Origin of the sequence: Neobacillus sp. (assembly GCF_031988165.1) — a bacterium.
In the GTDB taxonomy this organism is placed as follows: domain Bacteria; phylum Bacillota; class Bacilli; order Bacillales; family Cytobacillaceae; genus Neobacillus; species Neobacillus rhizosphaerae.
The window spans coordinates 1-41828 of sequence record NZ_DALZYO010000044.1 but is presented as its reverse complement, the minus strand read 5'-3'; the positions used below and the strand labels follow the sequence as shown (position 1 = coordinate 41828).

Sequence of the window (41828 nt, the reverse complement as noted above, 5' to 3'; positions counted from 1 at the left end):
TCTGGCGCTCTCTTCGCTTTTTTAAAAAAACAAATGAGCTGCGTCCTCTTAAGTATTGCCTTTTACACTGTATTACAGAAGTTAATTTTCATAGTAGTGCGATAAAAAAATGATCGCCGCAGCCATCCTAATATTTAACTCTTGTACCAATTAGTTGAAGAAGGAATATTACAATTCACTAATAAACCAGATCTCTCCATTATAAATTTCTCCATCTTCATCAGTTATTACTTCTTTAAAGCCTTTTACATTCAAACTTTCTGGGATATGTATCCTCCATTCACTTTCAATGTTCCTATCTTTAGAAATGGGAATCCACTTCTGATATTCGTCATTCCTCTCAAAGAAACCCTCAAAGTATGAATTACCAGAAAACACTATAATTTGGGAGTTCCATAACCCTGGTAAATCTAATGCGACCACAACACGAGATTTTTCAGTAGTCATTGGCTTTATTTTAATTAAGTGTTCAGCCCTAGATAGAAGAGTTTCAATACATATTTTCCTTATTCCAAAAGGTGTTTTACTTGAAGAAATAAAATCTTGTGCAACTGGTAAGTGTAAATGCCAATAACCGTTATAAAAATCTGAAGGGAACTTAATGGTTTCTTGCACTAGTCTGTTAACCATATTTCTTGTCTTTCGTTTTAAACCTCGTATTTTTTTATCACGCATTATTAACTCCTAATTTGATTTCAATTTTAATATTTAATTATACATTCTTCTTCAACTCCTGCCCGTTACTTCAATAAGAAAAGGATTAACTCTTTAATCAAGTGAAGCTTAACGGACCTATATAGGTATAGGCACCTTTAAAATTTCATTCTATTTCATTATCGTACTCAGCTTCAATTTCTTCACACAACTCAGGGAATCGCTTTTTAAAGGATTTTACTATCTTTGTGATTTTACTAAATGCATACTTTTCTACTTCGTCATAAGGAATCCATATCTCTCTATTCTGAATCTGTTCATATAGAGACGAAATAACTGTATCGCGGTAATTAGGGAGTAGTTTCCTTGTTGTGCGTCTTTCTTTCAGCTTTTCGAAGTAGAGATTACAAAGTTCTGTTGCGATCCATTCCTTTTGACTATTTTTTAATTGTAAAAAACGTTTGTTTGTTTGAAGAAGCTTTCCATTTACTTTAATATGATTTTTCATCAATAACCACCTCATTTTTCATTTATCATTTTCTCCTACTTTTTTATTCAAGTAAACTACTCCGTCTGTAACGATATAGAAAAAGGAATATCAAAATATTACATTTTGACTTTAATTCAAGCACCCATTAATTGAACAAGATAAACCAAACTTTGTTTTGACAAAATAATATCCTTTGTTTTAAGCCATATTTTCTACCTTTGAAAATAGAACATTGTTTTAGTTATAATGTTGGTAAAAAGTAAAGGAATGCATAAAATGAAAGATCAGATTGATGAATTAACGTTATTATTATTGCATTTAACATCTTTTACAGAAGATTATGGATTAGGTGATGCTCAGAGAAGTTGGAAAGGTTATCCTTTTGAGTCACTAAATGAATTATCAGAGAATGAATACATTCGTAGCAGCAAGCAATCAAAATCAGTATATTTAACAGAAAAAGGAATCGAACAAGCCAAGAAACTGATGAAGAAATATAATATGGAAGAACAATAAGGGATCTCTCAATCCCTTTACATTTCTAAAAAAAGACCTGCGTGTATATTAAGCAGACCTTGAACTCTTGCCCCCTATAGTTTAAGTACAATATTTCACAATCTTTCCAGTGTAATAAAGAAGAGATGACTATAATAATGAGAAAAAAGCATCCGAATTGCATTTGGATGCTTTTTGTCAACAACCTGAGACGAATACCCGTAAGATGTTCGTTGAGAATAATTACTTTTCAGTTGCTGTATTCCCCATTGCAATAGAAATTCTATTCCAACTGTTAATTTGATTAATTATTAGAACTAGGTCAACATACTGTTTCTCGTCATAGTGTTCACGCACTCGTTTATAAAGCTCATCTGGAACACGTTTTGTCGGGATTAATGTCACATACTCTGTCAACTCTAAAGCTACTTTTTCTGCATCTGTGTAAAATGTGCACTCTCTCCAAGCACTAATACAATATAAACGTTGTTCCGTTTCTCCCATTTTCCGAGCATCTGCTGTGTGCATATTCAAACAATATGCACAGCCGTTAATTTGAGAAGCACGAATTTTAATAAACTCACGAAGTTTACGGTCTATATCTGTAGTTTTCGTATACTTCTCCATTTCCATCATTATTTTAAGTGCTTCTGGTGCTACTTTGTAATAATCAATTCGTTGTTCCAATTAAATTCCTCCTTAAAAATGTTTATTCAATAAATATTTGATTTGAAGATATTAATTTAAATAACAATTATGGACAAAGTTAATCGTCGATTAACTTTGTCTATAATATAATATTTATTTTTTTGTGTCAAACTTCTTTTAAGTGGTAATTGACAAAAGTATGTTTGACAAAGAAATAAAACATTTCTAAGATTAATTAAAATAATTACTTTTCAATTATGAAGAAGGTGTTTTTAATGCAGTATAGTATTGGTGTTGAGTATGCACTTCACTGCCTAGTCTATTTAATTGATACTCCTAAGAGTTCTACCATTGGAATAAAGGAACTTTCCTTTTTTCAAGGTATTTCAGATACATATCTCTCAAAGATTTTTAGTAAATTATCTAAGGCCGGTATTGTAAGTTCAGTTCCTGGGGTTAAGGGTGGATATAAACTTGCTAAATCTCCAGAAGAAGTTTCCTTTTGGGATGTAATTGAAGCAGTTGAAGGTCCTAAGCCTATATTCCAATGTAAAAATATTAAAGATAATGGTTATTTGTATAGAGACAAGGACTGTTCTTCCTGTAACTCCTTTTGCACTATCAATTTAGTTATGCTCTCTGCGGAAGAAAAAATGCGTGATTTCTTGCGTAGTAAAACACTTTTATGGTTAAATGAAGAGCTTGATCGTGTCTTACCCGAACAAATACGTGAAGATACTCGGAAATATTTTTCGAAGAGCGACATTTAAACAAACCTCTCGTGAAATTCCTTAATTAAAAGGGATTTAGAGAGGTTTTTTTCTAAACTCCGCCATTTCACTTAACGTCATTATATCTGGTCCACCAAAATCGTCAGCTCTTCCTTGCGGATCCATTTCTATTAATCCAATTAAATGATTGGCAAATTCACCTACATCCACGCTTTGAAATTTAATACCTCCTGGGATGATGTATCTTTTAAAGAGAGGATTTGATAAAAGTAAATTTTCAACAAAGACGTGGAACTGAGTTGCTCGTACAATTGTATATGGATAAAGAAAGAGCACAATTCTTACTGCAGAATTGCGCCCGATTGTTGAATATAGAAAATAGCAAAAGGCTGACTATGATGCTCAGCCTTTTACTAGAAAAATAATAAGTAATAGCTCAAAAAACAAAAAGGATTAGATTATACTTACAGCCTTTAGCCCTATAACGGGGAATATCCGAGCCTACTAAAAGCTAATCCCATTTGATAGTATCCCCTACTATTAGGATGAACTCCTCCTGATGATAATAAAACTTTTTCATTCCCCTTAAATACACTATAGATATCAGCTACTTTAACATTCAATTCCCGACCAAAACTGTTAATCAATGAATTAAACGCTCTAATCGCCTCATCTGCTATAGGAATTCCGATAAATGGATTGTATAAATTCATTAATCGTAAAATATATTTATCTTGTTTGTCTAGATGGTGAATTTTTTCTAATATTTTTGAGATGTTATTCCCTGATTGTTTAATAGCATGAGATATACTTTCTTCGTTTTTATTTATTATAAATCCTTTAGCAGCGTTTATTAAATCATCCCCTCCAGCTGTTATCGTGATGATATTTGCACAATTTACAGCTTCCGTAACAATCGGGGCATTGAGCATAGTTAAAACATCCTCTGTCGTTGCTCCTGACCTTGCATATTTTTGATAAGAAATACGCTTTTTTAAAATTTGCTGGCTTAGACATCTGTAATATTCAATAAATCCAGGGTCCAAAAACGGAATACCGATACCCACAGTAAGGGAATCGCCTATCGCAAGATACCGTAAATGATTGAAATCCATATTTCACCTCAACTAATTAGTTATATTCTTAAACTATTCAGTAAAAGATGAATGGAGAAGCATTAAAAAAGAATGGGCAAACGATGCCTAGACAAAGATACCAATTGTCGTCACAAAGAATCAATAAAAAAAATTATATAATTACTTCTGTGCAGAAATAATAAAGTTGTTTAATTTAAACCCGTGAAATGTAGTAACCACCTACTAGATTAATTTGTAGGTGGTTTTAAAGATGTTTAAAAATAAATCTTATTTGTTGTAATCTTTAATTTGAAGAAATAATAAAGTCGTTTATTTTTCGGAGAGCGAATCGTTCAGAATATGCCCCCTATTTTTAAATTTCATCCTTTAAATTCTCTAACTCACATTCAGAAATCACTTGAATCCCATTCTTTTTCAATAAAGCTGTCGTTACTCCAACTCCAGCTACTTTTTCACCAACAAATTCTCCATTATAAATTTCTTTACTTCCACAAGAGGGGCTATATTCTTTTAAGACCACATGAGTGACTTTCATTTCTTGTGCTATCTCTAATGCCTTTACAGCACCGTTTATATACAATTCCGTCACATCATTCCCTGAACGTTCTATAACTTTAGCTTTTCCAGTTAAAACATCATAACCATCCCCACCTAAGATTTCAGCAGGCTCTCTTGGTGTGTTAAAACCACCTAGTAGTTCAGGACAAACAGCTATTGCTTTCTTTTCAGCAATTAATTTTTGAATTGTATTATCTAAACAAGCTGTACCATTATATCTTACTGGATTTCCAGCTAAACAAGAACTGACTAAAATCATGTTGCTCACCTCTCGAGATTAGTTTCATTGATTATATTAGATGCCTTTTATTAACTAAACAAATATCGAAATATTCTTCTTTTTATTATACAAGGAAATTAAAAAAAGATGGTATGAAAATTCAATTTCGTACCATCTTTTAAACAACTTTATTTGTTTTTAAACGACTTTATTGTAATTAAACAACTTTATTTTCACTTAATAACTTCTTAACTAATTTAAGCTGAAATATACACAGCTTAATCAATTAACTTGTATATTTCAGCTTTTTTAGACATCATAAAAAACCTCACTTACTTATGATAAGGTTCCCCACCCTTGATACTAAATTTGCTCCTCAACAATCTGGCCCTTTACTTTAAAAAGAGCACATTTCTTGCTCAAGAAATGCGCCCTTTAATGGAATAACTAAAATAGGATCTTATCTCTAAAATCACTTAACTCTTGTTGAACTAACCCGTTTGTATTATAAGGTCATCCAGATATTTCCGGTTAACCAGTTTTTGAGAAACAGTCTCTAAATTTAGGACTAGCGCCTTTCCATATTTCTGTTTTGTACATACTTTGTAATTACGAATAGAACGGAAGCTCTATACAAGGATGATGGTACATACTGAACTGATTTTGCTCTAATCATTGTATTGTTAAAAATTCTTATCATCGTTGGAGCGGCTTGGTATTAAAAGATCCCAATAATGGCTGAAGGTGTGCAAAACAACACAACTGTCTAATTCACTATATTGCAAATACATAATTCATTTCAAAAAAGACGATTAAAAAGAGATAAAAAGAGAAATTAAAAGGGGCTAAGTACATGATCAACGTTTTATTTGTATGCCTGGGGAATATTTGCCGTTCGCCGATGGCTGAAGCTTTGTTTCGTCACTTAGTCAAAAAAGAAAATTTGACAAACATAATTGCAGTTGATTCCGCTGCAACCAGTTCATGGCAAATCGGCTTCCCTCCGCACCAAGGAACTCTTGATATTCTAAAAAAATACAATATCTCTTCTGATGGGCTTGTTGGACGCCAACTAAAGAAAGAAGACTTTTGGAAGTTCGACTATATTATCGGTATGGACGAAAGCAACATAAAAAATATTTACAGGATAATCGGTAAGCCTAATCACCCAAAGATCATTAGGCTACTCGACCTAACCAAATACAGGAAAGATGTCCCCGATCCATTTTACACAGGTGATTTTGATGAAACTTATCGTCTTGTTTCAGCCGGCTGCCAGGCATTACTCAAGAAAATACGCAGCAAACAAAACTTATGACAACTAGGCATCCATCTTAATCCAACGATCAAAACTGTTGGTAAAGCATCTTCATTGATTGACAAAAGCCTAATCTGCCATTATCATCAACTCGAACTTATTTACGGGAGAGATAGAGATGAAAATTTATGTTGATGCAGATGCTTGTCCGGTAAAAGATATTATTATCTCTGAAGGGAAGAATGCTGAAATTCCTGTTATCCTTGTTACTAGCTTTTCTCATTTTTCTAATGCGGAACAGCCATCAGGAGTGGAAACCATTTATGTTGATTCAGGAGCAGATGCTGCGGATTATCGGATTATGAAGTTAGCAGAAAAGGGAGATATAATCGCTACACAAGATTATGGTCTTGCTTCGCTTGGTTTAGCAAAAGGGTGTACGGTTCTTCACCATAATGGGTTTAGTTATACAAATGAAAACATTGACCAATTATTACAAACACGATATTTGAGTGCAATGGCTCGAAAAAGCGGAAAGCGTACAAAGGGGCCAAAACCATTTACATCAGAAGAAAGGGAGAAATTTAGGATGCTTTTTAAAAAAGCTATTTCATGTTAAAAAACAACCTCCCATTTTAAAGAAAACCCAGAAACATAATATTGTAACATCTATTTCAATTTTTATTTTAAGCCTTACACTACACTCGCATAAAAAAGCAATGTAATTTTTGCTATATTGCATTAGTGGTACCTTATTCCATCAAATGACTTAATATACATTAAGACGCGTTTTTAGATAAACGCGTCCTATAACGTAATATGCACCCTACCTTTTGATTTCTTAATTGAGGGTGAGAATAAACTCCTCCACATCTTCACCACGAGCATTGGAAAACCCGCTGTCTTCACCAGTGATCGTAAATCCGCATCTTTCCAGTACCTTGAGTGACCCAATGTTTTCTTTCGCAGCACGAGCATAAAGGGGACGAATTGTAACGTGTTTTAGAAATTCCCTTAAAGCGTTAGTTGCAATTCCTTTACCCCAATATTCTTTTCCAATCCAATAGCTAACCTCTGGTTCTCCGAACTGCTCGAAACGTAGAATATGGCCAACCACGTTATTTTCGACAATGATCGTCTGCTTCATAATATCCTTATCCGTAAGAATTTTGTTCCAGTGTGTAATGAAGCTATTCCAATCACCGGGGTCCTTACTCGTAAAGGCAGCCATATGGTTTGCTTCACGGTTCTGTTGGTGCTTGAAAAAAATAGGAAGGTCATCCCCAACCACATTCCGAAGCATTTTGTTACTCATCAAACTCCCCCTTTATCGTTTACTTTATTTTAACAAACGTGCGTTCCTATTTCGATAAAATATTGGAATATCAAATCCATTTTATGAAAACAAAAATATATTCTGATCAAACCACTTTGATTTGCCTCTAATAATCCTTTCCCTTATTCTATCAAATGGCCCTTTCATGCAAAAAAAGCGCAGATCCATACTCTCGAAATGCGCCTTTAATGGAATAACTGAGTTATGACCTAAGCCTTAAAATCGATTAATTGTACTTCTACTAACAACTTCGTTGAATCAGTTCGGAATATTTATTTAAATTAGTCATCCCTATCACAATAGAGAATTTATCTTTTAGCAGTCAATCTATAAAACCTTAGTATTCCCTTTTATTTATTTTGCTTCATCCAAGAAATTGTTTCTTGGATACCTTGCTTATATGAAGTGCAAGGCAGTGAATTAATTTTCTTTTCATACTTTTCCCCACTAAGTAATATAGGACTTTCTGTTAAATACATCATTTCCACCATTTCTTTCATAAAAGGCGAAAACAAACCAAAGAAACGAATCATTCCTTTTGTTATTGTTCTGACCTTTTTTTGATATCCAGTTATTTCACGTATAGTGGAAATAAGTTCTTCGCCTGTAATGGGTTTTATTGATGGAATATTCCAGTTTTGGTTGTACGCATCTTGACGAAGTGACAATTCAACCATTGCTTTAGCTCCATCTTTGGTATAAAGAAATTCTCTTGCTATTTTAGTACTTCCAACAAAAATTGCTTTTTTATTTTTCACAACACTATTGAGTGTTTCGCTAAGAATAGTATTTTCGGCATTGGGTCCGTATAAATCTGGCATATGAACAATTAGTGTTGATACATTACTTTCTTTCATTCTCTTTTCCATTTCCAACCTGATTTTTCCTTTTTTAGTGTGAGGCTCCTTCTTTATATCTTCATTCACGATTTTATACTGTCTTCCATATGCGTATATATTGTCAACAAAAGCAACTTTTGCTTGTTTTATTTTAGCAACATTTAATACAATATCTAAGCATTGTAGATGTTTCTTCTCCCATTCCTGATAAGGAAAACTTACTGTATGAAAAATGACATCTACACCATCGGCAGCCTCAATTAATTCCCTTTGATTTAATGCATCCCCTGAAAAGATCGTTACACTTGCTTGTTTCATGTAAAGTTGTTCGAGTTTTTCTTTTCCTCTTGAAAAGGCAACAACATTTATACCTCTAGATATTAATTCACTAACTAATGCGTACCCCATACCACCTGATGCGCCTAACACTAATGCTTTTTTCATTCCAATCTCCTCCTTTAATTAACCAGTGGTCAATAATAGGTAAAAATTTTGCTCTAAATCAATTAATTCGACCTAGAGCGTTAATTATGAAATCTATATGAAAATGAGCAGCGTCTTTTGTTTCCTCAAAACTACAAACATTTCCCCGATAATGAGCAACAAAGCCATGTAGTGCAATAAATGCAGAGTAAATATCTCTGATTAATAATTCATTCATTGTCAAGAATTGAACAGATAAAGCGAATTTTTGATAACTAAGATTAGCAATCTCCTGTGATAAGGCATTCACCTCAGTATTTCTATACATAAACATCATTTCATACTGACTTTGGTTGTTTAAACCAAATTCAATAAAACCAAGAAATAGACTTTGAAGTTTTGTCCTATTATTACCAGAACTGTTTACTATGTCATCTATAAGCTTATTTAAGGTTATAAAATACTCCTCAATAATGGCATAAAATAATTCAGCTTTATTATTAAAATGATAATAAAGTGCTCCATGACTACAACCAAGTTGTTTGGCGATGCTACGCATAGATACTTCGTGATAGTTTTTTTCAACAAATTGAGTACGTGCTTCACTGAGGATCATTTCTTTACTAAGTTCTTGTGAAGATGATTTACGGGGTGACATAGTTCCTCCTTTAATTGACCGGTGGTTAATTAATAGTGTAAATCAGCAAGACTCATTTTACAAGTGATTTTCCTATAATTAGTTAAATATACACCTATTTAATATTTTTAAAATGGCTAACTCCTTTTCTACTCCTGCTTCATTAGGTTCAGTATCTTCAGCTTTGAGCATTCTAACCGTTAGCTTAAGAATAATTCTTCACAATCTTCACGAAACAATTAAAAATGCTATTCAACAATCTGGACCGATTGCTGAACAAGAAAAAATCCTATATATCAATACAGGACTATTGATCAAACTTTATTACAAATTATCGAACTTTATTTCAAAGCCACAACAAAACCTACCTTTTTGGCCAGCTGTTATCGTTATAATTCCTGTTTAAAGAGTGTAAGTTCGTTTGAAACCTCACGACACATAAAAAAAACGCCATCCTTTCCATCATATTACAGAAAGAATAGCGTTTTTTTCGTTTTTGGGGTAATGATTTGCCTTAGCTTGATGGGTATGTGACGCCACCCCATTAATAACATTCATGTGAAATTGTCTGAATAAAAAAAAGAACCCATCCATTTGATGAGTTACTATTTTTTAGGTTTTTCCAAAATAGTCTTCGACTTCCCACTTAACAGATTCATTTCCATACCCTTTGACGCTGCATGAATTCTTGAACATAACCCCAGACTGAAACAGGAGACATAATCATTTGATAGCACAAGACAAAAAAGATAAAGCCAATCCGATTTTTTCGAATATGCAATCCTAGTTCACGAAAAACCCCTTTTTGGTATCGATAAAGCAAATAATTGGAGAGCAATGCTAGAGGTAAAACGAGTAGAGTATGAGCTCCGACGATCCAGAAGATGCCAAAAAAGCTCAAGATGAGTCCTGGGATCCATGCAAATGTGTAAACAAAATCCAGGAATGGCATTACCAGGTTCGAGCCTGTTAAATAACGGGTGAAAATCCTAGGCTGTTCCCAAGGCTTTACTCGTTTTAGCGCTTCAATCATTCCCCTTGCCCAACGGCTGCGTTGGCGGGCGAAGTGACTAAATTTCGTTGGTACATCGGTAAAGGCAATCGCCGTTGGCTCAAAAAAGACCTTATAGTTTTTCTCTAAAAACGCCCATGTTAGGACTATATCCTCGCCAATGGCATCGGGCCAACCACCAACCTCATTGATAACATCTGTTAAATATAGGCTGTAAGCTCCTTGTGCGACAAGCGTCCCTTGATACAAGCCTTGAAGACGTTTAATCGAGGCGATACCTAAAAAGTAATCCCATTCTTGAAGTCTGGCTAACCAGTTTTCACGGCTATTACGAACAAGAACGGCTCCCGCTACCGCACAGACCTCTTTTGGTGCTGATTCCATTCGAGCCACTAAACGACGAACGGCCTGAGGGTGAAGTAAGGTATCGGCATCTAGCGTAATGACATATTTTGTAGTGACAAATGAAAGAGCTTTATTTAAGGCATGGTGTTTTCCAGGCGTTTCCTCAAAAAGGACGTGAATATCGAGTCCTAATTCTTTTCCTACCCGTTTTGCAACTTCTGCTGTATGGTCTGTCGAATGATTATCAATGACATAAATGCGCATCAATCCTTCATAGTCTTGTTTCGCTAATTGCTGTAAGGTCCCAGCAATCGTCTTCTCTTCATTCCAACAAGCAATTAATATACTTAAAGATTCTTTGGGATCAAGCGTTTTAAAAGCTGGTTGTCGATCAAACAAGAGACTGACCACCATGAAAGCATTTAAATATCCTGGTAAATAAGCAATGCCTGAAATGAGAACAATGGCGACAGGAACCGTCACAACTTCACCCAATTCCTTTACCCAAGGGACTGAAAGATAAATAGAAAACACCATCCATGTAAGCGCGAGTCCGTGACTGAGCCAGAATTTTCCTAAAACAGGAAGATAAAATCCACTTTGAAACGGAAATGATGGAGGTCTTGATGGGGTTCTAGTTTCTATTTTCAAAGGAAGACAACCCTCCTTCTTGTGTGCTATAGAGTATAGCTAATTTTATATTATTTATCGGCTTAATCCGTTGCTTTTGCGGAATTACCAACAATAACACAATAGAAGTAGTGTATTTCCATTCCATCGGTGACCAGATTCCTTTTAGAAAAATGGATTGGCTCATTTTTCGGTGATTTTGGCTCATTTTCAATAGTTATGGCTCATTTATCCGGATTTTTGGCTTTTTTCCAAAAAAACCAAAAATATATTCAACCATAAGTGCAATTTAGGTATAAAAAAAGAGTGGAAGCATTGAAATTCATGCACCACTCTTTTTCTATTTCTTGATTAAAGTACCTTTTCAATTCCAGCTTTCTTCTGATTAAGAATAATCTATTTGATTTTCCCCGACATGTTACCTGGTCCACTAGTCAGCAAGGCGGAAAAAATGTTTCTTAGTTACTCTTTTTCATAAGCTATAACGACCACTTCTTTATGCGATTCTTCGCTTAATTTGTCCTCCAGAGTTTGAATCTCACTTACTAAATGAGGCGAAAGTTCTGCCGCAATATAATCCTTTTCTTGCTCCATTTTTTTCACTCCTTTTGTCATTATTCTTGCACTATCCAATCGGAAATATCCAGACTATGGGGTTTATTACCCTTTTGCTTTAACAATCAATTATTCTATTTAGAGAATACCATGCACCGAAATACGAATTTCTACCGCACCGAAACAAATTAAGTTGTTCTATTATTCGCGAGTGATACTTGCCTTTTTTTGTTGATTTTGGTGTTTCCAGCCCTTCACAGAGAAAGCACAGCAAATGCAAAAAAACAGAGCACCACCCAACCAAAACTTTACATTTTCAGGAACTTGTTTAATGAACGGAATCGATACATGCCAATTTTTTTTAAGATAGTCCCCGATCATATTGCTTAGAAAAATCAATACCGAAAGGATGATAACGTTAATCACAAGGTCTTTCATTTTGATTTTCTTCCCTTTATCCCATTGAAAAAGTAAAAAAAACACAATAATTGCAAAGATGTTAGCCAATGTATTTCCCCCATAAAATCTTTAGTTTATATATCCAGTTTAAAAATAAATTAATAAATTCTAATTTTTATCAATTTTACCATATTTCAAACAACGATTTATTCGAAATTTTTGCAACAAATCAATTCTTGATTAGCTTGTTAGCTATCTCCATGACATGCGTTTGTTTCATCATCTGAAAATGGTTCTTTTTGTTATAATAGGTTTAAGAATTGCTTAGGACATTTAGAGGTGACAGGATGAAGAAAACGATTGGGATGTTTGCCCATGTGGATGCCGGAAAAACCACATTGGCGGAACAGCTGCTTTTCCATACAAAAGCAATTAGGCAAAGAGGCCGTGTCGATCATCAGGATACCTTTCTCGATACGCATGAAATTGAAAAACAAAGAGGCATTACGGTATTTGCTGACCAAGCGATGTTTTCATTGAACGAATCCAATTATTACTTGATTGATACCCCAGGACATGTCGACTTTTCTCCAGAGATGGAGCGAGCGATTAGAGTAATGGATTATGCAATAGTGATTTTGAGCGCGGTGGAAGGAATCGAAGGCCATACTGAAACAGTCTGGCGTCTCCTCCAAAAGCATCACGTGCCGACGTTTTTCTTTATTAACAAAACTGATCGGGTTGGTGCTGATGCCTTTAAGGTCTTGGAAGAAATTCGCGCCAATTTAACCACTAATGTCTTTGACATGACTGAAACGTTAACCAAGGGGAAAATGAATGAAGAACTGATCGAATTTATGGCGGAACGCAATGAATCCCTATTGGAAATATACATGGAAACTGGCTATCAACCGGAACTTTGGCTAGAAACGATGAAAAAGATGATACAGGAAAAGCAAATTTCCCCATGTGCTAGCGGCTCCGCTTTACAAGATATTGGAATCAGTAGCTTTTTGGAAAAATTAGAGCTGTTAACATCAACAAATTATCTAAGCGAAGAACCCTTTGCTGGAAGAGTCTATAAGATTCGCTATGATGAAAAAGGCACGAGAATCACGTTTATTAAAGCCTTAAGTGGTACATTAAAAGTACGTGATGAAATAAGCTATGGCGGTGATGAAAACCTCATTTTCGAAAAAATCACTCAAATCCGCATGTATAATGGTACTAAATTTAAGGCTGTCGATTTAGTTTCAGCCGGAGATATCTTTGCCGTTACAGGATTGACGGCGGCATCCGCTGGTGACGGCTTAGGAACAATAAAGGAAAAAGCTGATTATGAAATGAAATCGGCGTTACAATCCAAAGTGATGGCTGATCCATCAATAAATGTAAAAGAGGTATTGCGGTGTTTTAATATCCTAGATGCAGAAGACCCAGCTCTGAATGTAACCTGGGAAGAACGTACGCAAGAAATTCATATTCATATCATGGGGACGATACAACTAGAGGTGCTAAAACTTATCGTAAAGGAACGGTTTCATTTCGATGTCACATTTGCTGAACCGGAAATTTTATATAAAGAAACCATTAGTTCTGAGGTAATCGGGTACGGCCATTTCGAACCGTTAGGGCATTATGCCGAAGTCCATCTGAAATTAGAACCTACGGCTAGAAATAGTGGCATTACTTTTGATAGTGTCTGCCATACCGATCACTTGACAGTCGGAACTCAGAACGTAATCCGTAATCACCTGTTTGAGCGGGATCATCATGGGATACTATCAGGCTCCCCCATTACCGATGTGAAAATCACGTTACTAACAGGACGAGCCCATATTAAACACACCTCCGGGGGCGACTTTAGAGAGGCCGCTTACCGAGCGTTACGGCAAGGACTGGAAAAAGCAACAAACTTATTGCTCGAACCGTTTTATGATTTTAAAATCAAGATCGATTTGGATCATATCGGTAAAGTGCTGACCGATATTCAGCAGGCACACGGCAGCTTCGACCCGCCGATAACCGAAGGAAACAAAGCCATTTTAACCGGGAAAGTACCGGTGGCAACCTTCATGAACTATGGTTCTGAATTTGCCTCTATTACCCAAGGGAAAGGCATCTTGAATTTAGTAGTTGGCGGCTATTACCCTTGTCATAATCAGACCGAGGTAATGGAAAGGAAAAGTTACAATAAAGATGCTGATCCTGAATATACTTCGTCTTCGATTTTCTGTGCAAAAGGACAAGGCTATTCCGTTTCGTGGGATCATGCGGAAGCGGAAATGCATGGTTTATAAGTATCTAACCATCTGGGATAAGAGTCGAAAAAAGAAAGCCAACGACCAAGGTAAAGGGTTCGTTGCCTTTCTTCATATTCTTAATAGATTAACTTGCTCTTGTGCCCGGTGTCATACTGCCAATTTTCTCGTGATTGTTTTTCTCCTTCGTTTTAGCTTGTCGATAACCTGGCGCCTTTGTAGTCAATGCGATTAGTAATGAGACGATGCTCAAGACGGCAATAAGCTTGAATGTAGGTATGAAACCGCCTAGGGCTGAAGCAATAAATGATCCGGAAATGGCACCAAGTCCGAAGCCTTGATAAATGATTCCGTAGTTTTTACTCTGATTTTTCAAACCAAAGAAATCAGCTACGATGGCAGGGAATATGGTAATATTACCGCCGAAACAGAAAGCAATCCCTGCCACACAGATGTAGAACAAGCCAAAATTCAGATGAACAAAACTTAATACAGTAACAGCTACTGCCGTTACAAGAAGTGCACCTGATACCACTTTCAAACGGCCTACTTTATCTGATAGTGCTCCGAGAATAATTCGTCCAGATGTATTGGAGATGGCAACGATTGCGACAGCATTACTTGCAGCTGCAATATCAAGATGTGCCAAACTAACACCAATGTCCTTGACGATCCCAATTAGGTATAAACCGCTCATACATGCTGTGAAAAAGATCACAAACAATAAGTAGGCTTCCTTCGTTTTCAGCATTTCTTTGATTGTAAAGTCTTTCTGCTGAATTCCATCAAGTGTTTGCGACTCATTGCTTATTTTTGCTTCCCGAACTAGGAATGATCCGCCCACAACCATGACCATGACCATGATTCCCCAGAATAAAAAAGCTTGAGAAACGCCAACTGATTGGATAAGTGAACCGTTAATGAATTTGAATAACAAACTTCCCGTACCATAGGCACCAACAGAGATTCCAGAAATAAGTCCTTTTCTATTAGGAAACCACTTAATTAAATTAGATAAGGAAGTAATGTAAGCAGTACCGTCTGCTGCCCCAACCACAATACCTGCCAATATGTAGAGCATCCACAACGATGAAACCTGGGAACTGAGTATTAATCCTGCTCCCAACACAATGCCGGCACAGCGAATTAGACGGCGAAGCCCCCATTTATCCTGCAGCTTCCCGGCAAACAACGTGGATATTGCCAATGCCAAGCTAGTAATGGAAAAAGTAAAAGCAACCGAACTTAACTTCCAACCGAAGAGTTCTACTAACGGCTGGTTAAAAAGACTCCACGTATAGATAGTACCTAATCCCATTTGCGCGAAAATAGTCCCCACCACAATCAGCCATCGACGATCTGTGCTTGATTTCATTTCAATCTCCTCTTTTCTTCCAGTAGATACATGATGAATTTCAATATCAGAATCCTTATTTGATTTTGTATGTATCATCATCATACCACCGAAAAAAAAGACGAAATCGTTTTCAGAACGAGATGCATATTATTCGGAATGAACGGAGGTTATAACCGCATGATTTGTCGAAACTCTATCACTTTGCTTCGGCTTACTGGAATTTCCACTGTAAGATCCTTTAGACGCAGCATATAGGTTTGGTTAAACCATGGAACAATTTCACGGATCTTGCTCAAGTTTACAGTATAAGAACGGTGACAGCGAAAAAAAAGGTCCTGAGGAAGTAGTGAATAAAACTCCGATATACTCATCGGCATGGTGTACTCCTCTTGCTCGGTATAAACTAACGTAACCTTTTCACTAGCTAAAGCATAATAAATATCATTGACATCGGTCACGATAATTTTATCGTTCTTTTTTAAATTAATTCTGCTTGAAACCCTAGAATTGATTTCCTCTTCAGGTAACGGCGATACCGGGTTAGATTTTAGTTTCATCTCCTGAATCATCGATTCAGCATGATCTCGTTGAAAAACTGTTTCCAGTTTGCGAAGCATAGCGGCAATTCGCTTCTCATCATACGGCTTTAAGATATAATCAAAGGCTTCAAGTTCAAAAGCCTGTACTGCATGTTCTTTATAGGCAGTTGTAAAGATAATATAAGGTTTTTTTGTAAATTTACAAATCGTACTAGCTAACAGCATTCCATCAAGTGACGGAATGTTAATATCCAAAAAAATCGCATCTGTTTCCTGCTCTTGCAAATATTTTAAAACATCTAATCCGTCATCAAAGAAATTGGTAACTTCGATTTTACTGTAGGCTTCAATTAAATACTCCAGTTCCTCTCGAGCTGGAATTTCATCTTCAACAATAATCGCTTTCATATTTTCTCCTTTACAATATCGAAAGAAACTTCTGTTCCAGGTGATAGTCGATGAATGACAAGCCCTTGTCCATAGATGAGTTTCACTCGCTGGTGAACGTTGTACAAGCCGATTTGTTTGGCAGGTACGTAGTCATGCTGCAAATTTTTAATCACTTCTTCGCTGATTCCAGTCCCTGTATCCTTCACACTTATTCTAATCCTGTCTTCCAAATCCTTCACTGCAATCGTGACTATTCCTGGGCCCTTTGTCTTTAATATGCCATGGATAATGGCATTCTCCACTAAAGGCTGGATGAGCAGGCTCGGAGTTCTTACATTTACTTCGTCTATTTCGTATTCTACCCTTAGACGGCTACCGAAACGTGCCTTCTCTATTTCAACATAATCTCGAACCTGCTCCAATTCTTTATGTATATCAATTAATTCATCACTTACCTCTAAATTGTACCGCATATAGCCAGAAAGATTGATGATTAACTCGCGAGCCTTTTCTGGATTCTTTCTTGTGGTGGACGCAATGGCATTCAGTGCATTAAACAGGAAATGCGGATTTATTGTGGTTTGGAGCGCCTTCAGCTCTGCCTTATTAGCCGCTTCCTTAATCTGTTCGATACGGGAGATCTCCATCAGCGTGGAAATGATTTGCGATAGTCCGATGGCCATTGTCTGCAGTGAATAAGTCATCTTATAGGCTTTGCGGTAATAGATCTTGAGTGTTCCTGTCACCTCTCCTCTCTCCTCAAAGGGCATAATGAGAAGGGAGTGGATTTGGGGTGTATTCTGATCGGCAATTTGATTCCGGATGATGATTTTCCCGCTTTGAATTGCCTCTTTTGACAAATCACTGATAATTTCCTCGCCAATCACATATCGCTCTTCGCCAAACCCAACATAAGCGAGCACATTATGAGTATCCGTGATCGCTACAGCATCAGCCTTTATATCATTTTTGATAATACTGCATATCTTTCTTAATGAATCTGAATTAACAGAACGAAAATAGGGTAATGTCTTGTTGGCAATATCCAAGGCTAACTTAGCCTGTCTGGCCGCAATCCCTTCTTTTTCACCTTCAACACTCATAACAAGCAATACTATCAGGCCAATGTTGACCTCACCTGCAATCATTGGAAAGGCAATCTTTGAGACGATGTCCAAACCAAGTTCAAAAGGTTCTGCCATCGCAAGAATCAGCAGCATGGTCAAGACTTCACAGAACATCCCTGCTGCTATTCCATAAATCCAACGCAACGACCGCTTCACTCTTCGATTAATATATCCCGATACAATCCCTGCGATAATACTCGAAATTAGGCAAGGTATCGAAGTAATTCCTCCAATATCAATCAAATAACGATGAACTCCCGACACTATGCCTGTAATAATTCCCACCCAGGGTCCAAACAAAATCCCCCCAGACACGATGGCGATAATCCTGACATTCACAAGTGAACCTTCCACTTTAATGCCTGAATAGGTACCAAAAATGGCAAATAGGCAAAACACAAGCGTAATGACAACTCGTTCTATAAGAGAATGGCGGTCTTTTTGAAGCGATTCCTTAAATCTCGGGACCCTTATCATAAAAAACAAACAAATCAAGAGCAAAGCCGCCCGTTCGAATAAATGTATTAACATTTCTAATGAAGTATTCATCTGAAAATCCTCTCTATTTAATGTAACCAAAGTTTCTTAATCAAAATGGTGTCAGGCACCTTTTCCATTATTTTGATGATAGCCATGTTCTCCATATGACTAAAGCTGATCAAACCATTTTTCTTCGAATCTACAAAAATAAAATATAACAAGAATAAATAAAAGTGAAATACAAACAATAATTACCATTATTATACTTTTAGGGGGGGGATAACTATAAAGAAGTCAGATTCGATTACAGTATTTCAATTAATCCTATTATCTATGACTGCAATTGGCTTAAAGAATCATGTCACTATTATTTCACCACTGATACAAACTGTAGGAAGAGATTCTTGGTTAAGTGTGATTGTTTCACTTTTTATGGTACTTCTCTGGATTCCTCTTCTATTTTTTATTCATAAAAAAACAAAGCAGGAGCACTTGAATACATGGATGCAAAAATATACTGGAAAAGGGATAGGCAACATCATTTTTTTCATTATTATCCTTTATCTTACCATTTTAGCAGGGGTGACATTAAGGGAGACAATTACTTGGGTCAATATTACTTTCCTGCCGAAGACCCCTATTTTTTTGATGGCAGCTTGTTTTGCTTTGGTTTGTTGGATGCTGGCAGGGACGAATCTGCGTACCTTGAGTATCGTTAATATTTTCCTTTTATTTTTTATTATTGTTCTCGGCTTTTTTGTGGCGCTTACAAATATTCAATTCAAGAATTTTTCACTTCTTATGCCCTTTCTCGAACATGGGTTTCGGCCCGTTTTAAAAGGTACTGTATACCAATGTTCAGGGATGGTTGAATTAATGCTGCTTCTATTTCTTCAACACAAAACTGAAACACCCATTCGGTTTCGTCATTTTGTAATAGCTTCAATCATTTTAACATTGTTAACAGTTGGTCCTCTTATAGGAGCTGTGATTGAATTTGGACCCGTTGAAGCATCAAGACAGCGATTTCCTCCATACGAGGAATGGGGGCTGGCCTCTCTGGGAAATTTTATTGAACACGTCGACTTTTTATCCATCTACCAATGGCTATCAGGTGCATTTATCCGAATTTCATTACTTTTGCTGTTAATAAAGGAATACCTTCCATTTAAACAAAAACAAAAATGGTATCTGTTATTTATATTAGCTGCAATTACTGCTATAACATTACTGCCAATCACTGATTTTCAATTCATGGGATTTTTAACTGCAATCATTTTACCATTTACAGTTTGGTTCTTCTTAGGCTTATCAGTCTTCCTCGGTCTATTGGTAGCGTTCTTTGAAAGAAAAATTTGGAGGCCGAACAATGATGTTTAAAAAAAAACACAAGAAAACCACTCTGACTATAACCAAAAGTCCTGATAAAAAGGATATTTCAACAGCCACAAAATCCCTTAACGAACAAACTCTTCGGGAGTTATTCAAAAAAAACGAAGATGTAAAATTTGAGCCTTTTACATTTAATCAGCACAAGGTGATGCTAACTTACTGTCAAGGGTTAGTTAGAAATGAAATGCTTTATCAAACGGTTCCCGAACGTCTTGATGCTTTTTTTTCGCAATTACAAATAGAACCTAGCAAGGAAAAGATTCTCGAACTCCTTCGCCTCCCTTCTCTAAAATTGGTAGAAAATGAAGATGAAGCAGTTTCAGAGATTTTTTCCGGAAAATTGTTGTTGAATTTTAATATACCGGGAAGCCTTTTTCTGGTGGACATTTCAGAACGGCCACAGCGAAACCCTGAAGAAACAAAAACAGAAATTAGTATCTTAGGTCCACGTGACAATTTTATCGAAGACATTTCAATCAACATCGCATTAATTCGAAAACGCCTTCGAACAACCTCGCTTGCCAGTAAATCGCTTGAAATTGGCAAGCGAACCAGAACGAAAGTTTCTGTTCTTTATATAGACGATATTACTGATAAGGAAATTTTACAAAGCATCATGGAAAAGTTGTCTGCTATTGATATTGATGGACTCTTCAGCGGTACACAATTAGAAGAATTAATAGATAAAAACCCATTTGGTTTCTTTCCGCGTCATGCCTATACGGGACGGCCGGACTTTGCCGTTCAATCTCTCCTTAATGGCAGAATCATTATTTTAATCGATGGGATTGCTTATGCTTACATTACACCGGTAAACCTGTTCTTTCTGTTAAAGAGTAGCGAGGATAAAGAGCAGAACTATGCTTATAACTCCTTTGAGAGATTAATGAGACTTGTCGGAATTCTTATAGCCACTTTCCTTCCGGGTTTCTGGGTTGCAATCTCTTCTTTCCATCAGAATCAGCTTCCGCTAACGCTTTTAGCAACAATTGTAGAATCGAGAAGAGGAGTTCCTCTGCCCACAGCTCTTGAAGCCTTATTAATGTTGGTTATATTTGAATTATTTCGGGAAGCTGGCCTGCGCTTGCCAACTGCAGTAGGACAATCAATCAGCGTAATAGGTGGACTTATTATCGGAGATGCGGCAATAAGAGCAGGTTTAACAAATCCTGCCATGCTTGTTGCCATTTCAGGCTCGACTATTGCTACTTTTACACTGGTAAACCAGTGGTTAATCGGAACAGTTTCGATAATACGATTTTTTGTCATTTTTTGTGTATCTCTTTTGGGTTTTTTTGGTTTTTTTATCTCAATCTTTATTATTTTAATTTACATTGCTAAAATTCGGATTTTTGGGGTCCCTTATTTAGACTTAGCCACCCGAATTGATATGATGAATATCTTAAAATCTGTTTTTCGTATACCCGATTCCAAAAAAGTCAGTAGAGCAAACTCTCTGAACCCTACCGATTCTGCCCGAAAAGAAGGGGAATCCTAATGAGGAGAAAACTGATAAAACACTTATTTCTTACATTGATCGTGCTGGCTGGAATCCCAATCGCAGGCTGCTGGGATTCAAATGAATCCGAGCGAATGGTATATGCTCAAGGGATGGGAGTGGATTATAAGGATGGTCATTATACCGTTTATTTACAAATAATAAATTTACGATTGATGGCAAAATCTGAGTCCAGCGGAGCCGGAGGACCTCAAGTAAATGTTGAAGTCGGCCATGCCTCGGCAAAAACGTTGGATAAAGCAATTTTCAACCTCTATAAAAGTTCGCAAAGACGCATTTTCTGGGGACATCTTTCCTATGTTGTTTTCACAGAAAATGCGCTAAAGCAAGTGGGGGTCAAAGCAACGATTGATTTCTTGGATCGCTATCGGGAGACGCGCTATCGCATTTGGATTTATGCAACAAAGGAACCACTTTCAAAAGTATTCGTTACTACTCCAATTCTTGATATGTCTCCCGCCCTATCAAGGCTAAGTGATCCGCAAGCCTCATTTCATCAAAGTTCGTTTATTCGACCAATCGATATGAGAGAACTGCTTATCGCGATAGACGAGCCTGGACATGAGGTAGTTATGCCTTCCATAAGCCTTTCTAAAAATACATGGGAAACAGATAAGGGGGGACATGATGCCATTAAAATAGATGGGATTGCTGTTACAACATCTGTTGCTCTTAAGGGAGAAATAACAAACCATGACGCTATAGGTTTTAGGTGGATGAGTAAAGATTTTGTTCGAGACGTGCTAGAGGTAAAAAGTAAAGAAGGGCCAAAAGTTAATCTAGTGATTGAAAAGTTAAAGGTAAGAATACTCCCCGTCGAAAAAAATTCGAACATTCATTTTAATGTACAGATTAAAGCTAAAGCTGTAATTTATGTCCTTGTGGAAAAAGTGAAGCTTGCTAGGTTAGCAACAGAAACAGAAAAGGAAATAAAAAAAGAAGTTATGGAAACTTATTCAAAGGGACTTAACATCGACGCAGATGTGTATCGACTATCAGAGGTTCTTTATAGGAAAAACGTAAAAGCCTGGAAACAGGCAGAACATAATGGAAAAATTCCGTTATCGAAAGATTCCATTAAACTGGATATAAAAGTGAAATTGGTTAATGGAGCTAAACAACGGGAAGAGCCTACCCTAGATTAACAACTGTCATTACCTTTTGATTCATTTTAATCTTCAGGCCTTTGAGCCTAGACTTAGATAGTCGATTATCCTTTCCGATGATTAAGGAATATAGATTTTCACTGATTCCCTGCTCCTCCGATATAAATGGTCATATTTCTACCTCCTTAAATATAAAAACCTCGCCCTTAGTCAAAATGATTGCCTAAGGACGAGGTATATCTCGTGTTACCACCTTAATTCGCTAATAATTCGCATGATCAGCCTAAGGGAAATAGGTAAATAAGAACCTTCAACTGAACGTTCAATAGGATGATAAAGCCACAAGATTAGTTGCTGGTTCTTATGCTTATACACCCTTAAAAACTATTTATTTAGTGTCTTTTTTAATATTGCAGAAGATTTTGCTACAATATTGTTTTTGTCATCATATATTTTACATTCCCCGTGAATAATTGTTCTCCCTATTCTTTCAGGAGAAGCTACTGCTATTAAGTACTCTCCAGTAGCAGGTTCGAGGTAAGTTATATTTATATCAAGAGTAACAACCTCTTGAATACCTTCTTTATTAGTGATCGGCAATAAATTTCCAAGAGCAACATCGGCTAAAGTTGCTATAATTCCACCGTGAACAACACCTAAGCTATTTAAATACAAGGGGACTACAGGCATTGAAACTTTTATTTGGTTGATATCTATTCTTGTATACTCTAAATTTAGAAAATCATCAAAAGCTTGTTTAATAAACAAGAACCCACCCCCCCAACTAATCATATATTTTAACCATAAATGTCTTAAAAACATTTTTATCTAAATGTATAATAGATTATTTGATTACTGATTTAAGCAAGCTACATGAGAAAAAATCAGCGATCTCATCATTTGATTGATTATCACGAGGTTTTATCCAATAAGGCATATAATTAACTGCTCCCAAAATTAATAACCTTGCTAATTTAACATTATTTGTTTCAAAAACTCCTTTTTGAACACCCTCTTCAATAATTGATTGGAAAAGTTTTTCATACTTATCGCGTTGTTCTAGTACCGCTTTACGAGTATCAGGTGATAGCATATTGGTTCTATTAATAACACTAAACACAGCATTTTCTTCAATAATAAATAAAACTAATGATTTAATTGCATTCTTTAACTTTTTCGAAGGATGATCGTTACTTTCAACAATCACCTGAAGTTCTTCAATACACTCTGACGCTACCAAATCATGGCATTGGAATAATAAATCTTCCTTGCTACTTACATAATAATAAATAGCGCCTTTTGTCATTCTAAGCTCATTAGAAATGTCTTCAATTGTTGTTTCATGGTACCCTTTTTTGTTAAATAAATTTGCTGCTGTCCTTAATATATCTAGTTTTTTTTGAGTTGCTCTTTCCTCTCGAAATGATGCCATAATGATCACTGCCTTCTTGAAATTATTTAACTTATTAAAGAGAAATAGTTGAGCGATTTTATATTCATAAAATTCTAATAAAGATAAATCGAGTGAGTAATTTATACCTCAAATCTGTCGCGGGAGAATTTCGTTAATATCTCATATCCTGATTCAGTAACTAGCACGGATTCTTCCATCGTTAAACCAAACTCGTTAGGAAAAATAAATTTAGGCTCGATAGCGAGTACCATACCTTGTTCAAGTATTGTATGATTAAAAGCGGAGATTAAAGGCGGCTCATCGATTTCTAAACCTATACCATGACCAACATATTTAAATCCATATTGCCCTAATCCCATAAATTCTTCTTTATATCCACTTGAAGTTGCTGTTGATTCTGCCTTCTGGTAAATATCTGAAACCAGCGCTCCTGGACGTATCAGGTCAATGGTAGAATCAAGTACTTCAATTAATTTCTTTTGTAAATTCTGAAGTCTATCATTAGCCTTTCCAAGCACAAAGGAACGGGCTTCATCTGCATGATAACCTTGATAAATGGTACCTTTGTCAATAACGATCAAATCACCATTTGAAATTTGGCGGTTTCCTGCTCCATAGGGCCTAATGGCACTCCTGCCTAACCCCGTCATTGTCATCCAATTACCTGAAATAATACTTGTATTTTCACCTGATACTACAACCCCAAAGCTTAATCTATTATTTGACCCTCGCTGGATCATATTACCTTCATCACCATATGAAAATGTCACTTCTTCAATTGACTTTTGAAGTTGTATTTCTGTCATCCCTTTGTGTAATATTGATAGAGCATGATCAAACCCTTTACTAGATATATCAGCTGCCATTTTAATTTGTGAAATTTCAAAATCTGATTTAATCATTCTTTGCGACCATACTAAAGGTTGAACATCAACGAATAAAGCATTTGGTATTTTTCTTTGCAAATTATGAAATAAATTAATATTTATGACATCAAAAGAAAGCCCTAATACTATTTTTCTTTCTTCGTATACTTCTTTTAACGTTTCTATAATACTTCCGATCCCCATTGATGGTCTCACATCTGATATATAGCTGTCTTTCTTTCCGTGTTCTAAGTTAATTCTTACTAATAAAATTGGATCTTGATCACTTGGTACTATGAGTACACTATTTACTCCAGTACCTGAATAATAATAGATTTCTTCCTGTTGAAAAAAAATGGCGCCATCAATATTTTCATTTTGCAGCCGTCCTTGCAGCTTCTTAATTCTTTTGGTAAATTCACTATCAACATTGTCAACAGCTTCGGTCATTCTTTCAAACACTATTTTCCCTCCAGAAAAAATAAATAAAAGAGTAGCATAATCACCATATTTATCTATATCTATAATTTTACATCTTTTTTTCTTTCTAAAGTTATAAATTTCCTCTGCAATCTTATAATGTGGAAATTTTATTCATATTTTCTTTTAGTTTATGTTTCATTATTTTACCAGCAGCATTTCGAGGTAATTGTTCAACAAAATAGACAAATTTAGGTATTTTATATCCGCCTATCTTTCCCCTGCAATAATCTCTAAGCTCTTCTTCATTAACATTACTCTTATCATTTGGAACGACGATTGCTGTAACTATTTCTCCATATAATTCATGAGGAACACCAATAATTGCTACCTCTTTTACGAATGGATGGGTAGATAATATATTTTCAATTTCAGCTGCATAAACATTTTCATCTCCAGTAAGGACCATATCTTTTTTTCTATCTACTACAAAATAATCTCCGCTTTTCAATCGAATAGCCAGATCACCAGTGTAGTACCATCCATCAATAACGGCCTCGTTTGTCTTTTCAGGCTCTTGCCAATACCCCTTTAGAACAGTATCTCCTTTAACAAGTATCTCCCCAACTTGATTGTCAGGAACTTGGTTTCCATATTTATCAACAAGTTTCACTAACATACCATATATCGGTTTACCTGCACTCATACCAGATGCTTTAATATTAGGTAATAAGTCTAATTTTTCTATTTCTCTTTCTAAAGTGCTCTGACTAATTACATTACTCATGACATGTGCGGTATTTTCTGTCATACCGTATATATTAGCTACGACAACTCCATGTTCTTTTGGGAACATTGAAAAGAATTTAGTCATCGTGGAATCTGATGAAAATCCACCACCTGTTGATACTGTTTTTAAACTAGTAAAATCATAGTTTTTAATTAGTGGATGGTTCGAAAAGATTTTCAATTGTGTAGCAGTAATATCCAAATCATTAATTTTATGTTTTTCAATTAATTCTGCTACCTCTGCTACGGAAAAGTCTGAGAAGACACAAGTCATACCTAAAGCTATTTTATTAAGGCCCATCATTACCCCAATATGGAAAAAAGGGAATAAACACATTCCTACATAGTACCTATAACGGGGTAGCTCTATTAGTTGATAACCACACATTGATGTCATATTTTTGTGTGTAATCATAGCTCCTTTTGGATTTCCCGTTGTACCGCTTGTATAGCATAGAAAGGCTACGTCATTTTCTTCTACTTCACTTTCAACAACATCATCTTTTGCAGAACTAATGATATCTTCAAGGTTTAAACTTAAATTATCCTTTTCTCCAATATTTATATAATTTTTAACTCCTTTTATTTCACTTTGAATAGTGGAGATTTTTTCCTTATACAAATCCTCATAAACGACTGTATTTGCTCCCGAATGAACGATAATATACTTTAATTCTTCTGCAGAAAGTCTTGTGTTTAATGGTACAGCAATCCCGCCAAAAGCGAAAATTCCAAAATAAAGTTCAAAGTATTCCGGTCGATTACTTAAGAGAATGGCTATTCGATCACCCTTGTAAGAATTTAATTGTTGTAATCCATAAGCGATTTTTCTTGATCTTTCATAAAATTGCTTATATGTCCTTTCAATACCTTTATATACTGTAGCTATCTTATCAGGGTATTCCATGACAACATTTTCAATTATGTTACTCATTAACACGAATAATCACTCCTTTAAGATCTAGGATTTATTTTCGTACGTTAAAGAACCTATATTTCATTATAATTCCATTTTCTTAGCATTAATTAGTTTCATAATCTCGTTAGTCCCAGCATAGATTGCTGCCACCGGTATATCTCTATACCTTCTAGCAATTTCATATTCTTCCATATACCCGTAACCACCAAATAATTGCATGCATTGTGAAGCTACTCGTTTGGCCATTTCGGTATTCCACCATTTCGCCATAGATACCTGTTTTACAATTTCTCTCTTATTTATATGATTTTCAACTAAATTATTTATGAAGTTTCGTCCTATTTCGATTTCCGTTGCCATTTCCGCAATCTTAAATTGAGTATTTTGAAACTTACTGATAGGTTTTCCAAAAGCAGTTCTTTCTTTCGTATATTTAATAGTCAACTCTAACATTTTTTCAGCTGCTACTTGTGCTGCAATGGCAACAACTAGACGTTCTTGCTGAAGTTTTTCCATTAAATAATAAAATCCTTTTCCTTCTTCACCTAATAGGTTTGAAACTGGAACTTTAGCATCCTCAAAAATTAGTTCTGCAGTATCTTGGCTATGAAGACCAACTTTATCTAGTTTTTTCCCTCTCTTAAAGCCAACTGCATCACGCTCTACTAATATTAGACTTATACCTTTATGATCATTCACCTTTGGATCCGTTTTACATGCAACAAGAATCAAATCTGATTGTATGCCATTTGTAATAAATGTTTTTTCTCCATTAATGATATAATGATCTCTAACTTTTACAGCTGTTGTTTTAATATTTGCTAAGTCCGATCCGCTCCCAGGTTCTGTCATTGCAATTGCTGTTATTAAGTCTCCGCTTAGACACCCAGGCAACCATTTCAACTTTTGCTCTTCTGTTCCAAATGTATTTAAATAAGGTACTACAATATCATTGTGATTGGATACTCCAATTAAACTAGAACCAACCTTTTCTAACTCTTCTATTAAAACAACAGAATATCCAAAGTCAGCATTCATGCCTCCATATTTTTCATCAACATATGGGCAAAGAAAACCATTGCTCCCCATTTTTCTCCAAAAATCACGTGGGATCATACGATTTTTTTCCCATTCATCATAATAAGGATATGCTTCCTTCTCTAGAAACTTCCTTAGAGAAGTTCGGAGGATTTGGTGTTCCTCTTGTAAATAGGCCATAAAAATATCCCACCGTTCATTTTTAAATGATGAAAAAAGAGTAAAACTCCTTACGCAGCCACGTTAAGGGATTGATTACTGAAATAAACAATTTCTTTAACCAAACTGATTTTGGTTGAAAAATTAAACAATATTCGGATGTCCAAAACCGTAACATTTTCTTAGTATTTCAATAATTTCACCATGTGTACATCCCACACTTACGGCTAAAATTGTTTCAGCGAATATATTTAATTCGTCATTAGTTGTTGCAGCTACAATTCTACTTAAAGCTTCATCAACTTTGCTTTTATCTCTTCTTTTTTTGAAATTCTCTAAACGTTTTAGATGTTTTTGAACTAGTTTTTGATCTACCCTTGTAAGATTTGGTCGTTTATCTTCACTCTCATCGATTTGATATTTATTTACTCCAACAATTACTTTTTGGTTACTATCAACTTGTCGTTGATATTTTTCAGCTGATTCACCTATGACTTTTTGAACATAGCCCTTTCTTACCGCTTCTAACATACCACCCATTTCATCAATCTTTTGAATGTAACCCCAAACTTCTTCTTCCATTTGATCTGTTAATCTTTCTAAATAATAGGAGCCGCCTATCGGATCAATTACATCGGCAATACCCGATTCCTCTGCTAAAATATTTTGTGTATTAATAGCAATTCTAGCAGCTTCCTCAATTGGCGTCCCTAGCGCTTCATCATATGAATCTGTATGAAGTGATTGCGCACCTCCAAGAATCCCTGCCATAGCTTGAATAGTTACTCGTACAATATTGTTTAATGGTTGTTGCCTTGTCAGCTCAGCGCCAGATGTTTGACCATGAAATTTAAACCGCAAAGAGCGTGGATCTTTTGCTCCAAACCGCTCCTTTAATAACTTCGCCCATATTCTTCTTCCTGCACGGAATTTTGCAATTTCTTCGAACATACTAATACTGATATCATAAAAAAATGTAAAACGAGGTGCAAAAGTATCAATTTGTAATCCCTGTTTCATTGTTTCTTCTATATAAGTAATACCTGTCGAAATCGTAAATGCTAATGCTTGGGCAGGAGTAGCTCCAGCCTGTTGCATATGTTGGCCGACAATACTCACTGGATTCCAATTTGGAACATATTTGTTTGTGTACTTTATGTGGTCTAACAAAATCTTTAAACTTCCCTCTAGAGAAATACGATAAAACATATGGTTAGCAACAAAGTGTGAGATGAAATCGGATTGGTTACTTGTACCTATTATTTTGGAATATGGAATCCCTCGACGATCTGCAATGACTAATAACATGGCCAATCCAGTAAAACCTATTGGATCATTTAGTGCAATACTGATTTTGTCTATTGGGATCTGATCAAAAGCAATTTCCATGTCCTCGATTGTATTGATCGGTGTTCCGCACGTTCCAACGAGTAGAGGATCAACTGCATCGGCATCATAACCTCGATAAAAACTGTTACAAAATATTAAACTTACAGCATTTGACCCTGCCTTTATCATTTCTCTTTGCCTTTCATTAAATCTTTCAGGAGTATCCAGTCCTATTAATTGTCTTCTACTCCACCCTCTACCTCGATACATCGTAGGGTACAACCCACGAGTATATGGATATTCCCCTGGATAGGACAGTGTTTCTTCTTTAATATCGTGAGCAGTGTAAATTGGTTTTATCGGTATTCCTGACAGGTTATACTTTAAGTCTTGCTCTGCAGGAACTCCCCTCATTTTCTGATATTCTTTTGACCATTGCTGATAATTATCTTGTTTATTTTTCTCCATTCAAACACCTCATTTTATACTTGTTTTACCCATCAGATTTTCTACATATTCAACAATAGAGTCCAATGTATCTCCAGGATGAAAGATCTTTTCAACACCAGCATTCAATAGCATTTCTTCATCTTCTCTTGGAATAATCCCTCCAACAAGAACTTTTTTATCCCCTAAGCCTTCACTTTGTAGAGCCTCAATTAATTTAGGAACAATTAGATGATCATATGCTAATGAACTAATGGCAACAATATCAACATCTTCCTGAAGAGTGATATTTACTACATCCTCTATCTTCTGCCAAGGACTAGTATAGATTACTTCCATTCCTGCATTTCGAAATGAACTGGCCACAACACGTGCACCTCTATCGTGACCATCTAATCCAATCTTTGTTACTAAAACTTTTATCGGTCTTTCCATTTTTCACTCTCCTCCAATATCTGTTTTATAAGAGTCTAGTAAATGATTTATATTTAACTACTCCCGTAGCAGGATCAAAAGTAATAGTTTTTGAGTTTGGTAAAATTCAGTCATAAATAAGGTTGTTACTACGTAATGAATTTCTGGAGAAAACGTTACCGATTCATAAATGGAACAAATTAGCATTAAGATATTTTGATTAGAGTTCCCACACAAAAGAGAAAGCGCTATCAATAATTAGAATGATAAATCAAACGTCAGCTTCCTTTTTAAGAAATCGGGTAAATAAATGGTTGGCGGCGCATTCAGGGTTTATTTTCCTATCAATTACTTGTTTAAAAATGTCATTCCATTCTGCCCCATTCAATATTTCATTTTCTATATAACTCAAAAATTTCTCTTTCAAACTCTCGGTTAGTTTATACGTTGCATGTGCATTTTCAATCCTTTCTCTTTCACCTGTTTTGTTAATTTCATCCCACCTTACCTCCAATTTTTCAATAAGATCCTCTATTCCTTTATCTTCCCGTGCAGAAGTTAATAAAACTGGTACCTTCTTTCTCTTGATAACTGATTCTGTATGAAGCATTTGTTGAATCTGGTTAGCAGTAATTTCAGCACTTGGTAAATCTGCTTTATTAACTACAAACAAATTGGCAATCTCCATAATCCCAGATTTCTGTGCCTGAATTTCATCCCCTAATCCTGGTGCAGTAACTACTATCGTTGTATGTGCTAAATTCATGATTTCTATTTCTGACTGCCCTGAACCAACTGTTTCGATTAAAATGCAGTCATACCCAAAGACATCCATAAGTGTAATTATGTTTCCAACTGATTTGGACAATCCACCAACTTGCCCTCTAGATGCTATGCTTCTAACAAAAATTTCAGGGTTTTTCTGAGAATTAGACATTCGTATTCTATCACCTAAAATTGCACCATTAGAAAACGGACTACTAGGATCAATTGCTATTATGGCAATTGATTTTCCGTCCATTTGTAATTTGGAAGCAACTTTGTCTACCAATGTACTTTTCCCTGTGCCAGGTGAGCCCGTTATTCCAATAATGTGTGCTTTACCTGAACTCAAATATATTTTTGAAACTAACTCCAAATAATTTTCTTCATTGTTTTCTACGATTGTTATTGCTCTTGCTAGTGCTCTTTTATTACCAGATTTAACACCTTCGATAATTCCTGAAAATTCCAAATGATTGAAACCTCCCTTACTCATATAAATTGAAATGATATCGATTAAGTATTCATAGGCAAAAACGATCTACGCTTTCAACATGGATTACTCAATTCCTAATAATGTTGCAATTGCTGGTCCTCCTCCAGCACATAAAGTGGCAATTCCTAACTTTTTATTTTCGATACGTAACTCAGTCATCAAGGTACCTACTAATCTTGCTCCAGTATTCCCTGGTGGATGACCAAGAGCAATGGCACCACCATTCACATTGACTTTTTCGATAGGAATTTTAATTTCTTTTATACAAGCAAGAGCCTGAGCTCCAAAAGCTTCATTAATTTCTAATAAGTCAATATCATCAATCGTTAAATTATTTCTTTTTAATAATTTGTTAATAGCTGGAACTGGTCCATATCCCATAATTTCTGGAGCAACTCCGATAGAGACCGTATCAATAATAGAACCTTGGATTTGATATCCGTTTTCTATTGCATAACACTTTTCCATTAGTACAAGTGCTGAAGCACCGTCACTTAATGGTGGGGAATTTCCTGCTGTTGATATCCCGTTAATTTCAAAAGCAGGTTTCAATATTTGCAAATCATTATATGTAGTACTAGGACGAGGACATTCGTCTTTTTCAACAACGATCTCACCAATCTTAGTGCTTAATTTAATCGGAATAATTTCTTCTACAAACCGTCTTTTTTGTATCGCCCTGGAAGCTTTTTGCTGACTTTCTAAAGCAAATGCATCGACTTCCTCCCTTGTCAGAGCCGCATTTCTACCTACAGTCTCAGCAGTAGTCCCCATATGAGTTCCAAAAAATGCATCGTCTAAACCATCATAATAAAGCCCGTCTTCTAAACTCTTACTACCACGTCTGTACCCCCATCGGCCATTCATATCAATATAGGGAACATTACTCATACTTTCAAAACCACCTGCTATCACAACTTTAGCCTTACCTAATCTAATTTGATCAGCAGCTATATCAATTGCACGAATTCCTGAAGAACATTGCTGATTAATTGTTATGGCAGATGCTTGCTCACTAATACCTGCTCGAATTGCAGCCTGTCTTGCTGGATTTGCTTTTTGTCCTGCTTGCCATACAACTCCCATGATCACTTCATCAATATCATTAGGGCTTACTTTTGATCTCTCTAAAACTCCTGAAATTGCAATTGTACCCAAAGTAACGGCAGAAATGTCTTTTAAAACACCACCAAACCTACCTATAGGTGTTCTTGCATAAGAAACAATGACAGCTTCTTTCACTTTCCAAGCCTCCCTATATTAAAAATTCAAACAGTCAGTATTTTTTTGAATCTCTGTTTAAAAAATATAACATTTTCTAGATATTGTCAATGTGTTTTTTGAATTTTCAGTTAACAAAAGACAAAATCTCTTTAGTTTTTATATATATGATGTCAAATCAGTACCCATTAGCCCATATTTAGTCTTTTGTTGGTTTTGTTTTAAAATTATCAAAATAAAAAACGGCTTGGAGTAAAACTCTAAGCCGTTTTTTATTTGAATTATGGTGTGATTCCCACTGTCAATATCATGAGATATAAGTTCTTATTTCGCTTGTGAATGACTGTTTTGCCCCTCACAAGTAAACCCTTTATTCTAATGCATATGGGGTTCATTTTCCTTCCCTCTTGAACAAAGGCTGCTTCTTTATGCTGCTTTTTTGATCTCTATTTTTTTCCCTTCCTTACGCCACTTCTTAAATTCAGCTGTTGCTGTGAATAGGACGTCTGTGGATGAGTTAAGAGCCGTTTCAAAGGAGTCTTGTAAAACACCGATGATAAAGCCTACTCCAACTACCTGCATCGCAACATCATTCGGGATTCCGAATAAGCTACATGCTAGAGGAATCAGTAATAAGGAACCACCGGCAACTCCTGAAGCACCACAAGCACATACAGCTGACAGTACGCTGAGTATGATGGCTGTAGGTATGTCCACATGAATGTTTAGTGTATGAACAGCCGCAAGTGTCAGTACAGAAATCGTAACAGCGGCACCAGCCATATTGATGGTTGCACCTAATGGAATCGATACAGAATAAGTATCCTTATCCAAACCTAGTTTTTCACATAATTTCATATTTACAGGAATGTTAGCAGCTGAACTGCGTGTAAAGAATGCTGTAATACCGCTTTCCTTGATGCACTTAAATACAACTGGGTACGGGTTTTGACGAATAGCTGTGAACACAATGATTGGATTGACTACAAATGCCACAAACAACATGCAACCAATCAATACAGCAAGTAATTTTCCATAGCTTAGTAATGATTCGATTCCATTTGTCGTAATAGAGTCTATAACTAAACCCATGATTCCCACTGGCGCAAACTTGATCACCCATGTAACCATTTTGGAAACGGCATCTGAAAAATTAGAAATCATCGTTTTGGTTGAATCTGGAGCATTTCTCAAAGCTATTCCAAGGACGACCGCCCAAGCTAAAATACCGATATAGTTGGCATTATAAATCGCTTTTACCGGGTTATCCACAACGTTCAACAGTAATGCTTTGAGGACCTCAGTAACACCACCCGGTGCTGCCAAATCCTCAACTCCCTTTGCAAGGGTTAAACTTACAGGGAAGACAAAGCTTACGATAACTGCAATTAATCCAGCTAAAAAAGTTCCTAACAGATAAAGTCCAATAATCGATTTCATATTCGTTTGGTGACCACTTTTGTGTTGTGCGATGGCTGACATAACTAAGAATAATACCAATACAGGTGCAATGGCTTTTAAAGCACCTACAAATAAAGAGCCTAAAATGACAATAGGTTTTGCAACATCTGGGATCGTTACAGCCAGAATAATACCAATAATCAAACCTACAATGATTTGTTTTACCAGACTCACTTGATTCCATTTCTTCAATAGATTTTTCATAGATGTTTCCCCCTCTAGATACTTCGACTAGTCCTATTAAACTATCAAACTAATAATATTATAGTGAATATTTAGATATATTACAATAGTAGTTAGGGGCTGGTGCATTTTCCCTTTGCATCAAAAGTTTATCAAGATGGTATAGACTACTGAGGAATTGTATTTTGTTACAATGTCTACAAGTCATGACCAGGAAATCCAAAATCAAGCTTTATCACAAGATGATTTCACCTTAACCGCCAAGCAGATAGAATACGCCCTCTCCTTAATCGAAAAAGTAAAAAATGAATTCGAATTGGCCATCAATCCTACCAAATTAACCATTAAAGATTTGAATAGATTGATTGCGTACAATCGTTACAAGAATAAAGGGACTCATATTAACCTTGTAAAAAGGGGGTATTGAGAAAAAGATAGACCCTCATACTTGTTCAAATTCAAAAAATCCTTAGCACTACTAGGAACGGTTTCACTTATGAGGTGCAAAACAGTAAATCGCACGACTAATCATAAAAATATTCACCAATAAATTCGCAGGATATTTTACATAAAAATGGCTCGGAGCAAAACATCCTCCAAGCCATTTTTCTTTATAAAATCCACCAATTAGTTAAAGGGCAGTTAGTTGAACAAGCACCTTTTTTCTATTACGCATAATATTCGAAATGCGCAATTAACTTTAACAAATTATATCCATAATCTATTTAATAATTTATAGTTAAGTTGTATTAATATGTAAGGTTTAGGATAATTAAAAATATCGCTAAACCCCACAATTAAATACCTTACTACTACAATTTGGAGGGAGATTACCAAATGGCAAAGATAAAGAACGAACAAATTGAAATAGCGCCCCTCAAGGCTGATGATCGTAGTCGATGGAATGTCTTGGCACGGAGCTATAAAGCATTTTACGAAACGGAACTCCCAGACAAGAGTTACGATGAAGTTTGGGAGTGCTTGCTAAACGACCATGAAATTTTCGGTTTAGGAGCATACCTTCAAGGAAACTTGGTCGGTTTCACTCACTTCCTATTCCATCGCACAATCTGGATGGAAAAAGCATGTTACTTACAAGACCTCTTCGTAGATGAAACTGCTCGCGGACATGGTATTGCTCGCGCACTCATTGAGCAGGTAGCTCAATTTGCTCGTGAACATGACTCTACTAAGCTTTACTGGCAAACTCGTTATGACAATACTACCGCTCGAGCTCTTTACGACAAGATTGCGAATCACAATGGTTTCATACGTTACGATTATCCACTAAATTAGAACAAGCTTGCTATCCGGCTCCCATAGGTAAGCGGATACCTTTAATAATGCTTCGCTTTTTGTATCAAATACAACATAAAAGGTCATTTCTCATATTAAACCTGCTCGTAAGTGAAAAAGCGTTCCCCCATTAAATAGCTCTTTCACACTGGATAAACTCTATAATTAAGAGAATGTTACGAAAGCGGAAGCACCTTGTCAATATGACATTATCTCTTTTTGCAAGGATTTTAAAACATATCCTAGCAACCTAAATATCTATGACTCTCCTAAAGAATATAAAAGCTTTTATTCAAAAATAGAAAATAATGGAAAGTACATTTACTTAATCTTAGGCAAAGATCCTTCTGGGAATAATGGTCACTATGCCACTGAGGATATTACCATCCCCTTCCCTATAGCTGCTCACTTAAAGAATGCACAAATGAAGGAAAAAGCAAATGACATGATAATAGAAGGCAGTATATAGACCGGGCCATGTTCACCGGTCTATTTTTTTCGTATCTTCTAATTAATCCTTACTTTCAAATTGAGTAGGATCAGGAGAAATGGGAATACCATAATTATTCAGCAGTTGCATAATAAGGAGAAACTTCACTCATCAAATAGATTGGTTAGTTATTTATAGTTTTCATTTGCTAAATCCACCTTCATTGTGAATTTGTTCAATAATCCCTCTTCCACTTGGCCTTAGGGGTTTCTCGAGCTATTCCAATTTCATGGATTTTCTCTAGTATCCCTGACCTTTTACTTTGAATTTTCTAAAATAAATTTACCCATTTCAATTGCACAATCCTCACTTTGAGGATAGACTCCTACATTATCAGCATACGCATGTCCAAAACCTTTATATAAAACCGTTTGTGTTTCTACCCCTGCCTTAGCCAACTTTACTGCATAGGCTAGGCTTTCTACCTTGAGATAATCATGTTCACCTACTGTAATAAAGGTTGGCGGTAAGCCCTTAGGATTTCTCTTATATGGCGTTAAATATTCATTATCTATTTCTGTAGTCCCTAATATATTCCCTAATGATTCTAGTGAGCCAAACATGTCTAACATCGTTTTAATACCTGATCTATGTTTAGGCGACATCTCATATTCATCAATGCTCCATTTGTAATACTCATCTTCAATTCCAGCCATGTTTACTGTCGGATAAAGTAACAGTTGTCCCTTTACCATTCCTAATCCATCTTCCATATCCCTGGTTGTACAATATTGTGTTAAATTACCTCCTGCACTATCCCCTGCAACAAAAATATTACCCCTATCCCCACCTAAACTTTCTGCATTATTATAAATCCATTGTAAAGTAGAATAACAATCTTTATGACCTGCTGGGTATGGATTCTCTGGAGCAAGCCTATAATCAACTGACACTGCAAGGATATCTGTATTCTCTACTATTAACTTAACAAACTCCTCTACAACATCAGGAGAACCTCCAAAGAATCCTCCACCATGGATGAAATATAAAACCGGGGCATTTTTTCTCGTTGTTTCTGATGTATAAATTCTTATCGGAATCTGATTCCCGTCTTCTCCTGTCACATGTCTATGTTCTATTTCAATATTCTTTTGAACGATAGGATTACTTTTTACCCCATTAAACATTTTCCGAAGCCTTTTAATTCCTTTTGGTGAAATGTCCATCTTCATTAAAAATTTCGGCATATATTTCATTAATAAAAGCTGATTTTTCATATCTTTATACAGACGTGGATCCATTGCACCTTTTTCATCACTGTCTGGCAAGTTTTTAACTAGAACCTCTACACCCTTCAGCATAATGGTTTCTTCACGTTCAACAAGCTTATCTAATAATTCTTTTGAGTACCTTCTTTCCATACCTAAACACCCTTTTTTCCAGATTATCTTTTATCTTTTATAAACGAAGAAAAGAAGTCGCCCTGAGTTTTAACCTCTCAGTTTTGGAGACTTGTTCTCATCGAAACACTTAAAGGGTAATCTAAAGTCAAGTTTTGACGTTTTTTCACCTATTTTTTCATCAATCCACGGATTCCCTTTAGAATATGTCCATTCATTATATCTATGAGTCCCTCAATCCTTTTAACTGATAACGCACCTTGTGACAACATACCCAGCTGACGCAGGGGCATATCTACTGCCATTTCCTGTATCATCTTCACAATGTCACCTGAATCACCCTCGTCCCCTGCGAACATTTTCATTGTCGACTTTTCTATTTGCTTATTCATCATACGTCCAATCCAGTGAACTCTGATATCTCCTAGCGTAGAATTGGGCGTAAAGGGTCTTAGGATACGCTCTTCCGGTACTTTTCTTCCTAAAACTTCCTCAAATTGTTCCTTTGGGACATCATAAGTTCCTGGTTGTAAAAGATTGTAATAGCCCGGTGCTGCTGTACGATAATCAGGTATCGCTCCCTCTTGACTACTATCAACAGTAACCGTATCATTCAATCGTATATCTCTTGACGAAGCACCAATTTCAATCTTATAATCGCCGCTTTCCACAAACCAGTCTTTCACATTAATATTATAGTAAGCAAATGCACGCCTTTCCAATGTAAATGTAACCGTCTTACTTTCTTTCATCTGCAATTCCACTTTTGCAAAATCTCTAAGTTCACGCATAGGTTTATATATAGTACTTTCGGGTGCTGAAATATACAACTGAACAATTTCCTTTCCAGCCTGCTTTCCGGTATTGGTAACGACCACCTCTACTTGAAGTGTATCTCTGTCTCCAATCTTCTTTGCACTAAGCTTTAATCCCGAATAGGTAAATGTTGTATAGGAAAGTCCGTGTCCAAACGGATACATCACCTGTTTTTGCGCTTTATCATAGTAACGATATCCCACATAGATACTTTCCCGGTATTCAATATTGCCTCCTGTGCCAAAATGAGCAATACTAGGGGTTTCAGTAAGTTTTAACGGATAGGTTTCTGCTAGTTTACCACATGGAGAATAATCCCCAAAAAGCAAATCATATGCGGCGTAACCACTGTTTTGTCCCGAAAGATTCATCAAAAGTATTGAATCAACTTTGTCACGCCACGGAATATTTACAACTCCCCCTGCACTTATGACAGCCACTATCTTTTTTCCGGTAGCAACCAGTTCATCTATCAATCTAGTGTGTGCTTTTGGCATATTTAAATGAGTACGGTCAAATCCCTCGCTTTCATAGCTATCCGGTAATCCAACAAAAGCAAATATCACATCCGCTACTTTTGCTACTCCAATTGCTTCGGTAATCAAAGCTTCATTCGGTTCATCACTTGTGGCCGAATAACCTGGTGCAAAAGAATAGTTTATATTTTCCGCATCAAAGGCATCTGTTACGGAAGTGATCCGAGTTGGAGATATCTTTGAGCTTCCTGCCCCTTGATAACGGGGAACCTTGGCAAATTCACCTATTAAAGCAATCTTCTTATTTTTGTCTACCGGCAGTACATTTCCTAACTTCAACAACACTGCACTTTCACGTGCAACACGTCGTGCCAATTCATTATGTGCTTCTGCATCATAAGGTGTTGCCTGTGTTTTCTCTGCCTGTAGTGCGATAGCCGTCATTCGCACAGCACTAAGATCAACAAGTTTTTCGTCCAATTTCCCTGCTCGAACCGCATCAACAATCAATCGGTCCGAAGCTCCATCAAAAGCCGGCATCTCCAAATCAAGTCCCGCCTGGATACCTTCAACCCTGTCATTCATAGCTCCCCAGTCCGTTACTATGGCTCCCTCAAATCCCCATTCACCACGAGGAATGTCTGTCATAAGAAGTTTGTGTCCAGAAGCATAAATGTCGTTTATCTTATTATATGAACACATCAATGTCCAAGGTTGCGCTTTCTTTATCGCTATTTCAAATCCAGTAAGATATATTTCTCTCAATGCCCGCTCATCAATTACCGAATTTGAGATAAGACGCGCTTTTTCCTGATTGTTCGCAAGATAATGCTTCAGGCTGGTACCTATGTTTTTACTCTGTATCCCACCAATGAGTGCTGCAGCCATTTCTCCAGTCAGAAGCGGATCTTCTGAAAAGTATTCAAAGTTACGGCCACAAAGCGGACTGCGCTTTATATTGGCTCCCGGTCCCAGAATCACAGCAACCTCCTCTTGTACACATTCCTCTCCAACTGCAATACCCATTTCATATAATAAATCACGGTCAAAGCTGCAGGCTGTTGCTACAGCCGTAGGGAAACAAGTAGCTGATACCGAATTATTAATACCCAAGTGATCGGAATCTCCTGCCTGTTTACGTAAACCGTGGGGACCATCCGTTACCATCATTGATTTTATTCTAAGACGTTCTATTTCTTTTGTATTCCAGAAATTCTTTCCCGAACAAAGACTGGCTTTTTCCTCAAGAGACATCTTCTTCACAAGTTCCTTTGCTCTTGGTAAAACACTTTTTAACGTATGATTGACTTTTTCCATGCTAACTCCCTCCCTTCTGCGCTCTTTTGCGCGATAACAATTGAATATATAGTTTCTTTCTGCAAAAAATCCACCACCGTGATAGTAAACAAACATAGGTAAATTTGTTCTGGTGTTCTTTCTTTTATACTTTGGTTAAACATTATTACTGTGATGTATTTTTTGAATAATTAAATTTTATCTGATAAAGTAATACTTGTATTTCAAATTTGTTTTAAAAATTATATAAAAGGCACGCCCCTTTAGAAAGTGGGTAATATACATGAATTTAAATGAATTAAGATATTTAAGTAAAGCACTTGCCAAATCCACAAGTGCTTCTGTAAGACTTTACCAAAAAGAAAATCAAGTCTACTACTACTCGATATATCCCATGAATCCGGATCCTTTTCTGCTTTATGAGAAAAACATGCTACAGTCTGAGCATATTGCCGGTATCATTACTACCGACTTGTTTCAATTTTATGGTTATGTTTCATTGGATGATGATTATCGAATTGTGATAGGTCCATCTTCCATTTTAACGAAAGACAAATATAAATTAGATAACCTTTTATTTTTATTGGATGTAAAAGAAAAATATCATGAAGAATATATTGGAAAACTGAAGTGCGCCCCCTCTATTTCTGCCGAACGTATAGGATGGCTCCTTTCCTTTATTGCTTCCACTATCAATAAGAATCCTCTTTTTGTAGAAGACGTATTTGTAGAAACAAAATCAGAAAATCATCAAGATGATATTATGAATAGCAGTATGCAGAATACATTATTTTTTTCTGGTGAAAAAGAATCCAGTACTCTTTTTATCGATAACTATCAAAATGAAAAAATGCTATTGTTCTATATAAAAAATGGTCAGCCTGAAGCTTTAAAAGAATTATTCAGTGCCTTTCCTAAAATAAAGGCCGGAACAATGGCCAATGATACCTTGCGCCAACTTAAGAACATGGGAATTTCTTGCGCTACCGTAGCTTCTCGGGCCTCAATCGAAGGGGGATTAAATGTCCAGACTGCATTCCATTTATCTGATTTGTATATTCAAAAGTTGGAAATGCTTCGCAATGCTGCATCCATATACCCATTAATCAAGCAAATGTTATTAGATTTTGCCGAACGTACAAAACAGGTAAAATATAATTGCAATAGCTCTTCTAAATTATTTTTAAAATGTGCAAATTATGTTTCCATAAATTTGTTTAACAATATCAAGATTGAAGAAATAGCTGCCGAATTCGGAATATCACGCTCCCGTTTGAGTAATCAGTTTCACAAGCAAACCGGTATTACCTTAACACAATATATTTTGCAAGAAAAAATTTTAGAATCTCAGCGCTTACTGCAGTTTACTAACAAAAGTAATGCTGAAATTGCATTACATCTGGCTTTTTCCTCGCAAAGTCATTTTCAAACAGTATTTAAAAAATATACCGGCATAACCCCAAACAGATTTAGGAACGCCAAATCAGATTTATAATTTGCTTTGTATCTGTTTTTTATAATCATTATATAGAATTGGGTTTTCATAGAGCCTTGGAAACAGACCGCTTTTGCAGATGCTTTGAAATCTCTTTAAGGAACATCCGTAGCAATTCTTCTTGACTTCTCCCCATTGATAAATCCATGGGATTCTTTTTAAACCTTCATCAAAGCCGCCTATCAGCCGGGGCTTCCAGGTCT

Annotated in this window: 39 protein-coding genes and 1 pseudogene; 12 read left to right on the top strand and 28 right to left on the bottom strand. The window is 36.0% G+C overall.

What is annotated here, in order from left to right; all coding sequences use genetic code 11:
* Positions 1-168 precede the first annotated feature (168 nt).
* Together RTR43_RS21605 and RTR43_RS21600 are read right to left on the bottom strand one after the other, a co-directional pair.
* Entirely contained in the window at positions 169-675 is a 507-nt protein-coding gene (locus RTR43_RS21605) for a DUF3916 domain-containing protein (RefSeq protein ID WP_312475100.1), read from the bottom strand.
* Between the two features lie 145 nt (positions 676-820).
* Positions 821-1162 carry a hypothetical protein gene (locus RTR43_RS21600; RefSeq protein ID WP_312475098.1) on the bottom strand — a complete coding sequence of 114 codons (342 nt, stop codon included), beginning with the start codon at positions 1160-1162 and terminating at the stop codon, positions 821-823.
* A gap of 258 nt (positions 1163-1420) precedes the next feature.
* On the opposite strand from RTR43_RS21600, the gene RTR43_RS21595 reads away from it, so the two are divergent.
* Positions 1421-1660 carry a DUF6429 family protein gene (locus tag RTR43_RS21595; RefSeq protein WP_312475095.1) on the top strand — a complete coding sequence of 80 codons (240 nt, stop codon included), beginning with the start codon at positions 1421-1423 and terminating at the stop codon, positions 1658-1660.
* Between the two features lie 222 nt (positions 1661-1882).
* Here RTR43_RS21595 and RTR43_RS21590 read toward each other — a convergent pair whose 3' ends face one another.
* Positions 1883-2326 (bottom strand): carboxymuconolactone decarboxylase family protein, encoded by a 444-nt coding sequence (locus tag RTR43_RS21590; protein ID WP_312475094.1) that lies wholly within the window; start codon positions 2324-2326, stop codon positions 1883-1885.
* Between the two features lie 236 nt (positions 2327-2562).
* On the opposite strand from RTR43_RS21590, the gene RTR43_RS21585 reads away from it, so the two are divergent.
* Positions 2563-3057, top strand: a complete 495-nt coding sequence (locus RTR43_RS21585; RefSeq protein WP_312475092.1) for an Rrf2 family transcriptional regulator — start codon at positions 2563-2565, stop codon at positions 3055-3057.
* Between the two features lie 36 nt (positions 3058-3093).
* On the opposite strand, the gene RTR43_RS21580 is transcribed toward RTR43_RS21585, so the two are convergent.
* The 3 genes from RTR43_RS21580 to RTR43_RS21570 all read right to left on the bottom strand — a co-directional run bounded on the left by RTR43_RS21580 (position 3094) and on the right by RTR43_RS21570 (position 4932).
* Positions 3094-3354 (bottom strand): SDR family oxidoreductase, encoded by a 261-nt coding sequence (locus RTR43_RS21580; protein ID WP_312475090.1) that lies wholly within the window; start codon positions 3352-3354, stop codon positions 3094-3096.
* Positions 3355-3497: 143 nt separating this feature from the next.
* Complete coding sequence (locus RTR43_RS21575) at positions 3498-4133, bottom strand: GDSL-type esterase/lipase family protein (RefSeq protein WP_312475088.1); 636 nt, start codon at positions 4131-4133, stop codon at positions 3498-3500.
* Positions 4134-4467: 334 nt separating this feature from the next.
* The gene (locus tag RTR43_RS21570; protein ID WP_312475086.1) at positions 4468-4932 is read right to left on the bottom strand and encodes a 2-thiouracil desulfurase family protein; all 465 of its coding nucleotides are present in this window, start codon (positions 4930-4932) and stop codon (positions 4468-4470) included.
* 623 nt (positions 4933-5555) lie between these two features.
* Here RTR43_RS21570 and RTR43_RS25690 point away from each other — a divergent pair.
* The 3 genes and pseudogenes from RTR43_RS25690 to RTR43_RS21560 form a co-directional block, all read left to right on the top strand.
* Positions 5556-5615, top strand: a pseudogene (locus tag RTR43_RS25690) (YjcZ family sporulation protein); the annotation flags it as partial.
* 131 nt (positions 5616-5746) lie between these two features.
* Entirely contained in the window at positions 5747-6211 is a 465-nt protein-coding gene (locus RTR43_RS21565; protein ID WP_312475084.1) for a low molecular weight protein-tyrosine-phosphatase, read from the top strand.
* 118 nt (positions 6212-6329) lie between these two features.
* The gene (locus RTR43_RS21560) at positions 6330-6770 is read left to right on the top strand and encodes a YaiI/YqxD family protein (RefSeq protein ID WP_312475082.1); all 441 of its coding nucleotides are present in this window, start codon (positions 6330-6332) and stop codon (positions 6768-6770) included.
* 222 nt (positions 6771-6992) lie between these two features.
* On the opposite strand, the gene RTR43_RS21555 is transcribed toward RTR43_RS21560, so the two are convergent.
* The 6 genes from RTR43_RS21555 to RTR43_RS21530 all read right to left on the bottom strand — a co-directional run bounded on the left by RTR43_RS21555 (position 6993) and on the right by RTR43_RS21530 (position 12435).
* Complete coding sequence (locus RTR43_RS21555; RefSeq protein ID WP_312475080.1) at positions 6993-7466, bottom strand: GNAT family N-acetyltransferase; 474 nt, start codon at positions 7464-7466, stop codon at positions 6993-6995.
* Between the two features lie 371 nt (positions 7467-7837).
* Positions 7838-8770 carry an SDR family NAD(P)-dependent oxidoreductase gene (locus tag RTR43_RS21550; protein ID WP_312475078.1) on the bottom strand — a complete coding sequence of 311 codons (933 nt, stop codon included), beginning with the start codon at positions 8768-8770 and terminating at the stop codon, positions 7838-7840.
* A 58-nt stretch (positions 8771-8828) separates the two neighbouring features.
* On the bottom strand, positions 8829-9407 hold the full coding sequence (locus tag RTR43_RS21545) for a TetR/AcrR family transcriptional regulator (protein WP_312475076.1): 579 nt from the start codon (positions 9405-9407) through the stop codon (positions 8829-8831).
* A 634-nt stretch (positions 9408-10041) separates the two neighbouring features.
* Entirely contained in the window at positions 10042-11388 is a 1347-nt protein-coding gene (locus tag RTR43_RS21540) for a glycosyltransferase family 2 protein (protein WP_312475109.1), read from the bottom strand.
* 447 nt (positions 11389-11835) lie between these two features.
* Positions 11836-11967, bottom strand: a complete 132-nt coding sequence (locus tag RTR43_RS21535) for a hypothetical protein (protein ID WP_312475074.1) — start codon at positions 11965-11967, stop codon at positions 11836-11838.
* A gap of 162 nt (positions 11968-12129) precedes the next feature.
* Positions 12130-12435, bottom strand: a complete 306-nt coding sequence (locus RTR43_RS21530) for a hypothetical protein (RefSeq protein ID WP_312475073.1) — start codon at positions 12433-12435, stop codon at positions 12130-12132.
* A 239-nt stretch (positions 12436-12674) separates the two neighbouring features.
* Here RTR43_RS21530 and RTR43_RS21525 point away from each other — a divergent pair, with 239 nt between their 5' ends.
* On the top strand, positions 12675-14627 hold the full coding sequence (locus RTR43_RS21525; protein WP_312475071.1) for a GTP-binding protein: 1953 nt from the start codon (positions 12675-12677) through the stop codon (positions 14625-14627).
* 88 nt (positions 14628-14715) lie between these two features.
* Here the strand turns inward: RTR43_RS21525 and RTR43_RS21520 are convergent, their stop codons facing one another.
* From RTR43_RS21520 to RTR43_RS21510, 3 genes are all read right to left on the bottom strand, one after another.
* A complete protein-coding gene (locus RTR43_RS21520) occupies positions 14716-15963 on the bottom strand; it encodes an L-lactate MFS transporter (RefSeq protein WP_312475107.1) in 1248 nt (415 codons plus the stop codon).
* A gap of 149 nt (positions 15964-16112) precedes the next feature.
* The gene (locus RTR43_RS21515) at positions 16113-16892 is read right to left on the bottom strand and encodes a LytR/AlgR family response regulator transcription factor (protein WP_312475069.1); all 780 of its coding nucleotides are present in this window, start codon (positions 16890-16892) and stop codon (positions 16113-16115) included.
* On the bottom strand, positions 16889-18550 hold the full coding sequence (locus tag RTR43_RS21510; protein WP_312475067.1) for a sensor histidine kinase: 1662 nt from the start codon (positions 18548-18550) through the stop codon (positions 16889-16891). Before RTR43_RS21510 ends, RTR43_RS21515 begins: the two co-directional genes overlap by 4 nt.
* A gap of 210 nt (positions 18551-18760) precedes the next feature.
* Between RTR43_RS21510 and RTR43_RS21505 the strand changes: the two genes are divergently transcribed.
* The 3 genes from RTR43_RS21505 to RTR43_RS21495 are packed head-to-tail and all read left to right on the top strand — an operon-like array spanning position 18761 to position 22537.
* Positions 18761-19861, top strand: coding sequence for a GerAB/ArcD/ProY family transporter (locus RTR43_RS21505; protein ID WP_312475106.1), 1101 nt, complete (start codon positions 18761-18763; stop codon positions 19859-19861).
* The gene (locus tag RTR43_RS21500) at positions 19851-21371 is read left to right on the top strand and encodes a spore germination protein (protein ID WP_312475065.1); all 1521 of its coding nucleotides are present in this window, start codon (positions 19851-19853) and stop codon (positions 21369-21371) included. Before RTR43_RS21505 ends, RTR43_RS21500 begins: the two co-directional genes overlap by 11 nt.
* Positions 21371-22537, top strand: coding sequence for a Ger(x)C family spore germination protein (locus RTR43_RS21495; protein WP_312475063.1), 1167 nt, complete (start codon positions 21371-21373; stop codon positions 22535-22537). The genes RTR43_RS21500 and RTR43_RS21495 overlap by 1 nt, the downstream gene beginning before the upstream one ends.
* 345 nt (positions 22538-22882) lie before the next feature.
* Here the strand turns inward: RTR43_RS21495 and RTR43_RS21490 are convergent, their stop codons facing one another.
* The 10 genes from RTR43_RS21490 to sstT form a co-directional block, all read right to left on the bottom strand.
* Positions 22883-23266 carry a PaaI family thioesterase gene (locus RTR43_RS21490; protein ID WP_312475061.1) on the bottom strand — a complete coding sequence of 128 codons (384 nt, stop codon included), beginning with the start codon at positions 23264-23266 and terminating at the stop codon, positions 22883-22885.
* 76 nt (positions 23267-23342) lie between these two features.
* Complete coding sequence (locus RTR43_RS21485) at positions 23343-23930, bottom strand: TetR/AcrR family transcriptional regulator (protein WP_312475059.1); 588 nt, start codon at positions 23928-23930, stop codon at positions 23343-23345.
* A 101-nt stretch (positions 23931-24031) separates the two neighbouring features.
* Positions 24032-25240, bottom strand: coding sequence for a M24 family metallopeptidase (locus RTR43_RS21480; protein WP_312475057.1), 1209 nt, complete (start codon positions 25238-25240; stop codon positions 24032-24034).
* Positions 25241-25352: 112 nt separating this feature from the next.
* Positions 25353-26921 carry a class I adenylate-forming enzyme family protein gene (locus RTR43_RS21475; RefSeq protein WP_312475104.1) on the bottom strand — a complete coding sequence of 523 codons (1569 nt, stop codon included), beginning with the start codon at positions 26919-26921 and terminating at the stop codon, positions 25353-25355.
* Positions 26922-26987: 66 nt separating this feature from the next.
* On the bottom strand, positions 26988-28124 hold the full coding sequence (locus RTR43_RS21470; RefSeq protein ID WP_396954609.1) for an acyl-CoA dehydrogenase family protein: 1137 nt from the start codon (positions 28122-28124) through the stop codon (positions 26988-26990).
* A gap of 123 nt (positions 28125-28247) precedes the next feature.
* Positions 28248-29900, bottom strand: coding sequence for an acyl-CoA mutase large subunit family protein (locus RTR43_RS21465; RefSeq protein WP_312475055.1), 1653 nt, complete (start codon positions 29898-29900; stop codon positions 28248-28250).
* Between the two features lie 9 nt (positions 29901-29909).
* A complete protein-coding gene (locus RTR43_RS21460; RefSeq protein WP_312475053.1) occupies positions 29910-30314 on the bottom strand; it encodes a cobalamin B12-binding domain-containing protein in 405 nt (134 codons plus the stop codon).
* Between the two features lie 250 nt (positions 30315-30564).
* Entirely contained in the window at positions 30565-31527 is a 963-nt protein-coding gene (meaB, locus tag RTR43_RS21455; RefSeq protein WP_312475050.1) for a methylmalonyl Co-A mutase-associated GTPase MeaB, read from the bottom strand.
* An 87-nt stretch (positions 31528-31614) separates the two neighbouring features.
* Complete coding sequence (locus tag RTR43_RS21450) at positions 31615-32793, bottom strand: thiolase family protein (protein WP_312475047.1); 1179 nt, start codon at positions 32791-32793, stop codon at positions 31615-31617.
* Positions 32794-33198: 405 nt separating this feature from the next.
* A complete protein-coding gene (gene sstT / locus RTR43_RS21445) occupies positions 33199-34437 on the bottom strand; it encodes a serine/threonine transporter SstT (protein WP_312475045.1) in 1239 nt (412 codons plus the stop codon).
* A 172-nt stretch (positions 34438-34609) separates the two neighbouring features.
* Here sstT and RTR43_RS21440 point away from each other — a divergent pair, with 172 nt between their 5' ends.
* Together RTR43_RS21440 and RTR43_RS21435 are read left to right on the top strand one after the other, a co-directional pair.
* Positions 34610-34843, top strand: a complete 234-nt coding sequence (locus RTR43_RS21440) for a hypothetical protein (protein ID WP_312475042.1) — start codon at positions 34610-34612, stop codon at positions 34841-34843.
* Positions 34844-35253: 410 nt separating this feature from the next.
* On the top strand, positions 35254-35712 hold the full coding sequence (locus RTR43_RS21435) for a GNAT family N-acetyltransferase (protein WP_312475040.1): 459 nt from the start codon (positions 35254-35256) through the stop codon (positions 35710-35712).
* Positions 35713-36459: 747 nt separating this feature from the next.
* Here the strand turns inward: RTR43_RS21435 and RTR43_RS21430 are convergent.
* The gene (locus RTR43_RS21430) at positions 36460-37563 is read right to left on the bottom strand and encodes an alpha/beta hydrolase (protein ID WP_312475038.1); all 1104 of its coding nucleotides are present in this window, start codon (positions 37561-37563) and stop codon (positions 36460-36462) included.
* A 149-nt stretch (positions 37564-37712) separates the two neighbouring features.
* Positions 37713-40151: a glycoside hydrolase family 3 C-terminal domain-containing protein gene (locus tag RTR43_RS21425; protein ID WP_312475036.1), complete on the bottom strand. Its 2439-nt coding sequence runs from the start codon at positions 40149-40151 to the stop codon at positions 37713-37715.
* A 262-nt stretch (positions 40152-40413) separates the two neighbouring features.
* Between RTR43_RS21425 and RTR43_RS21420 the strand changes: the two genes are divergently transcribed.
* A complete protein-coding gene (locus tag RTR43_RS21420) occupies positions 40414-41625 on the top strand; it encodes an AraC family transcriptional regulator (RefSeq protein ID WP_312475034.1) in 1212 nt (403 codons plus the stop codon).
* On the opposite strand, the gene RTR43_RS21415 is transcribed toward RTR43_RS21420, so the two are convergent.
* Positions 41620-41828 (bottom strand): hypothetical protein (locus tag RTR43_RS21415; protein ID WP_312475033.1); only part of this gene is annotated, 209 nt, incomplete at its 5' end. The two genes, RTR43_RS21420 and RTR43_RS21415, sit on opposite strands and share 6 nt — an antisense overlap.

Coding starts and splice junctions, on each gene's coding strand:
- RTR43_RS21605 (WP_312475100.1), bottom strand. CDS start 675: ATGCGTGATAAAAAAATACGAGGTTTAAAACGAAAGACAAGAAATATG.
- RTR43_RS21600 (WP_312475098.1), bottom strand. CDS start 1,162: ATGAAAAATCATATTAAAGTAAATGGAAAGCTTCTTCAAACAAACAAA.
- RTR43_RS21595 (WP_312475095.1), top strand. CDS start 1,421: ATGAAAGATCAGATTGATGAATTAACGTTATTATTATTGCATTTAACA.
- RTR43_RS21585 (WP_312475092.1), top strand. CDS start 2,563: ATGCAGTATAGTATTGGTGTTGAGTATGCACTTCACTGCCTAGTCTAT.
- RTR43_RS21575 (WP_312475088.1), bottom strand. CDS start 4,133: ATGGATTTCAATCATTTACGGTATCTTGCGATAGGCGATTCCCTTACT.
- RTR43_RS21570 (WP_312475086.1), bottom strand. CDS start 4,932: ATGATTTTAGTCAGTTCTTGTTTAGCTGGAAATCCAGTAAGATATAAT.
- RTR43_RS21565 (WP_312475084.1), top strand. CDS start 5,747: ATGATCAACGTTTTATTTGTATGCCTGGGGAATATTTGCCGTTCGCCG.
- RTR43_RS21560 (WP_312475082.1), top strand. CDS start 6,330: ATGAAAATTTATGTTGATGCAGATGCTTGTCCGGTAAAAGATATTATT.
- RTR43_RS21555 (WP_312475080.1), bottom strand. CDS start 7,466: ATGAGTAACAAAATGCTTCGGAATGTGGTTGGGGATGACCTTCCTATT.
- RTR43_RS21550 (WP_312475078.1), bottom strand. CDS start 8,770: ATGAAAAAAGCATTAGTGTTAGGCGCATCAGGTGGTATGGGGTACGCA.
- RTR43_RS21545 (WP_312475076.1), bottom strand. CDS start 9,407: ATGTCACCCCGTAAATCATCTTCACAAGAACTTAGTAAAGAAATGATC.
- RTR43_RS21535 (WP_312475074.1), bottom strand. CDS start 11,967: ATGGAGCAAGAAAAGGATTATATTGCGGCAGAACTTTCGCCTCATTTA.
- RTR43_RS21525 (WP_312475071.1), top strand. CDS start 12,675: ATGAAGAAAACGATTGGGATGTTTGCCCATGTGGATGCCGGAAAAACC.
- RTR43_RS21520 (WP_312475107.1), bottom strand. CDS start 15,963: ATGAAATCAAGCACAGATCGTCGATGGCTGATTGTGGTGGGGACTATT.
- RTR43_RS21515 (WP_312475069.1), bottom strand. CDS start 16,892: ATGAAAGCGATTATTGTTGAAGATGAAATTCCAGCTCGAGAGGAACTG.
- RTR43_RS21510 (WP_312475067.1), bottom strand. CDS start 18,550: ATGAATACTTCATTAGAAATGTTAATACATTTATTCGAACGGGCGGCT.
- RTR43_RS21500 (WP_312475065.1), top strand. CDS start 19,851: ATGATGTTTAAAAAAAAACACAAGAAAACCACTCTGACTATAACCAAA.
- RTR43_RS21495 (WP_312475063.1), top strand. CDS start 21,371: ATGAGGAGAAAACTGATAAAACACTTATTTCTTACATTGATCGTGCTG.
- RTR43_RS21485 (WP_312475059.1), bottom strand. CDS start 23,930: ATGGCATCATTTCGAGAGGAAAGAGCAACTCAAAAAAAACTAGATATA.
- RTR43_RS21475 (WP_312475104.1), bottom strand. CDS start 26,921: ATGAGTAACATAATTGAAAATGTTGTCATGGAATACCCTGATAAGATA.
- RTR43_RS21470 (WP_396954609.1), bottom strand. CDS start 28,124: ATGGCCTATTTACAAGAGGAACACCAAATCCTCCGAACTTCTCTAAGG.
- RTR43_RS21465 (WP_312475055.1), bottom strand. CDS start 29,900: ATGGAGAAAAATAAACAAGATAATTATCAGCAATGGTCAAAAGAATAT.
- RTR43_RS21460 (WP_312475053.1), bottom strand. CDS start 30,314: ATGGAAAGACCGATAAAAGTTTTAGTAACAAAGATTGGATTAGATGGT.
- sstT (WP_312475045.1), bottom strand. CDS start 34,437: ATGAAAAATCTATTGAAGAAATGGAATCAAGTGAGTCTGGTAAAACAA.
- RTR43_RS21440 (WP_312475042.1), top strand. CDS start 34,610: ATGTCTACAAGTCATGACCAGGAAATCCAAAATCAAGCTTTATCACAA.
- RTR43_RS21435 (WP_312475040.1), top strand. CDS start 35,254: ATGGCAAAGATAAAGAACGAACAAATTGAAATAGCGCCCCTCAAGGCT.
- RTR43_RS21430 (WP_312475038.1), bottom strand. CDS start 37,563: ATGGAAAGAAGGTACTCAAAAGAATTATTAGATAAGCTTGTTGAACGT.
- RTR43_RS21425 (WP_312475036.1), bottom strand. CDS start 40,151: ATGGAAAAAGTCAATCATACGTTAAAAAGTGTTTTACCAAGAGCAAAG.
- RTR43_RS21420 (WP_312475034.1), top strand. CDS start 40,414: ATGAATTTAAATGAATTAAGATATTTAAGTAAAGCACTTGCCAAATCC.